This is a genomic window from Silicimonas algicola (genome assembly GCF_003148765.1).
Classification (GTDB): Bacteria; Pseudomonadota; Alphaproteobacteria; order Rhodobacterales; family Rhodobacteraceae; genus Silicimonas; species Silicimonas algicola.
This window is the reverse complement of record NZ_QGGV01000002.1, coordinates 1-56,654: the sequence shown is the minus strand read 5'-3', so window position 1 is coordinate 56,654 and position 56,654 is coordinate 1. Positions and strand designations below refer to the sequence as shown.

52 protein-coding genes (1 of these 52 running past the window's edge) are annotated in these 56,654 nt (G+C 66.4%); 17 read left to right on the top strand and 35 right to left on the bottom strand.

Annotated features, from left to right (window positions below):
- Positions 1-1,136, bottom strand: the 5' portion of a protein-coding gene (locus C8D95_RS04720) for an ROK family transcriptional regulator (RefSeq protein ID WP_126918580.1). Its footprint begins 121 nt before the window's first position; 1,136 of the gene's 1,257 nt are visible here — the first part of the coding sequence; its start codon is at positions 1,134-1,136; its stop codon lies beyond the left edge, outside the window.
- 147 nt (positions 1,137-1,283) lie between these two features.
- Between C8D95_RS04720 and C8D95_RS04715 the strand changes: the two genes are divergently transcribed.
- From C8D95_RS04715 to C8D95_RS04695, 5 genes are all read left to right on the top strand, one after another.
- Positions 1,284-2,330, top strand: coding sequence for a substrate-binding domain-containing protein (locus tag C8D95_RS04715; protein WP_109758025.1), 1,047 nt, complete (start codon positions 1,284-1,286; stop codon positions 2,328-2,330).
- Positions 2,331-2,426: 96 nt separating this feature from the next.
- Positions 2,427-3,782, top strand: a complete 1,356-nt coding sequence (locus tag C8D95_RS04710; RefSeq protein WP_109758024.1) for a sugar ABC transporter permease — start codon at positions 2,427-2,429, stop codon at positions 3,780-3,782.
- Between the two features lie 11 nt (positions 3,783-3,793).
- Positions 3,794-4,567: an ATP-binding cassette domain-containing protein gene (locus C8D95_RS04705; protein WP_109758023.1), complete on the top strand. Its 774-nt coding sequence runs from the start codon at positions 3,794-3,796 to the stop codon at positions 4,565-4,567.
- On the top strand, positions 4,567-5,295 hold the full coding sequence (locus C8D95_RS04700; protein ID WP_109758022.1) for an SDR family oxidoreductase: 729 nt from the start codon (positions 4,567-4,569) through the stop codon (positions 5,293-5,295). Before C8D95_RS04705 ends, C8D95_RS04700 begins: the two co-directional genes overlap by 1 nt.
- A gap of 2 nt (positions 5,296-5,297) precedes the next feature.
- Complete coding sequence (locus tag C8D95_RS04695; protein ID WP_241239675.1) at positions 5,298-6,851, top strand: CRTAC1 family protein; 1,554 nt, start codon at positions 5,298-5,300, stop codon at positions 6,849-6,851.
- On the opposite strand, the gene C8D95_RS04690 is transcribed toward C8D95_RS04695, so the two are convergent.
- The 8 genes from C8D95_RS04690 to C8D95_RS04655 form a co-directional block, all read right to left on the bottom strand.
- Entirely contained in the window at positions 6,845-8,167 is a 1,323-nt protein-coding gene (locus C8D95_RS04690) for a cytochrome-c peroxidase (protein ID WP_109758021.1), read from the bottom strand. The two genes, C8D95_RS04695 and C8D95_RS04690, sit on opposite strands and share 7 nt — an antisense overlap.
- 52 nt (positions 8,168-8,219) lie before the next feature.
- Positions 8,220-8,909 carry an HAD family hydrolase gene (locus C8D95_RS04685; RefSeq protein ID WP_109758020.1) on the bottom strand — a complete coding sequence of 230 codons (690 nt, stop codon included), beginning with the start codon at positions 8,907-8,909 and terminating at the stop codon, positions 8,220-8,222.
- Between the two features lie 14 nt (positions 8,910-8,923).
- Complete coding sequence (locus tag C8D95_RS04680; protein ID WP_109758019.1) at positions 8,924-9,985, bottom strand: ABC transporter ATP-binding protein; 1,062 nt, start codon at positions 9,983-9,985, stop codon at positions 8,924-8,926.
- 17 nt (positions 9,986-10,002) lie between these two features.
- On the bottom strand, positions 10,003-11,055 hold the full coding sequence (locus C8D95_RS04675; RefSeq protein WP_109758018.1) for an NAD(P)-dependent alcohol dehydrogenase: 1,053 nt from the start codon (positions 11,053-11,055) through the stop codon (positions 10,003-10,005).
- A gap of 4 nt (positions 11,056-11,059) precedes the next feature.
- Positions 11,060-11,311 (bottom strand): DUF2160 family membrane protein, encoded by a 252-nt coding sequence (locus C8D95_RS04670; protein WP_109758017.1) that lies wholly within the window; start codon positions 11,309-11,311, stop codon positions 11,060-11,062.
- 5 nt (positions 11,312-11,316) lie between these two features.
- Positions 11,317-12,153, bottom strand: coding sequence for a carbohydrate ABC transporter permease (locus C8D95_RS04665; protein WP_109758016.1), 837 nt, complete (start codon positions 12,151-12,153; stop codon positions 11,317-11,319).
- A gap of 1 nt (position 12,154) precedes the next feature.
- Positions 12,155-13,033 carry a carbohydrate ABC transporter permease gene (locus C8D95_RS04660; protein WP_109758015.1) on the bottom strand — a complete coding sequence of 293 codons (879 nt, stop codon included), beginning with the start codon at positions 13,031-13,033 and terminating at the stop codon, positions 12,155-12,157.
- A 74-nt stretch (positions 13,034-13,107) separates the two neighbouring features.
- Positions 13,108-14,559 carry an extracellular solute-binding protein gene (locus C8D95_RS04655; protein WP_109758516.1) on the bottom strand — a complete coding sequence of 484 codons (1,452 nt, stop codon included), beginning with the start codon at positions 14,557-14,559 and terminating at the stop codon, positions 13,108-13,110.
- A 210-nt stretch (positions 14,560-14,769) separates the two neighbouring features.
- Here C8D95_RS04655 and C8D95_RS04650 point away from each other — a divergent pair, with 210 nt between their 5' ends.
- From C8D95_RS04650 to C8D95_RS04620, 7 genes are read left to right on the top strand one after another with little or no spacing between them, the layout of a single operon-like run.
- On the top strand, positions 14,770-15,753 hold the full coding sequence (locus tag C8D95_RS04650) for a sugar-binding transcriptional regulator (protein ID WP_109758014.1): 984 nt from the start codon (positions 14,770-14,772) through the stop codon (positions 15,751-15,753).
- Positions 15,754-15,789: 36 nt separating this feature from the next.
- Entirely contained in the window at positions 15,790-16,677 is an 888-nt protein-coding gene (locus C8D95_RS04645; protein WP_109758013.1) for a sugar phosphate isomerase/epimerase family protein, read from the top strand.
- Between the two features lie 9 nt (positions 16,678-16,686).
- Positions 16,687-17,667, top strand: coding sequence for a tagatose kinase (locus tag C8D95_RS04640; RefSeq protein ID WP_206508314.1), 981 nt, complete (start codon positions 16,687-16,689; stop codon positions 17,665-17,667).
- Positions 17,664-18,932 (top strand): D-tagatose-bisphosphate aldolase, class II, non-catalytic subunit, encoded by a 1,269-nt coding sequence (locus C8D95_RS04635; RefSeq protein ID WP_109758012.1) that lies wholly within the window; start codon positions 17,664-17,666, stop codon positions 18,930-18,932. The genes C8D95_RS04640 and C8D95_RS04635 overlap by 4 nt, the downstream gene beginning before the upstream one ends.
- A 14-nt stretch (positions 18,933-18,946) precedes the next feature.
- Positions 18,947-19,705, top strand: a complete 759-nt coding sequence (locus tag C8D95_RS04630) for an SDR family NAD(P)-dependent oxidoreductase (RefSeq protein ID WP_109758011.1) — start codon at positions 18,947-18,949, stop codon at positions 19,703-19,705.
- Positions 19,706-19,726: 21 nt separating this feature from the next.
- The gene (locus C8D95_RS04625; protein WP_109758010.1) at positions 19,727-20,458 is read left to right on the top strand and encodes an SDR family oxidoreductase; all 732 of its coding nucleotides are present in this window, start codon (positions 19,727-19,729) and stop codon (positions 20,456-20,458) included.
- A gap of 10 nt (positions 20,459-20,468) precedes the next feature.
- Positions 20,469-21,200 carry a GolD/DthD family dehydrogenase gene (locus C8D95_RS04620; protein WP_109758009.1) on the top strand — a complete coding sequence of 244 codons (732 nt, stop codon included), beginning with the start codon at positions 20,469-20,471 and terminating at the stop codon, positions 21,198-21,200.
- Here C8D95_RS04620 and C8D95_RS04615 read toward each other — a convergent pair.
- From C8D95_RS04615 to C8D95_RS04605, 3 genes are all read right to left on the bottom strand, one after another.
- Positions 21,197-21,976, bottom strand: a complete 780-nt coding sequence (locus tag C8D95_RS04615) for a TIM barrel protein (protein ID WP_109758008.1) — start codon at positions 21,974-21,976, stop codon at positions 21,197-21,199. The genes C8D95_RS04620 and C8D95_RS04615 overlap by 4 nt on opposite strands.
- A 13-nt stretch (positions 21,977-21,989) precedes the next feature.
- On the bottom strand, positions 21,990-22,994 hold the full coding sequence (locus C8D95_RS04610; RefSeq protein ID WP_109758007.1) for a Gfo/Idh/MocA family oxidoreductase: 1,005 nt from the start codon (positions 22,992-22,994) through the stop codon (positions 21,990-21,992).
- A gap of 103 nt (positions 22,995-23,097) precedes the next feature.
- On the bottom strand, positions 23,098-23,985 hold the full coding sequence (locus C8D95_RS04605; protein ID WP_109758006.1) for an NAD(P)-dependent oxidoreductase: 888 nt from the start codon (positions 23,983-23,985) through the stop codon (positions 23,098-23,100).
- Between the two features lie 89 nt (positions 23,986-24,074).
- On the opposite strand from C8D95_RS04605, the gene C8D95_RS04600 reads away from it, so the two are divergent.
- Positions 24,075-25,016, top strand: a complete 942-nt coding sequence (locus C8D95_RS04600; RefSeq protein ID WP_109758005.1) for a LysR family transcriptional regulator — start codon at positions 24,075-24,077, stop codon at positions 25,014-25,016.
- On the opposite strand, the gene C8D95_RS04595 is transcribed toward C8D95_RS04600, so the two are convergent.
- From C8D95_RS04595 to C8D95_RS04555, 9 genes are all read right to left on the bottom strand, one after another.
- A complete protein-coding gene (locus C8D95_RS04595; RefSeq protein ID WP_109758004.1) occupies positions 24,982-25,971 on the bottom strand; it encodes an NAD(P)-dependent oxidoreductase in 990 nt (329 codons plus the stop codon). The two genes, C8D95_RS04600 and C8D95_RS04595, sit on opposite strands and share 35 nt — an antisense overlap.
- Positions 25,968-27,650 (bottom strand): thiamine pyrophosphate-binding protein, encoded by a 1,683-nt coding sequence (locus C8D95_RS04590; RefSeq protein ID WP_109758003.1) that lies wholly within the window; start codon positions 27,648-27,650, stop codon positions 25,968-25,970. Before C8D95_RS04590 ends, C8D95_RS04595 begins: the two co-directional genes overlap by 4 nt.
- 16 nt (positions 27,651-27,666) lie before the next feature.
- On the bottom strand, positions 27,667-27,876 hold the full coding sequence (locus C8D95_RS04585) for a hypothetical protein (protein ID WP_109758002.1): 210 nt from the start codon (positions 27,874-27,876) through the stop codon (positions 27,667-27,669).
- A 33-nt stretch (positions 27,877-27,909) separates the two neighbouring features.
- The gene (locus C8D95_RS04580; RefSeq protein ID WP_109758001.1) at positions 27,910-29,022 is read right to left on the bottom strand and encodes a 4-oxalomesaconate tautomerase; all 1,113 of its coding nucleotides are present in this window, start codon (positions 29,020-29,022) and stop codon (positions 27,910-27,912) included.
- A 7-nt stretch (positions 29,023-29,029) separates the two neighbouring features.
- The gene (locus C8D95_RS04575) at positions 29,030-31,021 is read right to left on the bottom strand and encodes a tripartite tricarboxylate transporter permease (protein WP_420902672.1); all 1,992 of its coding nucleotides are present in this window, start codon (positions 31,019-31,021) and stop codon (positions 29,030-29,032) included.
- Between the two features lie 97 nt (positions 31,022-31,118).
- Positions 31,119-32,198: a type 2 periplasmic-binding domain-containing protein gene (locus tag C8D95_RS04570; protein WP_109757999.1), complete on the bottom strand. Its 1,080-nt coding sequence runs from the start codon at positions 32,196-32,198 to the stop codon at positions 31,119-31,121.
- 163 nt (positions 32,199-32,361) lie between these two features.
- Entirely contained in the window at positions 32,362-33,447 is a 1,086-nt protein-coding gene (gene tcuB / locus C8D95_RS04565; RefSeq protein ID WP_109757998.1) for a tricarballylate utilization 4Fe-4S protein TcuB, read from the bottom strand.
- Positions 33,437-34,828 carry an FAD-dependent tricarballylate dehydrogenase TcuA gene (gene tcuA, locus C8D95_RS04560; RefSeq protein ID WP_109757997.1) on the bottom strand — a complete coding sequence of 464 codons (1,392 nt, stop codon included), beginning with the start codon at positions 34,826-34,828 and terminating at the stop codon, positions 33,437-33,439. The genes tcuB and tcuA overlap by 11 nt, the downstream gene beginning before the upstream one ends.
- A complete protein-coding gene (locus tag C8D95_RS04555; RefSeq protein ID WP_206508316.1) occupies positions 34,825-35,487 on the bottom strand; it encodes a GntR family transcriptional regulator in 663 nt (220 codons plus the stop codon). Before C8D95_RS04555 ends, tcuA begins: the two co-directional genes overlap by 4 nt.
- A 75-nt stretch (positions 35,488-35,562) precedes the next feature.
- Between C8D95_RS04555 and C8D95_RS04550 the strand changes: the two genes are divergently transcribed.
- Positions 35,563-36,636 carry an AbrB family transcriptional regulator gene (locus C8D95_RS04550; RefSeq protein ID WP_109757996.1) on the top strand — a complete coding sequence of 358 codons (1,074 nt, stop codon included), beginning with the start codon at positions 35,563-35,565 and terminating at the stop codon, positions 36,634-36,636.
- Here C8D95_RS04550 and C8D95_RS04545 read toward each other — a convergent pair.
- Positions 36,633-37,661, bottom strand: a complete 1,029-nt coding sequence (locus tag C8D95_RS04545; protein ID WP_109757995.1) for a LacI family DNA-binding transcriptional regulator — start codon at positions 37,659-37,661, stop codon at positions 36,633-36,635. The two genes, C8D95_RS04550 and C8D95_RS04545, sit on opposite strands and share 4 nt — an antisense overlap.
- 153 nt (positions 37,662-37,814) lie before the next feature.
- Here C8D95_RS04545 and C8D95_RS04540 point away from each other — a divergent pair, with 153 nt between their 5' ends.
- Complete coding sequence (locus C8D95_RS04540) at positions 37,815-38,828, top strand: sterol desaturase family protein (RefSeq protein WP_109757994.1); 1,014 nt, start codon at positions 37,815-37,817, stop codon at positions 38,826-38,828.
- 12 nt (positions 38,829-38,840) lie between these two features.
- Here C8D95_RS04540 and C8D95_RS04535 read toward each other — a convergent pair whose 3' ends face one another.
- Genes C8D95_RS04535 through glyA form a run of 3 tightly spaced genes read right to left on the bottom strand, consistent with a single transcriptional unit; the run spans position 38,841 to position 42,302 of the window.
- On the bottom strand, positions 38,841-39,800 hold the full coding sequence (locus tag C8D95_RS04535) for a D-2-hydroxyacid dehydrogenase (RefSeq protein ID WP_109757993.1): 960 nt from the start codon (positions 39,798-39,800) through the stop codon (positions 38,841-38,843).
- Complete coding sequence (locus tag C8D95_RS04530) at positions 39,797-40,990, bottom strand: aminotransferase class V-fold PLP-dependent enzyme (protein ID WP_109757992.1); 1,194 nt, start codon at positions 40,988-40,990, stop codon at positions 39,797-39,799. The genes C8D95_RS04535 and C8D95_RS04530 overlap by 4 nt, the downstream gene beginning before the upstream one ends.
- Positions 40,991-41,003: 13 nt before the next feature.
- Complete coding sequence (gene glyA, locus C8D95_RS04525) at positions 41,004-42,302, bottom strand: serine hydroxymethyltransferase (protein WP_109757991.1); 1,299 nt, start codon at positions 42,300-42,302, stop codon at positions 41,004-41,006.
- A gap of 159 nt (positions 42,303-42,461) precedes the next feature.
- On the opposite strand from glyA, the gene C8D95_RS04520 reads away from it, so the two are divergent.
- The gene (locus C8D95_RS04520) at positions 42,462-43,865 is read left to right on the top strand and encodes a helix-turn-helix domain-containing protein (RefSeq protein ID WP_109757990.1); all 1,404 of its coding nucleotides are present in this window, start codon (positions 42,462-42,464) and stop codon (positions 43,863-43,865) included.
- Between the two features lie 4 nt (positions 43,866-43,869).
- Here the strand turns inward: C8D95_RS04520 and C8D95_RS04515 are convergent, their stop codons facing one another.
- The 10 genes from C8D95_RS04515 to C8D95_RS04470 all read right to left on the bottom strand — a co-directional run bounded on the left by C8D95_RS04515 (position 43,870) and on the right by C8D95_RS04470 (position 55,740).
- A complete protein-coding gene (locus C8D95_RS04515) occupies positions 43,870-44,928 on the bottom strand; it encodes a ketopantoate reductase family protein (RefSeq protein WP_109757989.1) in 1,059 nt (352 codons plus the stop codon).
- Positions 44,929-45,123: 195 nt separating this feature from the next.
- Positions 45,124-46,635: a tripartite tricarboxylate transporter permease gene (locus C8D95_RS04510; protein ID WP_109757988.1), complete on the bottom strand. Its 1,512-nt coding sequence runs from the start codon at positions 46,633-46,635 to the stop codon at positions 45,124-45,126.
- Positions 46,636-46,672: 37 nt separating this feature from the next.
- Positions 46,673-47,176 (bottom strand): tripartite tricarboxylate transporter TctB family protein, encoded by a 504-nt coding sequence (locus C8D95_RS04505; protein WP_109757987.1) that lies wholly within the window; start codon positions 47,174-47,176, stop codon positions 46,673-46,675.
- 35 nt (positions 47,177-47,211) lie between these two features.
- Complete coding sequence (locus tag C8D95_RS04500) at positions 47,212-48,183, bottom strand: Bug family tripartite tricarboxylate transporter substrate binding protein (RefSeq protein ID WP_109757986.1); 972 nt, start codon at positions 48,181-48,183, stop codon at positions 47,212-47,214.
- Positions 48,184-48,295: 112 nt separating this feature from the next.
- Complete coding sequence (locus C8D95_RS04495; RefSeq protein WP_109757985.1) at positions 48,296-49,150, bottom strand: universal stress protein; 855 nt, start codon at positions 49,148-49,150, stop codon at positions 48,296-48,298.
- A gap of 55 nt (positions 49,151-49,205) precedes the next feature.
- Positions 49,206-50,873, bottom strand: a complete 1,668-nt coding sequence (locus C8D95_RS04490) for a formate--tetrahydrofolate ligase (RefSeq protein WP_109757984.1) — start codon at positions 50,871-50,873, stop codon at positions 49,206-49,208.
- 27 nt (positions 50,874-50,900) lie between these two features.
- Complete coding sequence (locus tag C8D95_RS04485; RefSeq protein ID WP_241239676.1) at positions 50,901-51,818, bottom strand: methionyl-tRNA formyltransferase; 918 nt, start codon at positions 51,816-51,818, stop codon at positions 50,901-50,903.
- A gap of 58 nt (positions 51,819-51,876) precedes the next feature.
- Positions 51,877-53,151: a formyl-CoA transferase gene (frc, locus tag C8D95_RS04480; protein ID WP_109757983.1), complete on the bottom strand. Its 1,275-nt coding sequence runs from the start codon at positions 53,149-53,151 to the stop codon at positions 51,877-51,879.
- A gap of 17 nt (positions 53,152-53,168) precedes the next feature.
- A complete protein-coding gene (gene oxc, locus C8D95_RS04475) occupies positions 53,169-54,941 on the bottom strand; it encodes an oxalyl-CoA decarboxylase (protein ID WP_206508318.1) in 1,773 nt (590 codons plus the stop codon).
- A gap of 46 nt (positions 54,942-54,987) precedes the next feature.
- The gene (locus tag C8D95_RS04470; protein WP_164721698.1) at positions 54,988-55,740 is read right to left on the bottom strand and encodes a GntR family transcriptional regulator; all 753 of its coding nucleotides are present in this window, start codon (positions 55,738-55,740) and stop codon (positions 54,988-54,990) included.
- Positions 55,741-55,971: 231 nt separating this feature from the next.
- On the opposite strand from C8D95_RS04470, the gene C8D95_RS04465 reads away from it, so the two are divergent.
- Positions 55,972-56,508 (top strand): hydrolase, encoded by a 537-nt coding sequence (locus C8D95_RS04465; protein WP_109757982.1) that lies wholly within the window; start codon positions 55,972-55,974, stop codon positions 56,506-56,508.
- Positions 56,509-56,654 lie beyond the last annotated feature (146 nt).

Sequence of the window (56,654 nt, the reverse complement as noted above, 5' to 3'; positions counted from 1 at the left end):
TAGGGCAGGCCCGTGCTGGGACCGCAGAGCGCCTCGCGCACCACCGGCTCCCACAGATCGAAGGCCAGCGCGCCCGAGCCGACGAAGGCGACGGTCACGGGGTCGAACACGGTGTAGAGCGTCAGGACGGCATGTCCGAGGGCCCGGCCCGCCGTCCGGTAGGCCTCGATGGCGCAGGCGTCACCCGCTGCCGCACGCGCCGCGATGCCCGCCATCGCCGCGCGGTCGGGCGGCTCGGCCGGCACGACGCGGGGGTCCGCGCCCGTCGCGGCGCGCCAGATGCCGTATTCGCTGGCATAGGCCTCGACGCAGCCGAAGCGGCCGCAGCGGCACAGCGCGCCGCCCGCCTCGAAGGGCACATGCCCGATCTCTGCCGCCGAGGTGCGCGCACCGTGAAAAAGCGTGCCGCCAAGGAACATGCCCATGCCGACGCCGTAGGACAGAAGGATCGCGGCGAAATCCCCGCCGAAACGCTCGGGCTCGTCGTGGTGCAGCGCCGCCGCGATCATGTCGGCGTCGTTGGCGAGCCGCACCTCGGCTCCGAGCGTCCGCGACAGTTCGGCGGCCAGCCCCACGTTCCGGTGCGGAGACATGGGCGACCAGTGCAGCACCTCGCCCTCTGCGTCGACGACCCCCTGCACGGCTACGGCGACCGACGACAGGGGCCCTGTGCCTTTCGGCGCTGCGGCGAGCGCCGTCTCGACGAGGGAGGAAATTCTCGAGGCGAAATCGGCCTGCGCGAGGCTTCCCGTGCGCGAGGGCTCCGAGCGCGTGCAGATCGTGTCGCCGGCGAAGTCCACGAGGTCGACCTGGATGGCGTTCACCGTGATGGTCAGCGCCGCGACCGAGGCGGCGCCCGGCCGGCGCGACAGCGCGACGCGCGGACGACCCCTGCCCCCGGCCGACCGTGCCGTATCGTCATCGGGCGCGGGCGTAAGGTCGGCTTCGACGAGATGTCCGGTCGCGATCAACTCGGACGTGGCGGCGCTGACCGTCGAGGCGCTGAGCCCTGTCGCCGCAGCCAGTTCGGTCCGGGCGAGCGCACGCTGGACCCGCAAGGCCGCAAGGATGCGACGCTTGTTCTGGCGACGCAGGTCGTCGGAACGCTGAATCGCGGCGGCTGGCGTCGGTCCCACCACTGGCTTCGCGGATCTCCCTGAAGCCCGCGAAATCGCGGGCCCTCCCCTGCTTTATTCTTGACAGAACGGAGCCGTTCCGCCAGTTATTTTTTCGAGGATCGAATTAAATAAGTCCTCTATAATGGTACTCTGGGAGGATACACCATGAAATTTGCAGTCAAGACTCTGCTGGCCAGCGTTGCGCTCGCCAGCGTGATGCCCGCCGCGTCTTTCGCCGAGGGCAAGACCATCGCCGTGTCCTGGAAGACGTTCCAGGAAGAGCGCTGGAAGACCGACGAAGCCGCGATCAAGGAAGTCGTCGAGGCCGCCGGCAACACCTACATCTCGACCGACGCTCAGCTCTCGGCCTCCAAGCAGGCCGCCGACATCGAGGGTCTCGTGAACCAGGGCGTCGACGTCATCATGGTCGTCGCCTATGACTCCGACGCCATCCTGCCGTCGTTCCAGCTTGCCGCCGACTCGGGCGTGAAGATGATCTCCTACGACGTGCTCGTGGAAGATCCGAACGCGCTCTATGTCACCTTCGACAACGTCGGCGTCGGCCGCCTGATGGCCCAGACGATGCTCGAGAAGGGCAAGACCGAGGGCAACTTCGCCTTCATCAAGGGCGACAAGGGCGACCCGAACGCGACCTTCCTGTTCCAGGGCATCATGGAAGTGCTCCAGCCAAACATCGACTCGGGCGCGATCAAGAACGTCTGCGAGACCTTCACGGACGGCTGGAAGCCCGACCAGGCGCAGCGCAACATGGAACAGTGCCTCGCGGCCAACAACAACGCCATCGACGCGGTCGTCTCCGAGAACGACGGCATGGCGGGCGGCGTCGTCTCGGCGCTTGAAGCGCAGGGCATGGCCGGCTCGGTTCCGGTCACCGGCCAGGACGGCGACCACGCCGCGCTGAACCGCGTGGCGCTCGGCACCCAACTCGTGTCGGTCTGGAAGGACGCCCGCGTCCTCGGCAAGACCGCCGCGGAGTATGCCAACCAGATCGCCGAAGGCACCGACGTCACCACACTCGACGGCGTCAGCACCTTCAATGGCGGCCCGAAGGGCGTCGAAGTTCCGGCCTTCCTGATCGCGCCGAACGCGATCACCCAGGACAAGCTGGCCGAGGTGATCGACGCCGGCTGGGTCGCGAAGGAAAAGGTCTGCGCCGGCGTCACCGCCGGTTCGGTCCCCGCCTGCGACTGATCCTGACCCGACCATGACATCGACCTGCGCCGCGCACTCCGCGGCGCAGGATTGACGGCGAAGCCGGCATGAACCGGCGCCGTGGGGGAGGCCACCATGACAGACACTGCAACCGGCGGCACCGGCGCGGCATCGCGCAACCGCGACTCCGCCCTGACCCGCTTTCTGCGCGCGACCGAGATCGACTCGCGCATCCTCGGCATGATCGGCGCGCTTGTGGCGATCTGGGTCGGCTTCGACATCTACAGCGGAATGCTGCGGCCAAGCGACGGGCTCTTCGGCGGCACCTTCCTGACGGCACGAAACATCTGGACCCTGCTGGTGCAGACGTCCTCCATCGCCGTCATGGCGACGGGCATGGTCCTCGTCATCGTCATGCGCCACATCGACCTGTCGGTCGGCTCGATCCTCGCCTTCGTGGCGGTGGTGATCGGAAGCCTCCAGGTCTTCTGGTTGCCGCAATTGGGCCTGCCGATCGGCCACCCGCTGATCTGGGTCATCGCACTGGTCTGCGCGCTGGCGCTGGGCGGCAGCATCGGCGCAATCCACGGGGCGCTGATCGCCTATGCCGGCATCCCGGCCTTCATAGTGACGCTCGGCGGCCTGATCTTCTGGCGCGGCGCGTCCTGGGCGGTGATCCGGGGAGAAACCGTCGCCCCCATGGACAAGACGTTCAAGCTGATCGGCGGCGGCATCTCGGGCACCACGCCCGGCTCCATCGGAGCCACCGCAAGTTGGGGCATCGCCTTCCTGATCTGCGCGGGCATCGTCGCGGGCCTGCTCTATGGCCGCAAGCAGCGGCGCAAGTTCGAGTTCCCGCTCCGCCCGGTCTGGGCCGAGACCTTCCTCGCCGTCACCGGCTGCGTGCTGGTGCTGGGCGCGACCTACGTCATCAACCGCTACTACTGGCCGACCGGCGTCGTGAACAGATGGGCCGAGCAGAACAACGTGACCGTTCCCGAAGAGGGCCTGGACATTTCGTTCGGCTACGCGCTGCCGGTCCTGATCGCACTCGGCGTTGGCATCGTGATGACATTCCTCGCCACCAAGACGCGCTTCGGTCGCTACATCTATGCCACCGGCGGCAACCCCGAGGCGGCCGAACTCGCCGGCATCAACACCAAGCGCCTGACGGTCTGGGTCTTCGCCCTGATGGGAACCCTCGCGGGCATCTCGGCCTGCATCTCGGCCGCGCGCCTCGACGCGGCCTCGAATGCGCTGGGGCTTTTCGACGAACTCTACACCATCGCCGCCGCGGTCATCGGGGGCACCTCGCTCGCCGGCGGTCTCGGCACGATCTACGGCGCGATCCTTGGTGCGCTCGTGATGCAGTCGCTGCAATCGGGCATGACGCTTCTGAACTTCGAAAGCGCCTACAAGGACATGGTGGTGGGCGGGGTTCTCGTGTTCGCGGTCTGGCTCGACCAGATGTACCGCCGCAGGCTGAAGTGAGGAGACAGGCGATGACGACACCCCTTGTCGAAATGCGTGACATCTCGATCGCCTTCGGCGGCATCAAGGCCGTCGATCATGCCAGCATCGACCTCTACCCCGGCGAAGTCGTGGGCCTTCTCGGCCACAACGGCGCAGGCAAGTCGACGCTGATCAAGATCCTGTCCGGCGCCTACAGACGCGACCAAGGCGAAATCTACGTCGATGGAAAGCAGGTCGAGATCTACAATCCCCGCGACGCCAAGGCGCTTGGGATCGAGACGATCTACCAGACGCTGGCACTGGCCGACAACGTCGACGCCGCCGCGAACCTCTACCTCGGGCGAGAGTTGATGACTGCCTACGGTACGCTCGACGACGTGGCGATGGAGGCCGAGTGCCGCAAGGTGATGGGCCGCCTCAACCCGAACTTCCGGCGTTTCAAGGAGCCGGTGAAGGCCCTCTCCGGCGGCCAGCGGCAATCCGTGGCCATCGCGCGCGCGATCCATTTCAACGCCCGCATCCTCATCATGGACGAGCCCACGGCGGCGCTTGGACCGGCCGAAACGGCGCAGGTGGGCGAACTCATCAAGCAGCTCAAGGCCGAAGGGATCGGCATCTTCCTCATCAGCCACGACCTCCACGACGTCACCGACCTCGCGGACCGCGTGACGGTGATGAAGAACGGCGAGATCGTCGGCAGCGCCAAGGTGAACGAAGTCACACAGGACGAGATCCTGGGCATGATCATCGCCGGCAAGTGCCCGCCCAATGCCACACCCGGACCGGGCGCGGTCAACCTGTGATGGCGGGGACGCTCGACGGCAAGACCGCCCTGGTCACAGGCGCCTCCAGCGGGATCGGGCGCGCCGTGGCGCGGACGCTCGCCGCAGAGGGCGTTCGCGTCGCGATGACGGGCCGGTCGCAGGAGCGGCTGGAGGCACTTGCCTCGGAGTTGGGCGGCGACCACGTTGTCATCGTGGCCGACCTCGACGATCCGGCCGAGGTCGACCGCCTGGTGCGCGAGGCAGAGACGGCTCTCGGCCATCTCGACATCCTCCACGCCAACGCCGGCCTCTACCTGCCCGGCGACCTGATCGACAGCGACCCCGACGACATGGACCGCCTGATCCAGGTGAACGTCTCGGCCGTCTTTCGCGCCATTCGCCGCGCCCTGCCCGGCATGATCGAGCGGAAGGGCGGCGACATCATCGTGACGAGTTCGGTCTCGGGTCATCAGGCGATCCAGTGGGAGCCGGTCTATTCGGCATCGAAACACGCCGTGCAGTCCTTCGTTCACGGCTTGCGCCGGCAGGTCTCGAAGCACGACATCCGTGTCGGCGCCATCGCGCCCGGCATCGTGCTGAACGAGCTCTGGGGCTCGGTCGATCCGGTCAAGATCGAGGAGGCCGTCGCGGCGCGCGCGGGCCTGAGGTGCGAGGACGTGGCCGACGCGGTCGTCTTCATGCTGACGCGGCCGCGCAACGCTACCGTGCGCGACCTCGTTCTTCTGCCGGCCGATCAGGACATCTGAGCGTGGCGGGGGCGGTCCGCGGCGCCATTGTCCTTGGCCTCTCGGCCTCGGTGGCGGTCGCCGATCCCGCCTTCGAGCCGGTTCAGGTGCCCGAGCACGTCTACGCCGGCGGATGGGAACATTTCGTCGGCGGCGGGCTGGCCGCCTTCGACTGCAACGGCGATGCCTTGCCCGAACTCTATGCCGCAGGCGGCACAAACCCGGCCGCGCTGTTTCTCAACCGCTCCCAGTCGGGCGGCGCCGTCCATCTCGAGGTCGCGACGCCGGAGGAGCTTGCGTTGTCCGAAACGACGGGCGCCTATCCGCTCGACATCGACAGCGACGGCATCCTCGACCTCGTCGTTCTCGGCGTCGGCGGCTCGCACGTGCTGAAGGGCCAGGGCGACTGTCGCTTCGCGCCCTTCGACGGCCTCGGCATCGACCTCGGCCAAGGCTGGGCCACGGCCTTTTCCGCGACCTGGGAGGCGGGCCGAACCCTTCCCACCCTCGCCGTCGGCAACTACGTCGACCGCGCGGACCCCAAGGGTCCGTTCGAGGCCTGTGACGACAACCTCCTTCTGCGGCCGGAGGGCGACACCTACGCCGCGCCCATGACACTGGCGCCGGGTCACTGCACCCTGTCGATGCTGTTCTCGGACTGGGGCCGCCACGGCCGGTCGGACCTGCGCGTGTCGAACGACCGCCACTATTACGTCCGCACCGGCGAGGAACAGATGTGGGCGATGGAGAAGACCCCTCGGCTTTACGGCAAGGACGACGGCTGGCAGGCCTACAGCATCTGGGGTATGGGCATCGCCGAGCGCGACCTGAACGGAGACGGCCTGCCCGAGGTCTATCTGACCAGCATGGGCGACCAGAAGCTTCAGTCGCTGAAGCCGGGCGCCACGGGTCCGACCTACGAGGACGCGCACTGGGACATCGGCATCGCGGCGCAGCGGCCCTATGTGGGCGACGATGGCCGCGCCTCGACGGGGTGGCACGTCGCCTTCGGGGACGTCCAGAACGACGGGCGCGACGACATCTTCGTCGCCAAGGGCAACGTCGAGCAGATGCCCTCGACCGCCATGAGGGATCCGAACAACCTGCTGGTGCAGGCCGAGGACGGCACTTTCGACGAATGGGGCGACAAGGCGGGCGTGGCCAGCATGGCGCGAAGCCGGGGCGCGGCGATGGTCGACCTGAACGCCGACGGACTGCTCGACCTCGCCGTCGTCAACCGCCGCGCGCCGTTGGAGGTCTATCGGAACGTCACGCCGTCCGAGGGCGGCTGGATCGCAGTCGAATTGCGCCAGGACGGGATCAACCCCTTCGCCGTGGGCGCATGGATCGACGTGCGGACGGGCGAACGCATCCAGTCGCGGCAAATGACCGTCGGCGGAGGCCACGCGGGCGGGTCCCTCGTGCCCGAGCATTTCGGGCTTGGACCGACCGAAGAGGCGGACCTGCGCGTGACCTGGCCCGACGGCACGGTCAGCGACTGGGTCGCGGTCGACACCAGCCAGACCCTGCGCGCAGTGCGCAACGGCGCCACACTGACCATCGAGACGGGCTACTGATCGACGGGCTTCCCGCTCGGCACGGTCTTCGGGACCCCCAGACGCCCTTCCAGCCCTTTCGGATCCGTCAGAGCCTCGAGAAACGCGAGGATTTGCGCCACTTCGGAGTCGTCCAGCGACACAGGCGCCAGCTCGTTGGCCGCGGCGATGGCGTCGGTCTCGGCGGTGTCGTGCAGCGCGACCAGATCGTCGTGACCCCCAAGGTCCGGCAGCACGGCCTGCGTCGCGTCGTAGGCTCTCAACGAGGCTTCGGGGTCAAGGTGATGGCGCACCGCCCCTTCCAGCGTCGCATAGGCCCCGGCGTGTCCGTAGGGCGCGGTCTTGGTCACGTTCCGCAGCGACGGCGTGCGGAAACGGTAGGCGTCCTCGGCCAGCCCCGTCACGCGCATCCGGCCCACATCCTTGAAGCTCGACTCGAAGCGTTCCTTCTTGCCCGGCCCGATCTGCGGCATGGCGATGGCGTGGAAGTCGTGGTCGGTCTGGAACTGGCCCGAGTGGCAGGAGCCGCATCCCGCCTTGCCGTAGAACAGCTCCATTCCCGCCGTGGCGTCGGGGGACATCGGTGTCCCGTCGCGCAGGTAGCGGTCGAACGGGCTGTCGTCCGCGCGCCATTCGAAGGCGATGAAGGCGGCGATGGCGTTCGCGATATCGGCGAAGGTCACGGGTGCTTCGCGGCCGATGACGGCGTCGAAGCGGGCTCGATACTCTGGGATCGCCTCGATCCGCGCGGCCAGCCTGTCCCAGGCCCCACCGTCGCTTGTCAGCAGGCCCTGCCGCACCGCGGTCGAGACGTCGTTCTCCTGATAGTGCCCCGCCATCTCGTCCGGCGACAGCACGGGAAACATCGCCTGCGCGGCCAGAGCTGAATCGAAGCCCATCACCATGTCGTCCTCGAGAGGCGTCCTCAGTCCCGAGGGGCGGGAGGGATCTGCCTCCAGCCGACCGTCGTGAAACATGCGGGTGAATTCGGCCGCTCCGAGGTTGAAGAGCGCGGTTGCGTTCCGCGGCACGCGCTCTTCGGGCATGTTCCCGGGGTCGGTCACACGGTCGGGGCCAAGTCCCTTCGCGCCGTCGCCGAGTCCGAGGGACAGCCCGTCCGAAGTGCCGAAGCGTGGATGGTGGCAGGTGGCGCAGGCAACGGCGCCGCTGCCCGACAGGATGGGGTCGTAGAACAGAAGCTGGCCAAGCTCGATCTCGGCGTCGCGAAAGGTCTCGAAGACCGCGTCGGGTTCGGGCAGGCTGGCGGCCAGCGCGGCGGAAGCGGCCCCGGCCAGGGCCAGCGACAGGAGAACTCGTCGGGAAGATCGTGCGGTCATGGAGCGAGATTACGCGCCACCGCACCCTTGCCGCAATGGTCGTCGTGTATCGTCAGCCCCTGACCGGCGCGAGAAGCGCCTCGGCCATCCCCTCCATGCGGCACAGCACCGCCTCGGCACCCTTCGCGCGCAGGAGATCGGCGTGTGCGTCGCGCCGACCGTCGAGGTGCGCGCCTCCGGTAAAGCCGATGGCGCGCATCCCGGCCCGGCGCGCGCCTTCGATACCGTGGGGCGAATCCTCCAGCACGACGCAGGCGTCTTGCGGAATGCCCAGCCGTCGCGCGGCCAGTTCGAAGAGATCCGGCGCGGGCTTGCCCTGCGCCACCTCGTCGGCGCTGAACGCACGGCCTGCGAAGCGGGAGGCGAGACCGGAGATCCTCAGCGTCTCGTTCATGCGCCGCACCGATCCGCCCGTCGCGATGGCGCAGGCGATCCCGTCGCTGGCGAGCCGGTCCAGAAGGTCCGGCACCCCGTCGATGACGGTCAACCCGTGGCGGTAGGACGCGAGAAGACGCGCTTCGAAGCGGTCGGCGATATCGCCCGGAAGCGGGTGCCCTGCCCTTTCCGCCGCCCAGTCCAGGATCACCGCAAGCGAGACGCCCAGAAATCTCTCGCCCAGTTCGGCCGTCGAGACATCGGCAAGCCCGGCGGCGCGCAACTCTGCCGTCAGCGCATCGAGGGACTGCGGCTCGCTGTCCACGAGGCAGCCGTCGAGGTCGAAGATCACCGCGCGCGTCGGCAAGGGGTCCGGCGCCCTCAGATGCGGATACCGGACGCCCGGTCGAAGAGATGAACGGACGCGGGGTCGAAGCCGAAGGAGATCTTCTCTCCGGGACGCGCGGCGATCCTGTCCTTCACGACGGCGTCGATCAGTTCCTTGCCAGACTTGGCGAATATCTGCGTCTCCGAGCCCGTGGGCTCGACCACCACCACGTCGAGTTGGACGCCCCCCTGCCCGATCTGGATGTGCTCGGGCCGGATGCCGTAGGTCACCTTCTGACCCTCGCTCGCCGGGGTCTCGGGCAGAGGAAGGACGAGGCCGCCTTCCGAGACGAAGGCCTTTTCGCCTTCCCGCGCCGTCACCGCGCCCTGCAGGAAGTTCATCGAGGGCGATCCGATGAAGCCCGCGACGAAGACGTTGGCCGGATTGTCGTAAAGCTCCAGCGGCGCGCCGATCTGCTCGACCCGGCCGTCGCGCATGACGACGATCTTGTCGGCCATCGTCATCGCCTCGATCTGGTCGTGGGTGACATAGACGATGGTGGTGCCAAGGCGCTGGTGCAGCTCCTTGATCTCGACCCGCATGGTGACGCGAAGCTTGGCGTCGAGGTTCGACAAGGGCTCGTCGAACAGGAACACCTGCGGATCGCGCACGATGGCGCGGCCCATGGCGACGCGCTGGCGCTGGCCGCCCGAAAGCTGCTTCGGATAGCGGTCGAGAAGATGCGCGAGGTCCAGCACCTCGGCGGCGCTTCGGACCTTGGCCTCGATCTCGGACGACGGGCGCTTGGCCATCTTCAGCGGAAAGCCGATGTTGTCGAAGACCGTCTTGTGCGGGTAGAGCGCATAGCTCTGGAACACCATGGCGATGTCCCGCTCCTTGGGCGGCACGTCGTTGACCACCTTCTCGCCGATCCTGATGGTGCCGGTGCTGGTCTCTTCCAGCCCGGCCAGCATCCGCAGAAGCGTGGACTTGCCGCAGCCTGACGGACCGACCAGCACGACGAATTCGCCGTCCGCGATGTCGACGCTCACGCCGTGCATGACCTGAACCGCGCCATAGCGCTTGGTCACGTTCTCGATCTGGACGCCTGCCATTGTCCCTGTCCCTTTTCTTATTGAGGCAGCACGATCTGCATCTTCACGTCGGCGGGCGGGGCCGAGGCGGCGACTTCGAAGGCGTGCACGCTGTCGTCGAATTCGAATGTCCGGGTGATGAGCGGCTTCACGTCGATGGCGCCGGACGCCAGCATCGCAACGCAGCGAGGAAAGACGTGGGCGTAGCGGAAGATGTTCTCGACCCGCGCCTCGCGCACCATGGCGGCACCCGCGTCATAGCTGATCGGATCGGGCTGGCCGCCGATCATCACGACGCAGCCGCCGGGCGCCAGGGGCTCGAAGATCTGGGCGGCCGCGCGCGGCGACCCGGTCGCCTCGAACACCAGGTCCGCACCCCAGCCGTCGGTGTCGCGCTTCACGACCTCGACGAGGTTTTCGCTCGTGACGTTCACGGGCGTGATGGCGCGGCTCAGGCTTCCCGCGATCTCGAGCTTCTTCTCGGCAATGTCGGTGACATAGACCCGCGCGCATCCCGCCGCGAGCGCCGACAGAGCGGTGACAAGGCCGATCGGCCCCGCCCCCAGAACCACGGCGATATCGCCCGGCCTGACCCGCGCCTTGGTCGCGGCATGGACGCCGACCGCCAGGGGTTCGACCATCGCTGCTTCGGCGAAGCTGACGGTGTCGGGCAGCTTGAAGGTGAAGGCTTCGGGGTGGACGCAGGTAGGACGCAGGATGCCGTGGACGGGCGGCGTCGCCCAGAAGCGCACGGCGGGGTCGATGTTGTACATCCCCATCCGCGTGGCTTTCGAGTTCGGGTCGGGGATGCCCGGCTCCATGCAGACGCGGTCGCCCGGCTTCAGCGTCGTCACGTCCGCGCCGGTCTCGATCACGGTCCCCGACGCCTCGTGCCCCAGGATCATCGGTGCCTTCACTTCGAAGGGCCCGATCTTGCCGTGAGTATAGTAGTGGACGTCCGAGCCGCAGATCCCGACGGTGTGCAGCTTGATCCGCACGTCATGCGGACCGAGGTCCTGCTCGGCGCGGTCGATCTCGGGGACGTCGCGCAGCGACAGGTCGTCCTTGCGTTCGAGAACAAGCGATTTCATCGCCCTACCCTTTCCGGATGAGGATCACCGCGAGGGCGACCCCGATTGCGTTGGCGATCCAGATAGACAGTCCGAGCGGTTCGATGAAGCGGAACCAGAACAGGCAGAGCGCGACCCAGAGAACCACCGAGATGAACAGGCGGTCGAACCAGTTCGTCTCGATCGGAAGGAAGCCGGAGCGACCTTCCGGGACGACGGACGTTTCAGCTTCCTCGAGGCTGGCTGCGGCGAGCGGTGTCGGCGTGCGCGTTTCCATTCCCGTCATCCCTTGACCGCGCCGAAGGTCAGACCCGCGACGATGTGTTTCTGGACCATGCCGAAGACGATCAGCGCGGGGATCAGCGTGAAGATCGAGATGGCGGCCATGATGCCCCATTCCGTGCCCGTCGTCGTGACGTACTCGGAGAGGCCGGTCGTCAGCGTGCGCGCGTTGAAGTTCGTCAGCGTCGCGGCCAGCAGGTACTCGTTCCAGGCAAAGACCCAGGTCAGGATCAGCGTCACGGCGAGGCCGGGGCGACAGAGCGGGAAGACCACCTCGGTGATGACCTTCCAGGGGCTCGCGCCATCGACATAGGCGGCCTCGTCCAGCTCGCGCGGGATGCCGTCGACCGTGGGTCTCAGCGTCCAGATCGCGAAGGGCAGGTTGAAGGTGCAATAGACCAGGATCATCCCGATCCGGGTGTCGAGCAGCGTGAAGTCCCCGAACCTGTAGACCTGCGTCATCAACAGGAACAGCGGCAGGAGGAACACCGCAGGCGGCGCCATCCGGTTGGTGATCGTCCAGAAGAAGATCGACTCCTTCCCGCTCATGTTGAAGCGCGACAGCGCGTAGCAGGCGAAGAAGCCTAGCGTGGTGCAGAGAACCGCATTTCCGGACGAGATGATGAGCGAGTTGACCATGTAGCTGCGCAGCAGGCGGTCGTTCAGGACCTCGGTGTAGTTGTCCCAGTAGAAGCTGGTCAGCAGGATGTCGGGCGTGGTGAAGAGGTCCACCGCCGGCTTCACCGAGATGACGAACAGCCAGTAGATCGGGAACAGCGTCAGGAAGCTGATGACGATCCAGAAGGGGACATAGATCCAGGGGCTCTTCTTGCGCATCTCAGCCCTCCTTGCCTTTGCGCGGCGCGAGGAGGCCCGTGTAGAGCATCCAGCACACGACGATGGTGAGGTAGAGGACGATCACCGAGATGGCCGAACCATAGCCGTAGTTCGTCCTCGGGAAGACCTCCTTGAAGATGTGGACCCCGACATAGCGCGTGGCCGAGCCCGGTCCGCCGCCCGTCAGCATCAGCACCTCGTCGACCGTGCGCAGCGCGTCCATCAGGCGGATGAAGACGGTGGCGACGAGAGCGGGGGCGATCATCGGCAGCGTGATGTGCCAGAAGATCTGGCGCGGTCCGGCGCCGTCGATCTGAGCCTGCTCGAAGGGGTCGGCGGGCAATGACACGAGGGCCGCGATCAGCGTCAGCGTCACCAGCGGCGTCCAGTGCCAGACGTCCATCACCACCGTCACCGTGAAGGCCGCGAGCGCGCTTGTCCCGATGTTGAGGTTCAGGCCGAACCAGTTGTCGAGAAGATGCGGAATGATCCCGATGGAGGGCGTCGTCATCAGCTTCCACACCGAGCCCACGATGATCGGCGCCACGATCAGCGGCAGCGTGTGGATGGTGCGGAAGAACGCCTTGCCGGGGAAATCGCCCATGAAGGCCTGGGCGAGGAAGTAGCCGATGATGACCTCGGTCACGACGGCGAAGAAGACGAAGGCCACAGTGGCCCCGAGGGAGGCCAGGAACTGCGCATCGAAGACGACGGCGCGATAGTTGTCGGCCCAGTTGAAGATCATGTTGGGGTTGGCGGCGAAGGGGTTCCACTGATGGAACGACACCCAGAGCACGTAGATGAAGGGCAGCACGCCGAACAGGAACAGCACCAGGATCGTGGGCGCAAGGAACAGCCAGCCGAGCTTGTTGGATTGCATCGTCCCCTCCCCTTGGGCGCTGCGCCGGAAGTCGCGGGGCCACCTTCGGTGGCGGCCCCGCGTCGAGGCAAGACTTACTTGCGGTAGCCGAGCGTCGTCAGCTCTTCCTCGGCCTTGGCGGCCATCTGGTCGAGTCCCTCGTCCGGTCCGACTGCGCCGGTCAGGATCTGGTAGAAGATCGGCGCCGTCGCCTCGCGCACCTGCGCGTGGAACGGATACTCGGGCGCACCCTTGAAGAGTTTGCCCTGGTCGCGGAGCATCGAGTAGTAGCCGCCGAGTTCGGCGTCGAGCTCGGCCACCTTCGGCGAGTCGTAGGTCGAGGTCAGCGTGATCCGCGGTGCGGCCACGGCCCATTCTTCCTGCACTTCCGGCAGCGCCATGAACTGCAGGAACAGAAGCGACGCGTCCTGCTGCTTGGACGTCACCGGCAGGCCGAAGGCGCCGCCGTCGTAGTAGCCGATATAGCCTTCACCGGCTTCCGCCGCTGCCATCACGCCTTCCGCGACCGGCGGAAGGGCGACGCCCACGTTGCCGACGACCTTGGACTTCGTGTCGTCGGCGGCAATCCAGGCTGCGTTCTCGCCGTAGACCAGACCCTGCGCCGCGCGTCCTGCGGCAAAGGTTGTGCCCACTTCGGTCCAGGTCGACTGCACCGACTCCGGCGGAGCGATGTCGCGCAGGTGCAGCCACCATGCGAGCGCCTCTTTCGCCTCGGCCGAGTTCATCGTGCCGCCGTTCTCGACCGAGGCCGAGTAGTTGTTGGCCGCGTCGATGCCCCAGTTGTAGACGCCGAAGGTTGGCGCCACGGACTCGAAGAATTCGTACCAGGACGCCGGGTGACCCGTATGCGCCTGAGCGGTCGTGCCCCAGATGTCTTCGCCCTTGCCCTGCATGTACTCGGTGAAGAAGTCCGCGATCTGCGTGTACTCCTCGTGGGTCGTGGCGGGCTTCAGGTCGGCTCCGGTCTTCTCCTTGTAGGCAGCCTGGATCTCGGGGTCGTTGAAGAGATCGGTCCGGTAGAGGTAGACCTTGATGAAGGCCTCCATCGGAATGCCGTAGAGGTTTCCGTTCTCGCCCCGGAAGTTGTCGGCGAAGGTGGTGAGGTTCGCCTCGTCGTAGTTCGGCGCCTTAAGCTCGGGCTTTTCGGCCAGCGCCGCCGTCACGTCGACGAGGAAGTCGCGCGACAGGTAGGCATAGATGATGTCCTGTTCGATGTAGACCATGTCATAGATGCCGGTGCCGGCCTCCATGTCCTTGATGGCCTTGTCGTACATCTGATCCCAGGACGTCGTCTCGACGTCGACGCGGATGCCCGTCAGCTCTTCGAACTTGGGCGCGAGAACGTCCGAGATGAAGTTGGACGGCGGGGTCGATTCCGTTACGCCGCGCAGCGTGACGCCGCTGAACTGCGCCCCGGCTTCCTTCCACCAGTCTTCGTTCTCGATGGTCAGATCCTGCGCGAATGCGGCTGAAGCCGCGACGGAAAGTGCCAGCGCAGAGGCGCTGATCGTGCGTGTAAAGGTCATGTGCTTCCTCCCAAAATTGTGTCTGTCGAAGCAGTCGGCACCGGCTTTCGCCGCCGGACCGAGTCGCGACACGTCTCCGAACATGCGGCCCGCCCTAAACTTACGCAAGGGAAAATTTTCATATGTTCGGATTGCAATGCAAATGTAAAAGATGCATCTTCTCGGCAAGATCCGCTATGACGAAGGCGGGCCGAGGGAGGATCGCCATACATGCCCCGCGAGCTGGTCGAGGACAGCGAGGTCTTTCTGACGGAAGTGTGCTGGCACTACTTCGTCAACGAGATGACGCAGGCCGACATCGCCTCGAAGATGGGCGTCACGCGTCTTCGCGTTAATCAGTCGATCCAGCGCGCGAAGGCCATGGGACTGGTCAAGATCCACATCGAATCTCCCTTTCTCGCCAACATCGAGCTTCAAGACAGTCTGCGCGATGCGCTAGGGATCGGCCGGGTCGTGATCGGCGCCGCCGACCCCCGGAGCTATGATTATCACCGCCCCGTGGGCGCCGCCCTCGCGGCGTTTCTGTCCGAGCGGTTGCGCGTCGCCGACTGGCGCTCCCTCGGCGTGTCCTGGGGCCTGACGCTGGAAACCGCGATCCGGCGTCTTCAGCGCCATTCGCTGCCCGGTCTCGAGGTGGTTTCTCTTCTGGGCGGCACGGCGAAAGGCTCGACATTCAATTCCTTCGGCATCGTCTCGGGCTTCGCCGACGTCCTCGGCGCGCACTACTCGATCCTGACCGCCCCCATCTACCTGAGCGAAGGCATCGACCGCGACCTGTTGTTGTCGCAGGCCGACCTGAACGAGCACTTCCGCAAGTTCGACACCCTCGACGCCGTCATCCTGACGTGCTCGGACGTGTCGCCCCGGTCCTTCCTTGTCGCCAACGGCCTGCCGAAAGAGCTGTCGCCCCAGGCGCTGATCGGCGCCGGCGCCATCGGCGACGTCCTGGGCCAGTTCCTCGACCGCGACGGTCATTCGGTCTCGAAGACGATCGACGAGCGTACGGTCGGCATTCCGCTGGATCAGGTCGCGAAGGTCGAGGAGAAGATCCTCGCAGCCGCCGGGCCGCACAAGGTCCACATCATTCGCGCCGCCTGCCTGCGCGGCCTCGTCGACACCCTCGTCACCGACGACGTCACCGCGCGGCTTCTGCTCGACACCGCCACACAGATCACCGAAGCGGCTGCCGAATAGCCGCCTCCCCCCGCTTGCCTCACGGAGAAGACACTTATGCGTCGCCTAGGAATACACTCTTTCGTCTGGACCGCCGGTCAGTCGCAGGACGGGCTGGAGTATGCGCTCGACAAGGCGGCCGAGCATGGCTACCGGATGATCGAGTTCGCCTACCTGAAACCTGAGAAATTCGATCTCGACCGGCTGGCAAAGAAGGCGCAGGAGAACGACATCGAGATCGTCGTGACCATGGGCCTGCCGGCCACGGCCGACGTCTCGTCGACCGACAGGGCCATCGTCGCGAAGGGCACGGCACTTCTGGCGGACGCCGTGAAGGCGGTGCGCGATATCGGCGGCATCCGCCTCGGCGGCATCCTCTATTCGATGCACGGCAAGTACGACGCGATGCCTACGGAGGACGGCTGGATGAACAGCGCCGGCGCCATCGCGGCCACCGCGGACGTGGCGAAGGACTCGGGCGTCGAGATCGTCCTCGAGGTCGTGAACCGCTTCGAGTCGAACCTCCTCAACACCACCGCGCAGGGGCTGAAGTTCATCGAGGACACCGGCCGCGACGACGTCTACCTCCACCTCGACACCTTCCACATGAACATCGAGGAAGCGAGCCCGGCTGCCGCCATCCGCATGGCCGGCGACAAGTGCCGCTACTTCCATTTCAACGAGAACTATCGCGGCTACCTCGGCACCGGCACCATCGACTTTCCGTCGATCTTCGCCGCCCTCGTCGACATCGGCTACGACGACCGCGACGTGGTCTTCGAAAGCTTCTCGAGCGCCATCGTGGACGAGGCGCTCAGCCGCGTCTGCGGCATCTGGCGCGACACCTGGGACGACAACAACCCGCTGGCCGCCCACGCCCGCCAGTTCATCGAGCAGAGATGGGCCGAGGCGAAGATGCAGCGCACCATCAACGCCAAGGCATGAGGCGCTGAGGTGACGCGACCTGCCCTGGCCCCCGACGATCTGGGCCCCACGATCTGCGTGGGCGAGATCCTCGTCGAGATCGTCGCCACCACGGTCGGCGACGGCTTCACCGAGGCACAACCGCTCGTCGGCCCCTACCCCTCGGGCGCTCCCGCCATCTTCATCGACCAGTGCGGCCGGATCGGCGGGGCGGCGGCGATGATAGGTGCGGTCGGCGACGACGACTTCGGCCGGGCGAACCTCGACCGGCTGAGGCGCGACGGCGTCGACGTCTCGGGCGTCGCCGTCGACCCGGACTGGCCCACGGGCAGCGCCTTCGTTCGCTACCGCGCCGACGCCTCGCGCGACTTCGTCTACAACATCGCGACCTCCGCCGCCGCCCGCTTTGGCTGGACCGAAGCCGTCGCGGCGGTGGCAGGACGCGCAGGCCACCTGCACGTCATGGGCTCGGCCCTTTCGATGCCCGGCGCCTGGCCGGTGATCGAGAAGGCCTTGGTGTCCGTGCGCCTGCGCGGCGGAACGCTGTCACTCGACCCGAACCTGCGCAAGGAACTGAAGTACGACACCGAGACCGAGACGCGCTTCGACCGGCTCGTCGGTCAGGCCGACCTGCTTCTTCCCTCCGGCGAGGAGCTGGAGCGCGCCGCCGGTGTCGAGGGCGAAGCCGCCGCCGTGGCGCGTCTTTTCGAGCGCGGCGCGAAGGAGATCGTGCTCAAGCGCGGCGCTGAGGGCGCGACCTGCTTCCAGCCCGATGGCACCCGAACCGACGCGCCCGCCTTCGCTGTAAAGGAACTGGACCCCACGGGCGCAGGCGACTGCTTCGGCGGAGCCTACGTCGCCTGCCGCCGTCTGGGGATGACGGTGGAGGAGGCACTGACCTATGGCTGCGCCGCGGGCGCGCGCAACGTGACCGTCCGCGGCCCGATGGAGGGCGCGGGAACCCGCGCCGAGCTTGACGCCTTCATCCGCAACACGGCGAGGCGCGGATGACCCGACTTGCGCTGGACGATCTGGCCAAGCTCCGCCGCGGCGGCACGCCGCGCGGGCTCACCTCGGTCTGCTCGGCGCATCCTGTCGTCCTGCGAGCCGCGCTCAGACACGGCGCGGCGACCGGCAGCACCGTCCTGATCGAGGCGACCTGCAACCAGGTGAACCACCGGGGCGGCTACACCGGCATGACGCCCGCCGACTTCGCCGCCCTCGTCCATAGTATCGCGGATGAGGAAGGCTGCACGCCTGACGCGATCATCCTTGGCGGCGACCACCTCGGCCCCAATCCCTGGCGCGACAGACCCGCCGAGGAGGCGATGGAAGAAGCCGAAGCAATGGTCGCGGCCTTCGTCGCGGCGGGCTTCCGCAAGATCCACCTCGACGCCTCCATGGGCTGCGCGGGCGAGCCTCCGGCGCTCGACGACGCGATCACGGCGCGCCGCGCCGTGCGGTTGGCAGGGGTCGCCGAACGGGTCGGTCAGGGGACGGGCATCCACCCCCGCTACATCATCGGCACCGAGGTTCCCCCGCCGGGCGGCGCCGACCACGCTCTGGACTCCATCCCGCCGACCGATCCTGTCGCGGCCCGCGAGACGGTCGCCGTCCACCGCCGGGCCTTCGCCGAGGCGGGACTGTCGGACGCCTTCGGCCGCGTCATCGGCCTCGTCGTGCAGCCGGGGGTCGAGTTCGGCAACCACAACGTCATCCCCTACGCCCCTGAAAAGGCGCGCGATCTGGTTCGCGTCCTTGACGACGAACCCGCACTGGTCTTCGAGGCGCATTCGACCGACTACCAGGGCGAGACCCCTCTCTCGGCGCTCGTCCACGATGGCTTCGCGATCCTCAAGGTCGGTCCCGAACTGACCTTCGTCCTGCGCGAGGCGCTCTACGCGCTCGACCTCATCGCCTCGGACCTGGTGCCGGACTACGGCGATCGGCCCCTGATGCGCGAGATGGAGCGGCTGATGCGGGCCTCGCCCGGCTACTGGAGCAGCCACGCCTCGGGCGACGCCGCGACCGACTTCGTGATGCGCCACTACTCGCTCTCGGACCGCATCCGCTACTACTGGACGCACGACGCAGCCAAACACGCCGTCGACCGTCTGGTCGCTGCCCTGAAGGGCCGGGACGTCCCCCTCCCACTCCTCTGGCAACACATGCCCGCCGCCGCCGACCTCGCCGGACGCCCCCTCGATCCCGAGGAGGTGCTGGTGCGGCGCGTTACAGAAACCCTCGCGGCCTATCACGCCGCCTGCACACCCTGAACGGAAGGACGCCCATGTCACTCGACCAGTTTCGCCTCGACGGAAAGGTGGCCCTCGTCACCGGCGGCAACCGGGGCATCGGCCTCGCCATCTCGCGCCTCTTCGGCAAGGCGGGGGCGCAGGTGATGGTCAATGGCCGCACCCGCAACGCCTTCGTGGACGAGCTTTGCGCCTCGGACGCCTATGGCTGGAGCCAGGGCGACGTGACCGACCCGGCGACCCCGGACCGGATCGTGGAGGAGACACTCGACCGCTTCGGCCGCATCGACATCCTCGTGAACAACGCGGGCATTGCGGACAACGGCGACTTCCACGACTTCGGCGACGACCGCCTGGCCGCGATCACCGACACCAACTTCATCGCCCCGTTCCGCATCGCCCGCGCCGCGGTGAAGCAGATGCTGACGCAGGGTGGCGGCGCGATCCTGAACATCGGCTCGATCTCGGCCGAGGTCGCGAACCAGCCCCAGCTTCAGGTCGCCTACAACGCTTCCAAGGCCGCCGTTCACCAGATGACGAAGGTCATGGCCTTCGAATACGCCGCGCGCGGCATCCGCGTGAACGCGCTTGCCCCCGGTTATGTCGTCAGCGACATGACGGCGGGCGGCATCGCGAACGAGGCCTGGAACAAGGTCTGGACCGAGAACACGCCCATGCGCCGCTTCGGCCAGCCCGAGGAGATGGCGAACTGCGCCCTCTTCCTCTGTTCGCCCGCGTCGAGCTACGTCACCGGTTCGGTCCTCGTGGCCGACGGCGGCTACCTGACCCACTGATTTCCGAGGGAGACTACGGATATGGCTGAGAAACTGACAGGCAAGGTCGCCGCGATCACCGGCGGTGCCTCGGGCATCGGGCTCGCGACCGCCGAGGCGCTTCTGGCCGAGGGAGCGACCGTGGTGCTGGTCGACCGCGACGAGGCGGCGATGGAGAGGATCTGCGACCGCCTTGGGCCGAACGCGAAGGCGCTTCGGATCGACCTCCTCGATCCCGAAAGCTGCAACACCCTTCTGTCGGGCGTCCTCGACACCGCCGGCCGCCTCGACATCCTGCACGCCAACGCCGGCACCTACATCGGCGGCGACCTGACCGAGGTCGAGGATCCCGCCGCCATCGACCGGATGCTGAACCTCAACGTCAACGCGGTGATGAAGAACGTCCACAACGTCATCCCCCACATGATAGAGCGAGGCTCGGGTGACATCGTCATCACCTCGTCCGTCGCCGGCCATTTCCCCGTGCCGTGGGAGCCGGTCTATTCCGCTTCGAAGTGGGCCATGACCTGCTTCGTCCAGACCATGCGGCGGCAGTTGAACAAGAAGGGCATCCGCGTCGGTTCCGTCTCGCCCGGTCCCGTCATCAGCGCACTTCTCGCCGACTGGCCCGAGGAGAACCTGCGGAAAGCGAAGGAAAGCGGCAGCCTGATCGAACCGTCGGAGGTTGCCGAGGCGGTTGTCTTCATGCTGACGCGGAACCGTAACGTCACGATCCGCGACGTGGTCGTCCTCCCCACCAACTTCGACATCTGAGGGACGCGCGATGGCCGACTTCACCGGACGCTCCGTCCTTCTCACCGGCGCCGCGGGCGGCATCGGCCACGCGATGGCCAAGGCCTTCGCCGAAGCCGGCGCGCGCCTCGCGCTCGTCGACAAGGAAGACGCCTCGGACCTCGCCGCCAGCCTGCCCGGCGAGCATCGAGCCTGGACGCTGGACCTGACCAAGCCCGAGGCCATCGACGCCGTTGTGGCCGAGATCGGCGAGGCCATGGGCATCGATTGCCTCATCAACAACGCAGGCCTCGGGATCGTCGCCCCCGCCGAGGAACAGTCGATCCGCGACTGGGACCTGACCCACCTCATCAACCTGCGCGCGCCCTGGCTCGTTTCCGTCGCCGGATTGCCGTACCTCAAGGCGTCGGGACGGGGCCGGATCGTCAACATCGCTTCGCAAGCGGGCATGGTCGCCATCGCCGAGCACGCCGCCTATGGCTCCAGCAAGGCGGGACTGATCGGGCTGACGAAGGTACTGGCGCTGGAATGGGCACGCCACGGCATCACCGTGAACGCCATCTCGCCCACGGTGGTCGAGACGCCGATGGCGCTGGTCGGATGGGCTGGCGAGAAGGGCGAGCGCGCCAAGGCCGAGATCCCCGTTGGCCGCTTCGCCAAACCGCGCGAGATCGCGGCGGCGGCGATGTATCTCTGCTCAGAGGACGCGGGCATCGTGACCGGCGAGAACCTGGTCACCGACGGCGGCTACACCATCCGCTAGAGTGTGAAGGCCGCGCGGAACGCCTCGAGCGCGGCCTCGTCGTCACCTTTAGCGAAGGCCTCCATCCCCACTGGCCCGCGATAGCCCATGTCGGCCAGAGCCCGCGCGACGGCGGCGTAGTTGATCTCGCCCGTCCCCGGCTCGCAACGGCCCGGATTGTCGGCCACCTGAACCTCGCCGATCCACGGCAGGCACTTCTCGCACCAGCGGATAAGGTCGCCCTCGCCGATCTGCGTATGGTAGAGATCGAGGTTGATCCGCAGCGAGGGGCGGTCGACGGCCGAGACGAGCGCCAGAACAGCGGCGGTCGATCCGAATGGGCAGCCCGGATGGTCGAGAAGGTTCAGGTTCTCGAGCGTGAAGGTGACGCCCATCTCGTCGCCAAGATCGGCGATCCGGTTCAGCGTGTCCCGCGCCTTCAGCCACATCGGCCCCGTCTCGACCTCGTGCTGGCGGATCGGGATGCCGCCGTCGCCCAGGCCCGTGCCGTGCAGGTTCAGGCGGTGAACGCCGAGCCGCCGGCCGACCTTCGCCGTCTCGCGCGCCGAGGCAAGGAGGAGGTCCGCGCCCTCGTCGTCGGCGAGCCGCCCTTCAAGATAGCCGTTCATGATGGTGAAGGTGGCGCCGGTCCTCTCCAGTGCGGCAAGGTCGTGGTCCGGCCAGTTCCAGAGACCGACGCCGAAACCCATCTCGGTCAGGCGCGACGCCCGCCAGTCGATCGGGCGGTCACGCCACAGCATCTCGGCGCAGGCGGCAAGCTGGAAGGGCTGGGTCATCGGAGCTCCCGGGTCAGGCGTAGAAAGCGGGGCGGTCGATCATTCGGACCGGTTCGGTGTTGCCGGTGGCAAGGGCCTTCACGCCCGTCTCGGCCACGAGGGCCGCAGCATAGCCATCCCAGGCAGACGCGGCGATGTCGGGGAACCGCCCCGTCTCGACGAAGCGCAGGAAGGCACGGTTCTGACGGCGATAGGCCTCGGCATAGCGTCCGCGCCAGTCGGCGTCATAGCGGCTGCTGTTGGACAGGGCGCTGTCCAGCCGCGAGTGCAGGACCGGCGCCATCGAGACGCTGCCAGCCTCGCCCACCAGCTCTCCCCGCACGTCGTAGCCGTAGGCGGCATTGTTGTTGATCTCGATATTCACGAGTTGCCCGCCGGTCGTCCGCAAAACCATGACCACGGGCGCCACCCTGTCGTCCGAGCGCGTGGGCTGCGCGGCCCAGATCGAGGCGTATTCGGCCCCGAGCACATGGCGCGCCACGTCGAACTCATGCGGCGCGGAATTGGTGATCGCCATGGCGCCGGTGAAATCCGCATTCGGCGTCGCCACGTTGCGGTGAAAGTTGTGCATCATCAAGGCACGGCCGAGGATGCCTTCGTCCAGCGCCGCCTTCATCTCGACGTAGCTCTGGTCGAAGCGCCGCATGAAGCCGACCTGCACAAGCCGCGTGCCAGAGGCCTGCTCGGCCTCCATCACCCGCAGGCAGTCATCCGACGAGGCCGAAAGCGGCTTTTCGCACATCACCGGCTTGCCCGCCCGAATGCAGGAGATCGAGAGATCGGCATGGGTCGCGTCGGGACTCGCCACGATCACGGCGTCCACGTCGTCGCGAGCGATCACCGCCCCGGGATCGGTCGCCGTGTCCACCGCGCCCAAGGTCTCGGCCACACCCCGCGCCCGCGCCCCGTCCATGTCGCAAACCACCTGAAGGCAGGCGCCCGGCAGATCCTCGGCCACGATGCGCGCATGATCCGCGCCCATGATCCCGGCCCCGATGACGGCGATGCGAACGGTCATTGCGTCCTCCCTTGTCTGCGCTTCCTCTAGGAGGGACGGCGGCCGTCAGGCAATGGGCCGTGAGACGGGCGGCACATTTCGTCTCATTTCCTGTCGCGGAGGATCAGAGGCGGGCCAGAAGGAGGTCCGACCGAGCCGACAGCTCGTCCTCGCCCGGATCGGCGCGCAACTCACCGATGCGCTGCTCCCACTCCGCCGTGGCCGCCGCCATAGCGCCGCCGAGGCCCAGTTCCTCAACCGTGCGCGCCACCTCGCGCAGTTCCGCTGCGCGACGGATGCCGTGGACCATCATGCGCTCGAGGTTGTAGGCTCCCCGCTCTCGCCAGGCGATGTCGGGGTCGGACGCCTCGAGCGAGGCGATGACCTCCGCATCCACCCCCGCGCGACGTGCCGAGAGGAAGCACTCGGCGACCAGCGCTTCCATCCCCTTGATCATCACCGAGCGCAGCATCTTGATCGACGAGGCCCGCCCCACGTCGTCGCCCGCGATCCTGGGCTTCATGTCGAGCGCCAGAAGCACCGCTTCCCCGGCCTCGGCATGGGGACCGGCAATGAGGAGCGGGACGTGGTGCCGCTTGGGATAGACCGGCGCCATCACCGCGACATCGACATAGCGCCCGCCCGCCGCCTGGATCACTTCCGCCGCCCGGCGCTTGGTGCCCGGCGCGCAGGAATTGCAATCGAACCAGAGCGTTCCGGGCTGAAGCGAAGGCGCCGCCGCCTCGGCCGCCGCCAGCGCCTGATCGGCCGTCACGACGCAGAACACCACGCTCGCCCCGTCGAGCGCCGCGCCGGGTGAGACGACCCCGGCGACCGAATGCTCGGCATAGCGGTCGGCCATCGCTTCGCGGGTGGTGTCGTTGTCCGTCTTGACGTCGTAGGCACGGACATCCTGCGGCCGCTCTCCTCCCCAGCCCGACAGGAAGGCGGTCGCGGCTTCGCCGAAGCCGATGAAGGTCACGCCCGTGGGCCGGTTGGCGGGTGCGGTCATCGAAGGGTCTCCTTGGTCCTGGGAACACTGGCCCTTGCGGACCGGGCGGGGGTCGTTAGCCTTCGCGGGCGGACAGCGGAGCGGGACGGATGCGTGTCGACTATCTCGGGCTCGAGGCCTTCGTGGCCATCGCCGACTTCGGCTCGTTCCAGCGCGCCGCCGAGGCCCTGTCGCTGTCGCAGGCCGCACTCAGCCACCGCCTGAAGAAGATCGAGGAAGACCTTGGCGGGCCTCTCCTTATCCGTTCCAGCCGCGAAGTTTCTCTGACTGCCCTTGGGCAAAGCCTCTTGCCGGACGCGCGGCGGCTCCTGAAGGAGCTTCTGGACGCCTACGCCTCGGTCCGCGCCGGTGCGCGCCGGAGTGCGAGGTGGATGTCCTTCGCCTGCCTGCCATCCATCGCCAACTCGCTTCTGCCCGCCGTGCTGGCGGACCTCGTGCGCGAACGGCCCGAGATCGCCTTCGAGGTGCTCGACATTCCCGTCTCGCGGATCGCCGCCGCGGTCCGCGAGGGGAAGGTCGAGTTCGGCGTCACCATCGTGTCGGCCGAACAGTCCGACCTCCGCGTCCGCGCGCTGGCCGAGGAGGACTATGTCCTGTTCCTGCCGCTCGATCATCCGCTGGCGGAACAGGGCTATGTCACCCTGCCGGACCTGCGTGCCCTGCCGATCGTGGGGCTGTCGTCGCATTCGCGGAACCGGCAGCTTCTCGACATGGCGTTCGGACAGCTCCGCGACCACATGAGCTGGCGGATCGAGGTCCAGACCGCGCCGGTCGCGCTGCGCATCGCGGCCGAAGGGGCGGCCGCGACGATCCAGCCACGCTCGGCCCTCAGAATGGCGCCCGACAGCCTTGTGGCGTTGCCCTTCAAGGACGTGAAGTTGTCGCGCACGCTCGGCGTCGTCTCGCGCCGGGGCGTGCCCCTGTCGGACGTGGCCGTTGAGACGCTCAGGCGGATCGAAGAGGAGTTCGAGCGGAATTTCGGCACCCCTCCCGAGATCAGGATCGGCCGGACGCCAGGACATCCGGATTGATCGCATGGGTCGCCTCGCCTTTTGCGAAGGCGTTCACGATGGCGAAGATGTCGGAGAATTGGCGGTCGAGTTCCTCGGCCGTGACGAAGCCCACGTGAGGCGTGGGCACGACGCGGGGATGCGACAGAAGCGGATCGTCTGGGTCGGTCACCGGCTCGGCGTCGAAGACGTCGAGCATCGCCCGGCCCGGTCGGCCCGCATCGAGTGCCGCGAGAAGCGCGCCCGGTGCGATCAGACCCGCGCGTGAGGTGTTCACGAGAACGGCGTCGGGCTTCATCGCCATCAGGTCGGCCTGCGCGATCTCGCCCTTCGTCGCGGGCAGGAGGCGCTTGTGGATCGTCACCGCGTCGACATCGGCGAAGAACGCCTCGCGGGTGGCCGCGACCGGCGCACCGTCCAGCGCGGCCGTCGCCCGTCCGGCGTCGGAGGCCCAGAACACGACCTCCATCCCGAAGGCCCGTGCATAGTCCGCGACGGCCTTGCCGATCGCGCCGTAGCCGTAGACGCCAAGGCGCTTGCCCTTCACCGTCCGGCCAAGCGGCGCATCCGCCTGCCACGCACCCGCGCGCGCCGAGGCGATCTGCTCGGGCAGGTAGCGCAGGCCCGAGAGGATCAGCGCGAAAGTCAGTTCGGCGGTCGAGACCGACGGCCCGTCCTTCGCCATGTTCGAGGCGAAGAGGATACCGGCCTTCGACAATGCCTCGACGTCGACGTGGCTGTGCTGGCCGCGCATGGCGATCAGGCGCGGACCGCTCAGCTTTGCGGCGAGGGTCGGAGTGATGGCCGTCCGATCCCGGAACAGGACGACGGCCTCGGCATCGGACAGGCGCTCGGCCAGCGCGTCCTCGTCCGGCGCGCGGTCGGTCCAGACCTTGACATCGTGTCCGTCGAGCAGGCGGAAGGCCGGCAGCGTGCGGATGTGGTCGTACCAGTCGTCGAGGATATGGACCTTCACAGCAGACCCTCCAGGCTGACGGGCCGGGCGATGCCCTTGTGGCCCTTGGGATGCGCCCGCTGGATCACGGGCGATACGACCTTGTCGGACACCGGGAAGTCCCAGACCGCCGCTCCGCCCGTCCTCGCGAACTTCTCGACGAGGCGCGGCAGCTCGGACAGGTCCGTGACCCGCTCGCCGCCCACCCCGAAGCCGCGCGCGATGGCGGCAAGGTCGGTGCGCCCGAAGACCGCGCCGTCGTCCGGCAGCCCTTCGTCGCGCAGTTTGTGGATCTCGGATCCGTAGGCGCCATCGTTCAGGGCGCAGATGAGGACGTTCATGCCGTGCCGCCGGATCGTCTCGAGCTCCTGCACATGCATCAGGAGGGAGCCGTCGCCGTCGAACAGCACGACGGTATCGCCGGGCCGCGCGGCTGCGACGCCCATGGCATAGGAGATGCCGTTGCCGATGGCGCCGAACTCGCGGATCGTCAGGAAGGTCTCGTGCGGCCGGTCCATGTGGGCGAAGAAGAAGGAACAATGCCCAGAGGAATTGACCATCTGCCAGTCGGCCGGAAGCGCCGCGTCGAGGGCCGCGACCACGTCGCGCGGGTCGTGCAGGCCGGGGTCGGTCGCGAACTCCATCGTGTCGGAGGGGGCCTCGGCGATGGCCTGCGCCAGGCGGTCGGAGCGCCAGCCTTTCGAGGCAGGAACCGTCTGCGCCAGCGCCTCGGCGGCGAGGCGCGCGTCGGCGCGAAGGTGATGGTCGGCGGCCACCCGGCCCTGCGACATGCTGCGCGGTTCGATGTCGACCTGAAGGATGCGCGCCCTGGGGAAAAGCTTGCCCTTGTCGAGGTTGTGCTGCGTCAGACGGCAGCCGAGCGCGACGACCAGGTCGGCTTCGGCGAAAAGTGCGCGGGCGAGCGTGGTCGAGAACCCGCCGGCGATCCCGACCGAGAAAGCGTCGCCGTGGAAGAGCCCGCGCGCGGGCAGCGTCGTGGCCAGCAGGGCTCCGGTCTTTCCGGCCAGGGCTTTGGCGGCGTCTCCCGCGTTCGAGGCAATGGCGCCGAGACCGCCCATGACGACGATTTTTCTCGCTTTTCCAATCAGCTCGGCGGCGTTCCGGAGATCCTCCGGGTTAGGGGGAATGGCTGAGGGCCTCGGCAGGACGTCCTTCGACGGCTGCGGAAGGTCGGGCGCCGTATCGAGCATCCTGGCCTGAAGGTCGAACGGCACGCCAAGGACCACGGGTCGGCGCATCTCCTTCGCCTCGACGAAGGCATCGCGGACCGCCTCGGCCATGCGGGGAACGTGGTGCAGCGCGTGATAGGACGCACCTGTCGCGCGGACGAAGGGGGCCTGGTCGATGTCCTGGTTGTACCACGCCGCCCTGAGAGGAGCCTCGCCCGCGAAGATGACGAGGGGGATGCCCGCGCGAACAGCCGCCGGAAGCGCCGTCATCACCTGCGTCAGCCCCGGTCCGCAGGTCACGGTGGCGACGCCCACTTTCCCGGACTTCCGGGCATAGGCGGTGGCGGCAGCAACGGCACAATGCTCGTGCCGGACATAGACCATGCCCACGCCGCGCGCGGCCAGCGCCGTCGCCCAGTTCATGTTCGCGTCGCCCAGAAGCGCAAAGCATGTCGCCACCTCCTCGGCGACGAAGGCTTGGGCGAGGTGCTCGTAGACGTGCGTGGTCATCTGATGTCCTGAGGCCTCAGCCGGGATTGCGCGAGGTCGGGACGAATTCCGGCTGCGCCAGTTCGCGGCGCGCGCGTTCCAGCCGTCGGCGACAGTCGAGAAGGTGATTGAACTGCGCGTCGCACCCCGAGATGGGGGTGGGATAGGACGAGATGGTCGAGGCGATCTCGCGCTGGGCCTCGGTCAGGGCTTCGGCGGCGCGGTCGAGAGGGGACAGTCCGGTCATAGGGAATCCTCCGTTTGTATACCTCGGTATACATCAACCGTTTCGTCGGCGGAAGCCACCCCAGACGGATGCAGGAACAAGGACCTCGCCACGCGCCAGAAGCCGCGCCGTCCGCACGACACCGGCCGAACGCACGTCGATCCCGCCCTCGTTCCGCGCGAAGTCCACGACGACCTCGAAGACACCCGCCGGATGCTCGACGCCGACCGTCAGCGGAGATCCCGCCCCTTCGACACCTTCGGTCAGGCCGTCGGCCACAGTTCCGGGCAGGATGGCGCAGGCGGCAAGGCACTGGGCTCCCGTCACGGCCATCGAGGGGTGGCAGGTCCAGGGCATGAAGTAACGCGCCGAGACGGTGCCGCCGTTGCGCGGACGGGACAGGACGGCGATCTTGGGCGTCACGGATTTTGCGACGTCCCCAAGCCCCATCAACTCACCCGCCTTGAGGCGCATCGCCTCGGCACGCGCGAAAAAGGCCTTGTTCTCGTCGAGGTCCTTCTGTGTCTCGTATCCTGTCAGCCCCATGTCCTCGGACCGCGCGATCATGATCGGCATGGCCACGTCCATGCAGGTGACCTCGACCCCGTCGATGGTGTCGCGCAGGTTGCCCGTGGGCAGAAGCGATCCGGTGACCGAGCCGACCGTCTCCATGAATTGAAGTCGCACCGGAGCCGCGGAGCCCGGAACGCCGGCGATCTCGACGTCGCCGTCATAGGACACGCGGCCACCCGGGGTCTGCACGATGGCCTCGACCACCGCGCCGGTGTTGACCGCATGGATGCGCACGGTGGTTTCGCCCTCCCTTGCGGCAACGAGACCCATCTCGATGGCAGCTGGACCGACGCCCACAAGGATGTTGCCGCAGGTCGGCTTGTAGTCGACCTCGCGCTTCTCGACGGCGACCTGGGCGAAGAAATAGTCGACGTCGCAATCGTCGCGTTCGGACAGCGACAGCATCGCGACTTTCGTCGTCACCGCGTTGCCGCCGCCGATGCCGTCGATGTTCAGCGGATGCCCCGCGCCCACGACGGCCATCAGCACCTCGGACAGCGTGTCGCGGTCCTCGGGCAGATCCTCGCGCCGGATGTAGGGCCCGCGCGAGGTGCCGCCCCGCAGGAAGTGATAGGGTATGGCGGTCTGGGTCATGGACGTCTCAGTGAAGGGGCCAGGGAAGATCGACATAGGCCTGCAAAAGACCCGGCGGGAAGTCGCGCCCGAGGATCGAGGCGAGACCCATGATGAAGGCGATGCCGATGGCCGTGGCGACGGCGGCCCGCGTCAGGCCGAACCTCCCCCGAGTGAGGAAAAAGCCCATCATGAAGCCGATCTGCGCAATGATGAGGCCGAAGAGGAAGGTCAGTCCCAGAAGCAGGCCGAACCAGGCGAGCGTCGACCAGAGCCCATGCGGCGCCTCGCCCTCGGCGCCTTCCTCGAGGTCGATGAAGACGTCGTCGGTCTCGGGCGTCCGCCACATGCGGATCAGCAGAAGTACCGCACCCGCCAGCGTGACGAGGCCCACGGTCAGCGGGAACACCTTGTCCTGAAGTCTCGACACGCCGAAGGCGTCGATGACGGAAATCAGAAGGTAGACCGTCACGACGCCGAGGAAGATCGCAGGAGCCATCTTGCTGCCCGTGGGCGCATCGATGTTCTCGCGGATGTTCTTCGAGGCCTTGATGCCGACGACGATGGACACGACCGTCAGGATCAGAAGAACGATGGTGATCGGCGACAGGATATAGTCGAGCCCGTTCTCGAACGACCGCCGGAAGCGCGCGCCCGCGATCTGGAACGCCTGGTTGACGAAGATCTCGGACTGCTGGCTGAGAACGAAGCCGATCAGGAAGGCCGGCCGCGAAAAGTCGAAGCGGCGCAGAAGGATGCCGATGATGCCGATCAGGATGAGCGCCGCGAGATCCAGCGGCGACTGCCGCGACTGGAACGCCGCGAAGGCGATCATCATGAAAAGGTAGGGGGCGAGGATCGTGAAGCGGATCGTCGTCAGCTTCGCGATGTATTTCGAAAGCAAGATGCAGAGGCCGGCGCCGAAGACGTTGGCCAGCGCCAGCGACCAGACGATGGTATAGGTGATGTCGAGGTTGTTCCGCACCATCTGCGGGCCCGGCGACAGGTTCAGAAGGGCGAGGCCTCCGAGGAAGATCGCCATCGAGCCCGAGCCCGGAATGCCGAAGATCAGCGTCGGCACGAGGCCACCGCCCTCCTTCGCGTTGTTCGAGCTTTCCGGCGCGATCACGCCCCGGATGTCGCCCTGCCCGAACATCGAACGGTCCTTGGCCGTCTGCACCGCCGAGCCGTAGGCGATCCAGTCGACGACCGATCCGCCGAGGCCCGGGATGACCCCGACGAGGACCCCGATGACGGCGCAGCGCACCGACAGCCACTTGTTGTCCCACCAATCCTTCACGCCCTGCACCCAGCCGTCGCCCAGGGTTCCGCCCTCGGCGATCGGGCGGTCTTGGCGGAGAAGCGACACGATCTCGGGGACAGCGTAGATTCCGAGGCCCACGATGACGAGTTGAAGACCGTCGACGATGTAGGGGAAGTCATAGGTCGACATCCTCAGGCTTCCGCCCGCGGGCGCCGCGCCGATGGTGCCGGCCATGATGCCGGTGCCCGCAGCGACCACGCCCTTGAGCGGAACCCGCCCGGCAAGGATCGCGACCATCGACATGCCGAGGATGGTGATCATCAGCATCTCGGGCAGGCCGAAGGCCAGGATCAGGGGGCGCGCGATAAGGATGAAGAAGCTGAGGATCACCGCGCCGAAAAGCCCACCGAAGAGCGACGAGGCAAAGGCGGCGGACAGGGCGCGCGCGGCGTGGCCCTGTTTCGCCAGCGGAAAGCCGTCGAGCACGGTCGCCTGGCTGGCCGAGGATCCGGGGATGCCGAGAAGCACGGACGAGAAGGTGTCAGACGTCGGTATGACGGCGATCAGGCCGACCATCAGAGCAAGGCCGGCTACCGGGTCCATGCCGTACATGAAGGGCAGAACCAGCGCGAGGCCGGCGATGCCGCCAAGGCCCGGCAGAACGCCGATCGAGAGGCCGAGAAGAACGCCTCCGAAGAGGTAGGCGAGTTGTACGGGCTGGAAAATGAGGACGAAGGCCTCGACCAATTCGCCCATGGCGACACTGAAATCCACGGCGGCCTCCGACGTTCAGACGGATGTGGTCCCGCCCGGATTGCGGTCCGGGCGGAACGGATCACTTGCGGCTACGGGGTCACTCCATGGTGACGCCGTAGTCCTCCTTCAGCCAGTCGAGAACGTACTGCTTCGCCTCGTCCGAGATGTTGGTCGCCTGCTCGGTCGCTTCCACGGCGGCGGGTCCGACGAGCTGCGGATAGGCACCCAGCACTTCCTCGGCCTTGGCCTGGAAGCCCTCGGCGGACACCACGTCGTTCAGTGCGGCGATATAGGTGTCGACGACCTCTTGCGGGGCCGACTGTGGCAGGAAGATCGTCTTCTGGTTCGCGAAGCCCGCGACGAAGAAGGCCTTCCACGCATCCCAGGCGGTGCCGCTCGTCTCGCAGCCTTCGGTCGCCTCGCAGACCTCCTTGAAGGTCGGCATGTCGGGGAAGGTCGGATCGCGGACGATGGTGCCGGTTTCATCCAGCGCACCCCATGTGAAGATCGGGACCGCAAGGCCGCCGTCGACCAGCGGCTGGACGTTCGCAATGTAGGCGGACGAGGTCTGGTAGTCGATGTTGGCTTCGCCGCGCTCGAACATCAGGCGTCCGTCGCCGCGTCCCTCGACACCGAAGACCGGATCGACCTGGAGGCCGAGCATCTTGAAGGCGAGCAGCGGCACGAGGTCGAGCGTCGTGGCGCCCTGGCTGCCATAGAGATAGATCTCGTCCTTCAGGTCATCCATGTCGCCATCGAAGCGCTCGCCGAGATCGGGCGGAAGATAGACGACGCCGCCGGTCGCCGAGGCGAGGATGGGCGTCCAGTCCTGGTACTGATAGCGCACGCGCGGGTCGCCGAGGAGGTAGGGGAACTTCGTCGAGCCGGAATCGCCGAAGATCAGCAGACCGTCGTTGCTGTCCTGCTCACCCTGGAACCAGTTCGCGCCCTCGGTCGAGCCTGCACCGGGACGATAGCGGACGACCACCGTCGGCGCGCCCGGCAGGGCCTGGCCGATCAGCGGTGCGAAGAAGTTGGCCCACTGGGCCGAGCCGCCGGATTCCGAGAACGGAATGACGTAGTCGATCGTCGCGCCTTCATAGGACTGGGCGCTGGCCGCGAGCCCGCCCGAGACGGTAGCGACGGCGGTAAATGCCGCAACTGCGGTGATTTTCATGCGTTGATCCTCCCTGATCGCACTTGTTCTTTGGACACCGCACGACGAACTTTGCCGCGCACGGAGCCTGTAGGGTCAGCCTGCCCTTGCGACCCCCTGCAATCAAGTGAATTTACGGCGCATTTAGATGAAAAAAACGAATGCGACGTTTCGTATTCCGATCTCAGCTTCGCACTTGTGCGTCCCGTACCAGCGCGGCGAAGCGATAGGCCCCGTGGGCCATCTTCGAATAGGGCGTGAGCAGAAACAGGGTCAGGACGGCGCCGAGGTGAAGCGCCAGAAGCCAGCCCACGGCAGTGGTGCCGGTGGCGGCGTATAGCATGAGACCGCTGAGGCCGGTGAACCCAAGAAGGAGGACGAAGGCCATCTCGCCGCCCCACCGGGCCGTGGCGCCAAGCGCGGGGTCGGCCTTGAGCTTCAGGGCGACGAGGCCGAAGGAGCCGAGCGTCAGGAGGATCCCGCCTGGCACGCCCAGGAGCTTCGGCAGACTGAAAAGGCCGTAGGGCGCGGGCATGTCGAAGACATAGTGCAGGACCGTGGCCGAAGAGGTCGATGCGAAGCACAGAAGGAACCCCCACATCGTCGCCTGATGCGCGTGCCGCCGCGCCTGGCTGTAGCGGTCGCCCTTCTCGAAGTTGCAGCCCTGCCCCTGCCCGCCCGAAAGGTTCGTCATGTTCGCCGTCCGCCGCCCCGCCTCGGCGAAGTGCGACCAGCGGACTGGGCTACCGCCGACCTCGGCCCAATAGCCGCGGATGCCGAAGGTCAGGACAAGGAATGGAAAGAGGAAGGCGGGAGCGAAGATCGCGACCATCGCGGCGTGCGAGAGAAAGGCGTAGAACCCTTCTCCCGCTCCCCCTCCCGCAGCCCGCATGAAGAGGAAGATCGCCGCGATGCCGACGACAAGCGCGCCCGCGATGGCGACGCCCTGGCGCTGGAACAACTCGGCGAAGCCGCCCGGCCAGGCGTGCCTCTCCCAGCTTTCGGCGCGCACGTCGGCGAGGACGGCCGGAATGTTCAGCGCGAAGTCGTGCGGGGGCGTGTACTGGCAGGAGTAGAAGCAGCCCCGGCAGTTATGGCAGAGATTGGCGAGTTGCGTGATGTCGCCGTCCGAGAAGGCCCGCTCGCGGAACATGGCCGGAAAGACGTCGCAGAAGCCCTCGCAATAGCGGCAGGCGTTGCAGATCTCGGCTTGGCGGCGAGCTTCGGCGATGGCGCCCTGCGGCTCAGTCGGGGTCATATCAAGCGACATGGGCTGCGGCCTCCTGGCCCGCGATGCGTCCGAAGACGGTGCCGATCGTCATGCCGAAGCCGGCGAGATAGCCTTCGCCGAGGATCGAGCCCGCCATGATCTCGCCCGCCGCCCAGACGTTCTCCAGCCGCGCGCCGCCCGCCGAGACGCGTGCGGTGCGGTCGACCTTGAGGCCGAGGTAGGTAAACGTCACGCCTGGACGCAGCGAATAGCCATAGAACGGCGGATCGGTGATGGGTCGCGCCCAGTTGGTCTTGGGCGGGGTCAGCCCCTCGGTCGACAGGCCGTCCAGGTCGCCGCCCTTGAACACGCCGGGTCGGCAGGCGGCGTTGAAGGCGTCGACCGTCTCGCGCAGCGCATTCGCGGGGATCCCCATCTTGTCGGCCAATCCCTCCAACGTGTCGGCGGTCTCGGGCGGAAAGACCGAAGGCATGAAGTCCCTCACCGCCTTCGAGTCGATGATCGCGAAGCCCACCTGCTCGGGCTGTGCGGCGACGAGACGGCCCCAGATGGCGTAGCGCTTCGGCCAGACATCCTCGCCCTCGTCGTAGAAGCGCTCGCCGTTCTTGTTGACGACGATCGAGAAGGGCACGCAGTCGAGCCGCGTGACGATCCCGTCGTCGAACTTCGCCGCCCTGCCGTCGATGGCGACGGCGTGGCATTGGGTCGGGTCGCCCACGCTGTCGGCGCCCTGGTCCAGCATGTCGCGCAGGACACGACCCCGGTTGTAGGGCGTGCCCCGGATCAGGAAGTTGCGCGCCGCCGGTCCCCAGGCGTCGGCCAGCCATTCGATGTTGGCCTGAAACCCGCCCGACGCCAGCACCAGCGCCTTCGCCTCGAGCCGCTGCTGGACGCCACCGCGCATGATCTCGAGCCCGGTGAAGCGGCCCTCCTCGACGTCGACGTGGATGACTTCCGTCTCGTAAGCCACCGCGACACCAAGATCTTCCGCCGTGTTGTAGTAGGCGTTCACCAGGGCCTTCCCGCCGCCGAGGAAGAAGGCGTTCGTGCGCGACAGCGACAGCGTGCCCGACAGCGACGGCTGGAATCGGACCCCGTGCGCTTCCATCCAGGGCAGGCACCCCTCGGACATCACGATGGTCATGCGCGCCAGATCCTCGTCGGTCTTGCCCTTGGTGACGAGGATGAGGTCCTTGTAGTATTCCTCTTCGCCGTAGGTGTCGGTCAGGACCGACAGGGGCCCCTTGTGCATGCAGCGGAAGTTGCGGGTATGGCGCGAGTTGCCGCCGCGATAGAATTCGGGCGCGACATCCAGGATCAGGACCTTGCAGCCAGCCTCCGCCGCCTCGATCGCGGCGCAGAGCCCCGCGTTGCCGCCGCCCGCGACGATCACGTCCCAGGTCGTGTCGAGGTCGCTCATGCCGCCGTCTCCAGCCTCAACTGCCGCAGCCGGGCGCGATGCGCCGCCTCGATATGCGCGCGCATCCTAGCCTCCGCCTTCTCGCCGTCGCGTTCAAGTAGCGCCTCGACGACGCCGTCGTGCTCGGCCATTGCTTCGGAGGCGCGGCCGCCCTCTTCCATCGTGGAAGGTCCGAGGATGAGAAGGGTCTTGTTCACGGCCTCGACCGAGCGGACGAGGAAGCGGTTGCGCGCCGCGTTCAGCAGGACCGCATGAAACTGCTTGTTCGACAGGTAGAGCGCCCCGGTGTTCTTCGCCGCGCGCATCTCAACGTTGATCGCGCGCAACTCGTCCAGCTCGACGTCCGATGCCGCGCGGGCCGCGAACCGCGCCGCCGTCCCTTCCAGAACGGCGCGCATTTCGTAAAGCTCGGTGATCTCGCCATAGTCCAGCGTCCGGACCGATGCGCCAAGGCGCGGCTCATGGCTGACGAGGCCTTCGGATTCGAGTTGGCGGATGGCTTCGCGGACCGGAGTGCGGGACGCGCCGAGACGCGCGGCGAGTTCGGTCTCGACCAGCCGGTCGCCGGGGCGGAGCCGCCCCCCGACGATCTCGTCGACAAGCCTGCGATAGAGGTCATGCCCCTGCCGCACGTCGCCCTGGCGGTCTTTTTCGCGCAACTCCGCTCTCCCGTCTTTCCATGCTGGATACAATTGGATACGATAGAATGCAATCAGTGGTTCACGGCCGTCCCCATGCTTCGCAGCCGCCTTGCGCGACGATCCCTCACACTCGCCTCGGCGGTCATCGGAACGCTGGTCTTCTGGCTCCTGTCGCTTCCGCTTCCGTTCCTCTTCGGGCCGATGACGGCGTGCCTTCTCGTGGCCCTCTCGGGCGCCCCGATGGCGGGCTTCGGTCAGTTGTCCGTCGGAATGCGCACCATCCTAGGCGTCGCCATCGGATCGTCCTTCACGCCCGAGATGGTCCACCGCATCCCGCCCATGGCGGCCTCGGTGGCGCTGGTTCCGCTCTATATCGCGATGATCGGGTTGGTGGGGGTGCCGTTTTTCCGCAAGGTCTACAAGTTCGACTGGGCGACCTCATGGTACGCCGCCATGCCGGGCGGGCTTCAGGACATGGTCGTTTTCGGGCAGGAAGCGGGTGGAGACGTGCGCGCCCTGTCCCTGATCCACGCGACCCGCGTTCTCGTCGTCATCACGCTTGCGCCGCTGATCCTTCAGCAGGGCTTCGGTGCGACGATGGACAACCCGATCGGCGCCCCTGCCACCGAGCTGCCGCCGCATGAGCTTGTGCTGATGGTGCTGGCAGCGCTGATCGGCTGGAAGGGCGGCGAACGGATCGGGCTCTTCGGCGCGTCGATCCTGGGACCGATGATCATGACCGCAGCGCTGTCCTTCGCGGGTCTCATCCATTCTCGCCCGCCCGCCGAGGCGATCCTTGCCGCGCAGTTCTTCATCGGCATGGGGATCGGCGTCGGCTATACCGGCGTCACCTGGTACGAGTTGCGCCGCCACGTCGTCGCGGGCCTCGTCTTCGTCGTTCTCGTCGCGATGCTGGCCGCGGCGTTTACCGAGGTCGTCGTCTACCTGGACCTCGCGCCGCCGGTCGACGCCTTCCTCGCCTTCGCGCCGGGCGGACAGGCCGAGATGACGGTGCTGGCGATCATCGCGGGCGCGGACCTGGGATATGTCGTGATGCACCACATCCTGCGCGTCCTTCTCGTCATCACGGGTGCCCCGGTCGCCGCGCGGCTTCTGCGCGTGAAGGATCGGCGCGCGCAGGAAGCCGACGCCGGTCCGGGCGGCTAGATGTTTTCGCGCGTGTAGATTTCGAAGTCGAGGATGACCCGCTGCGCCGGGGCGCCGACGCCGGCTTCCTTCGAGCGGATCAAGCCCTGGATCGTGTCGTGCGCCATGCGCCGGAACGGGTGCGAGATCAGGAAGGTGATCGTCTGGTCCAGAAGTGCGGCCTTCGTCGCCTCGAAGAGATCGTAGCCCACCACGACGATCTTGCCCGACATGTCCGCAGCGCGGAGCGCCGCGACGGCGCCGGTGATCCCCCCGCCCGAGACGTAGAGCCCGACGAGGTCGGGATGTTCGGCCAGCAGCTCCTCGGTCAGTTCGCGGGCGATGCGGCTCGACTCGAAGGTCGAGAGCGGGTCGAGCAAGGTGAACGCCCGGCCGTACTCCCGGAAGTACGAGCGGAAGCCGCTTTCGTTCAGGTCGTGGTTCCGGAAACGGTGGCTGCCGACGAGGATGCCGATCTTGCCAGGATCGCGGCAGATGTGGTCGAACGCCCAGCCCGCGGTGCGCCCGACCTTCCAGGCATCGAGACCGACGAAGCCCACGTTGCAGCGGGCGTTGAGCGGGGTCACGAGACCCGTTACAGGAACGCCTTCCGCCGCCAGCCGGTCGATGGCATCCGCGATCAGGGGGTGGTCGGCGGCGACGACGGCAACAGCGTCGGCGCCCATGCCTTGCGCGATAAGCGTCTCGGCCACCTTGTCGGGCGAGAGGTCTTCCATGAAGCGGACGGAAAGCGACACGTCGCGGCCCTCGACCTCCTGCGCGGCGCGCTTCAGTTCGCTGCCGATCGTCTCATAGAAGGCGCGGCCCGACTGCTGGAGGAAGACGATGAAACGGTCCCGCGGGCGGGTGGCCGAAATCCGGCTCTGGATCGAGCCCACGCCATAGAAGCCGATCTCTTCAGCCGCTTCCAGCACGCGTTGCATGGTTGCCTTGCGAACCTTGCCCGATCCCCCGAGAACCCGGTTGACGGTCGAGACCGAGACGCCCGAAGCAAGGGCGAGGTCGGGAATGGTCGGTCGTGCCAATGGCGCACTCGTGTCATTTCATGTCATCGCGACCCTGTCACCATGACCCGGATGGCATGTTCTGGGCAAGCCATTCCCTCTGCCGTTGATCGGAGCGCCGGCCCTTGGCAAAACTCCGAACCAGCCGCGCTCTGGCGCGCAGGAGGATCAGCGATGGACGACACCCTTTCGGGAACTCGCAACAAGCGCGGCGAATGGAAGCCGAACGAACCCCTCTCCGGCGTGGCGCCGATCTATGCCATGCCGCCGCAGCCGCTGCGGGTCCTCCGCTGGCTGCCGGAGTACCTTCTTCCCTGGAACCTGGCTTTCGCGGTATCCGGCCTTGCCTGGTGGCTGTTCCTGACGCCCCCGCTCGAGACGTTGGAGACCCTCGACTGGCGCTGGATCCTGCCGATGTACGCCGTCAACGCGGCTGCGGTCTTCCTGTTTTACGGCGCCTTCGAATTGCGCCTCTACATCACGCGCGCTCAAGGCAACCGCTTCAAATACAACCCGAAGTTCCCTGCCGACGAGAAAAGCGACGTCTTCTGGTTCGGCAACCAGGTGACCGAAAGCATTCTGCGCACCTTCCTGTCCGGCGTCACCGTCTGGACGCTGGTGCAAGCTCTCTGCCTGTGGGTCTTCGCGAACGGCTGGGTGCCGTGGCTGCCGTGGACCGACAACTGGGTCTGGCTTGCGGTCCTGACCGTCCTGGTGCCCGTGATACACGAGGGACACTTCTACCTCGTCCACCGGCTGATCCATGTGCCCGTGCTCTACAGGTGGATCCACTCGGTCCACCACAACTCGGTCAACCCGACGCCGTGGTCGTCGCTGTCGATGCACACGGTCGAGCACATCCTGTATTTCGCCGTGGGGTTTTATTACCTCCTGATCCCTTCGCACCCCTTCATCCTGCTCTTCGCGCTGCACCGCGCGGGGTTCGGCGCAATTCCGGGTCATGTCGGCTTCGACAAGGTGGAGCTTGGGGCGGGCGGCATGGATACCCACGCCTACGGCCATTACCTGCACCACAAGTACTTCGAGGTGAATTATGGCGACGGCATCGTGCCCCTCGACGCGGTTTTCGGCACCTGGCACGACGGGACCGAGGAAGGCGAACGGCGCATGAAGGAGCGCTTCCGAAAGAAGAAGGAGCGGATGAAGGCCGCGACCCCGGCCTCGTGACCGGGGCCGACCTCAGGCCGTGAGGTTGTTCGAGGGCGTTCCCTTTTGGAAGTTCTCGAGGTGGTCGACGAGCTGATCCCAGAGCGTCTGCATCGCCTCGTCGCTGGCCCAGGCCGTGTGCGGCGTCACGATGACGTTCGGACGGTCGAGCGCCTTCAGAAGCGGATTGTCGGGCCTTGGCGGCTCACTGGTCAGGCAGTCGAAGCCGATGCCGGACACCTGGCCCCTGTCCAGTGCCTCGACGAGCGCCGCCTCGTCCACCAGCCCGCCGCGCGCGCAGTTGATGAGCAAGGGAGCGCGCTTCATCTTCGCGAACTCGGGCGCACCGATCATGTTCTTCGTCGACGGCATCAGCGGGCAATGCAACGTGATGACGTCCGCCTCCTCCAGCACCTGATCGAACGGCGTGTAGAGCGGCCCCAACCCTTCAACTCCCTTGTGCGCACCGAAGAGGATGCGCATCCCGAAGGCCCGGGCGAGGTCGGCGACCCCCTGCCCCAGCACGCCCTCGCCAAAGATGCCGATGGTCGAACCGGAGAGGTCGCGGATCGGGTGGGTGAAGAAGCAGAACTGCGCCGCTTCCTGCCACTTGCCGTCGATCACGTCCTGCCGGAAGCCGACAAGGCTGCGCCGCAACGCGAGGATCAGGGCGAAGGTATGCTCGGGCACCGTGTTGACGGCATAGCCGCGCACGTTCGACACGACGATGCCGCGCTCGCGGCAGGCGTCGATGGCGAAAGCGTCATAGCCCGTGGCCGGGATGGCGATCATCTTGAGCTCCGGCAGCGCCTCGATGGCGTCGCGGCCGATCGGCACCTTGTTCGACACGGCGATGTCCGCGCCCTTCAGGCGCTCGATCACCTCGTCGGGGCGGGTGCGGTCGTGTTCCACCCACTCGTGGTCGAACCCGGGCCGCCGCACGTCGACGGACGGCCCGAGCGTGGATCGGTCGAGAAAGACGATCCGGGTCATTCGGCCGCCATGCGAACGCCCGCGCGCGTGTCGGTGAAGTGTTCGACGGCGGCACCGACCCCGGCACCGGCCTGGAACGGAATGCCCACGTCGCGCATCGCCATCTCGACCCCGCCGAGCGCCTGGAGCACCATGATCTCGTTCAGCCAGCCCAGGTGTCCGATCCGGAAGACCTTGCCCGCGACCTTGTTCAGCCCCGCGCCGAGCGAGAGGTTGTAGCGGTCGTAGGCGGTCTTGATGACGGCGTTGGCGTCGAAGCCCTCGGGCGCGACGATGGCCGTGACCGTGTCCGAATACCACTCCGGCCCTTTGGCGCAGTTCTTCAGACCCCAGGCCTCGACCGCCGCGCGAACGCCGGAGGCGAGCCGGTGATGGCGGGCAAAGACGTTCTCGAGACCTTCCTCCAGCAGCATGTCGACAGAGGCGCGGAGGCCGTGCAGCAGCGTCGCCGCCGGAGTGTAGGGGAAGTAGCCCTGGTCGTTCGTCTTCACCATGTCCCGGAAATCGAAGAAGCAGCGCCGCAGACCGGCGCCATCGGCCATGCCGAGCGCCTTCTGGCTGACGCCGAGGATCGCGAGGCCCGTGGGCATCATGAAGCCCTTCTGCGAGCCCGACACAACGACGTCGACGCCCCACTCGTCCATGCGGAAGTCGATCGAGGCGATGGAACTGACGCCGTCCACGAACAACAGCGCCGGGTGCCCGAGGTCGTCGAGGATGCGCCGCACGCCCGCCACGTCCGAGGTCACACCGGTCGCGGTTTCGTTGTGGGTGACGAGGACGGCCTTGATCCTGTGATCCTTGTCCGTCGAGAGCTTCGCGCGATAGTCGTCGAGCGGCACTCCCTTGCCCCACTCCACGTCAATGGCGTCGACCTTGAGGCCGAAGCGCTGGCAGAGATCGACCCAGAGGAGCGAGAACTGACCGAAGACCGAGGCGAGAACGGTATCGCCCTCGGACAGCGTGTTGGTGATCGCCGCCTCCCATCCGCCGGTGCCGGAACAGGGATAGACGAAGACGCGACCGGTCTCGGTCTTGAAGATCTTCTTCAGGTCCTCGAAGAGCGGCTTCGTGAATGCCGGGAAGTCCGGCGCACGGTGATCTTCCAGCGCCACATCCATCGCCTTGCGGACTTGGAACGGCATGTTGGTGGGGCCGGGAACGGCCAGTCCGGTGTATCCGGTTTTCATCTCTCTGTCCTCCTCACAGGGTCGGGTAGATCGGGAAACGGTCGCAGAGCGCCTGCGCCTCGGCGCGGACCTCGTCCTCGACCGGCTGGTTGCGGTCGGGTCCGTTGGCGGCGAGACCGTCGAGCACGCGGGTGATCATCTCGCCCACCTGTTTGAACTCTGCCGCGCCGAAGCCCCGCGTGGTGCAGGCCGGTGTCCCGAGACGGACGCCGCTGGTAACGGTCGGCTTCTCGGGATCGTTCGGGACGCCGTTCTTGTTGCAGGTGATGTGCGCCCGCCCGAGCGCCTGCTCGGCGAGGTTGCCGGTGACGCCCTTGGGCCGCAGGTCGACCAGCATCAGGTGCGTGTCGGTCCCGCCCGAGACGATGTCGAAGCCGCCGGCCTTGAGCGTGCGGGCCAGCGTGTCGGCGTTCTCGACGATGCGCGAGACATACTCCCGGTACTCGGGCCGCAACGCCTCGCCGAAGGCCGCGGCCTTGGCGGCGATGACGTGCATCAGGGGTCCCCCCTGAAGGCCCGGGAAGACGGCGGAGTTGATCTTCTTCGCGATGTCCTCGTCGTCCGTCACGACCATCCCGCCGCGCGGTCCGCGCAGGGTCTTGTGCGTCGTGGTGGTGGCGACATGGGCGTGCGGGAAGGGGCTGGGATGAACGCCGCCCGCGACGAGGCCCGCGAAGTGCGCCATGTCGACCAAAAGGATCGCGCCCACCTCGTCCGCGATGGCGCGGAAGGCGGCGAAGTCGATGATGCGCGGATAGGCCGACCCGCCCGCGATGAGGATGCGGGGGCGATGCTCGTGCGCGAGACGGGAGACCTGCTCCATGTCGATGCGCTCGTCGGGTCCGAGGCCGTAGGAGACCGCGTTGAACCACTTGCCTGACAGGTTGGGCTTGGCCCCGTGCGTCAGGTGTCCGCCCGCGTCGAGGGACAGGCCGAGGATGGTGTCGCCGGGCTTGGCAAGGGCCAGGAACACCGCCTGGTTCGCCTGGCTGCCGGACGAGGGCTGGACGTTGGCGAAGCCCACGCCGAACAGCTTCTTCGCCCGCTCGATGGCCAGCGTCTCGGCCTCGTCGACGTACTGGCAGCCGCCATAGTAGCGGCGGCCCGGGTAGCCTTCGGCATATTTGTTGGTCAGCACCGAACCGGCCGCCTCGAGCACCGCGCGGCTGACGATGTTCTCGGACGCGATCAGCTCGATCTCGTCGCGCTGGCGCCCCAGCTCGCGCCGGATCGTGTCAGCGAGTGCTGGATCGCTTTCGGCGAGCGTCGCCTGGAAAAAGCTTCCGTCGGCAGGGTGTATCAGGCCGTCCATGTCGTCTCCTCCGTCATACGTCTTGACCCGGCATGGGCAAATCTGTGGTATACCAGTATCACCCGAGGCGGGTCTGCGCACACGAAATGGGGTTGATGTGTTGTAGGTGTGGAGAACTGACGTGGTTCGATGTAAAGATGTTAACTGCGGGAGGAGCCCATGCAGAAGACCTTCGTCGGCCCACAGCTGCGCCAGCTTAGGCGCGCGCACAAACAGACCCAGGCGCAGATGGCCAAGGTGCTTGGCGTCAGCCCGGCCTATGTGAACCTTCTCGAGAACAACCAGCGCAGCCTGTCGGTACAGATGCTGATGGCGCTGTCGGACGCCTATCAGGTCGACTGGCGCGAACTGGTGAAGGACCCCTCGTCGAACACGCTGGCCGAGTTGCGCAGCGTTCTGCAGGATCCGATCTTCGAGAACGCTCCCGACCTTCAGGAGCTTCGCGCTGCCATCGACCACGCGCCGGGACTAGTCGAGAAATTTCTCCAGGTCTACCGCACGCACCGGATGACGCTGGATAAAATGCTGCGGCAAGGCCGCGAGAGGATGCCCGAGGACCTGCTCGCCTCGTCGCCGGAGGCGATCATCCACGACTTCTTCCGTGAGAACAAAAACCACTTCCCCGCGCTCGAGACCGCTGCCGAGAAGCTGCGCGCCGACCAACCCTGCAGCCCCGACGACGTCTACCCGATGCTCAAGGCGCGCCTGCTGGACCGCCACGGCGTCACGGTCGAGATCAAGTCTGCGGGCGCGATGAGCGAGGCGCTGAGGATCTATGACCGCGAAACGTCTCGCGTGCATCTGTCCGAGGCGCTGGACCACCAGAACCGCACGTTCCAGTTGGCCCATGTCATCTGCCTGCTGGAGCAGGCAAAGACGCTGTCGGACCTCGTGGCGGGCTCGGGCATCTCGTCGCCCACGGGACTGGCCCGCTGCCAGGTCGAGTTGGCCAACTATTTCGCTGCGGCCCTTTTGATGCCCTACGCCGAATTTCTGGAGGCGGCGCAGAAGACGCGCTACGACGTCGACCGGATCGCCGCCGCCTTCGGCGTGTCCTTCGAGCAGGTCTGCCACCGGCTCACGACGCTTCAGCGCAAGAACGCGAGCGGCGTGCCCTTCTTCTTCCTGCGCGTCGACAAGGCGGGCAACGTCACCAAGCGGTTCAACTCGACGACCTTCAACCTGGCCGAATTCGGCGGCGCCTGCCCTGTCTGGAACATTCACACCTCGTTCCGCACGCCGGGCGTGATCCTGCCGCAGTTCGTAGAATTGCCCGAGGGCGAGCGGTTCTTCACCCTGAGCCGCACCTCGGATCGTCCTGTTTTCTCATGGGAAAGCCAGGACCGGCGGCTGGCCGTCGCGCTCGGCTGCGAGTTCCGCTTCGTAGAACAGATCGGCTATGCCGACGCCTTCAACCTGGAGAGCGGCGGGCTCTTCAGCCCCATCGGCATCAACTGCCACCTTTGCCCGCGCCAGAACTGCGCGCAGCGGGCGCACCAGCCGCTGTTCGTCGAGCTTCCCATCAGCACCGACCGGCGCGGCAACACCCGCTACGAAAGCTGACCCCTCAGGCGGCGGCGGCCGCCTGACGGTTCGCGGACAGTCGCGATGTCACCGTCGACACGACCGTGTCGATGTCGGTCGACGCGAGCCCCAGCTGGTCGGCGATGAGCTGGACGAGGAGATCCACCCGCTCGATCCGGTCGGCGCCCGCGTCGATGGCGCGCGCGGCCGAGGACGGCTTCTGAAGTCCTTCGGCGGCGGCGGCGTACTTGACGAAGGGGACAAGCTCCCCGTCCGTCGCCCCGAGGCGCATCACGATGCGGTCGACAGTGGTGTAGATCGCCTCGGACCGCGCGGCGTCGCCGAGAACGGCGTCGCGGATCGGTCGGACGCCCTGCGGCATGACGCAGCGATAGTTGCCGGTCATCAGCATCGCCCACTTGGCGAAAGGCACGAAGAGCGAATCGTGGACCCGCAGCTTGACGGGTACATCCTTGCCGTCGACCCGGACGGCATCGATGGCAGCTTCGAGCTCCTTGAGAACCGCCGTATCGCGGGGGTCCTCGAATGGCGCTGCCTTGAAGTTGGTCGGCAACCCGACATGCAGCACGTTCGCGCCGGTGTCCGGCAGGCGGAACGCCTGCGGGTCGGGCGAGCAGAGCGTGACGAGGCCGGGACGGAAGCCCGACCAGACCTCGGGCGCGGTGAAGGCGGCGCCAAGCCGGTCGGCGTTCAGGCCGGGGATGCGCTTGAGGTAGGGCAGCGGCGGCATGTTCATGATCGACAGGCAGGGCACGCCGGACTTGGCGATCTCGGCCATCAGCCGGCGGATTTCGGGGCTGGAATACTGCGGCTCGGCCATCGCGAGCGCCACCATGTCATAGTCGGACGGCACCGCATCGGCAGGCGTGCAGGCCGAAAGACGTCCAGGCAGGTCGCCCGAGCGGAAGGTTCGGTGCGTCTCTTCGTCCTTGAGACGGATGCGGACCTCGGTCCCCTGCTCCTCGATCAGCCCCGCCGTGTCGGTTCGGCAGACGAGCGTCACGTCCTGTCCCGCCATAAGAAGCTTGGTGCCGAGCAGCGAGCCGTAGGACGCGCCAAGGATGAGAATCTTCCGGGCCATGTGAACCTCCTCGCGGGCGGACATCGCCCTCTCACCACGAAAGATAATTGCGCGACCGCGTCCTGGCCACGGAATTCGGGTATTCGTGTAGGCCGTTTACATCACAGGCAGGATATGTGTTGCGTTGTTAATGTACGCAAAAAGAAACAGGCGCCCGGAGGCGCCTGCTCTCGCATCGCGGCGATGCGACTGGCTTCACTCCGCCGGGCGGGCTTTCGCCGGGCGCAGGTACTTCAGCGCCGGAAGGAGGATCAGGATGATGGCGACGAACGTGATCGGTCCCGCAATCGGACGCGTGAAGAAGATCGTGGGATCGCCCGACGACAGAAGAAGCGACTGCCGCAAGGTCGGCTCGGCGATCGGGCCGAGGACGATCGCCAGCACCGCGGGGGCCACCGGATAGTCGAACTTCCGCAGGAAGAACGCGCCGATTCCGAAGAGCACGATAAGCCACACGTCGAACATGTCCGCCATCGCGGCGTAACCGCCGACGATCGACAGCACGAAGATCAGCGGCGCGAGAACCGTGAAGGGCATCCGCAGCATCCAGATGAAGAGCGGGATGAAGGCCAGGTTCACGACCAGAGCGAAGAAGTTCGAGACGTAGAACGACCCGATCAGGCCCCAGACGAAGTCCGACTGCTCGATGAAGAGGCGCGGACCGGGCGTCAGACCCCAGATCACCATGCCGCCGAGGAGGATGGCCGTCGTGGGCGACCCCGGGATGCCGAGCGTCAGCATCGGCAGCATCGCGCCGGTGGAGGCCGAGTTGTTGGCCGCCTCGGGCGCGGTCACGCCGCTGACGTGGCCCTGTCCGAACTCCTTGGGGTTCTTCGAGAGCATCTTCGTGACGCCATACGACATCAGCGAGCCCGGAGTGGCACCCGCCGCAGGCAGGATACCGACGAAAAAGCCCAGCACCGAACCGATCGACATGCCCTTCCAGCCGAGCCGGAAGGTCTCGCCGGTGTCGGTGATGATGCCCTTGGCCGAAATGTCGGCCTTGCTGGACGTGACCTCACCGCGCGTCGTGTCGAGCGTCCAGAGCATCTCGCCGATGCCGTAGACCCCGATGGCGAGGACGAGGAAGTTGATGCCGCCGAGGAAGCCGTTCATGCCGAAAAGGACCAGACGCGGCGCGCCGGAAATCTGGTCGAAGCCGATCGCCGCGACCACGAGGCCGAAGCAGATCGAGAGGACCGTTTTCGGGATGTCGTCCCCGCCGAGGCCGACGAAGGTGGCAAAGGCCAGGAGCATGAGCGCGAAGATCTCGGGCGGACCGAAATTGAGAGCGACGGTGGCGAGGAGCGGCGCAAACAGCGTGAAGAAGATGTTCGCGACGGACCCGCCGATGAACGAGGCGACCGCCGCGGCGACCAGCGCCAGCCGGGCTTTGCCCTTCAGCGCGAGCGGGCGACCGTCGAAAGTCGTCGCCACCGCGGTCGAGGCTCCGGGGATGCCGAGCGTGATCGACGAGATCGCGCCCCCGTACATCGCGCCATAGTAGATCGCCGCGAGGAAGATGATGGCCGATCCCGGCGGGACCAGGAAGGTGATCGGAAGAAGGATCGCCACCCCGTTGACCGATCCCAGTCCCGGCATCGCGCCGATGAACAGACCGACCGTCACGCCCACGAGGATCAGAAGAATATTGAGGGGCTGAATGGCAATAAGCATGCCGTCGCCCAGAAGCGAGAGAATTTCCATAGCTGGTGCGCCTCCTGTGAAGCTTGTCGGTCCGGAGCTAGTAGATGATGTCGTAGAGGACGTCGTAGACGGGAGCCGTGAAGCTCATCCCCTTGGGCATGTTGATCCGCATCAGTCCCTCGAAGAAGAAGAACATCGCGACGGGAAGAACGAGTGCCATCGAGAGCGTGAGGACCCAGCCGTGGCGGCCCAGGAACCGCAGGTAGTACAACAGGAAGACGGCAATCGCGCCGTACATCGAGATGATGTCGATCAGCCCGACGAAGACGATGATCCCGCCGCCGACGAGCAACAGCATCTTGCGGCCGTAGGCGTCAAGGACGGGCTCGTCGGATTGAGAGGGAGGGCTGGTCCGGCGATACCAGTTCAGGGCGATGAACCCCGTCGAGATCAGCATGCCGACTGACAGCCAGAACGGCCAGAAGCCGCCCGCCGGTCCTTTTCCGGCGACATAGCCGACGCCGAGCTTGGTACTGTCGACCATCAGGTAGATCGAGAGGAGGGCCAGCACGCCCGCCGTGATGATTTCGCCGCGCCTCATGGCCAGCCCTCCCTGTTTTCAGTTACGCGTGGTCGTCAGTTGCCGATTTCGGCCAGCAACTGCTTGTGCACGTCCATCTGGAGCTCCCAGTAGGCCTTCTGCTCTTCCGGGTTCATCCAGAGCGGCGAAAGCGACTCGGACTCGAGATAGCCCTGCCATTCCGGCGACTCGTAGACCTTCTTGAACAGGTCCTGATAGTAAGCCGCTGCCTCGTCCGACATGCCCGGCGCACCGACGACGGCCCGCTGATTGTAGTAGCTGAAGTCGTGACCTTTCGACTTCATCGTCGGGATGCCCGGATAGGCCGGCATCTCTTCGTCCGAGAACACCAGGAGGGGACGCACGTCGCCCGACTGGAAGAAGCCACGCGCTTCCGCGGGGTTGTTCACGGTCGCCTGGATCTGCTGGCCGGCAAGAGCCGCCGCAACAGCGCCGCCACCATCGAACGGGATGTACTTCGAGTTCATGTCGAAGGCGTTGTTGGTGTAGGCGAAGACGATGCTGTCTTCCTGACCGGTGCCGGTTCCGCCCGTGACATAATCGCCATTGGCGCCCTTCACGGTCTCGACCCACTGCTCGAAGCTTTCGATGCCGCTGTCCTTGTGGACCCACAGCGCGAAGGGATCGACGCCCATCATCGCGATCGGCGTGAAAGTCATGATGTCGATCCCGAGGTCGGGCTGACGGATCGGCGTGGAGAAGAACGAGTTCAGCGTCACGAGGATCGTGTGATCCGGGTCGCTGGCGTTGTTGAGCCAGATCAGCGCCTCGGCACCGGAACCGCCGCCCTTGTTGTTCGGAACGAGCGGACGCGGAGCCATGTCGTTCTTCTCGACGACAGACTGGATGAAGCGGGCGATCTGGTCTGCACCGCCGCCGGGACCCGCCATGATGACGAAGTCGATCGGACGGGTCGGCTCCCAGCCCTGCGCCACGGCGGGCGCCGCGGACAAGGCAATCGCCGAAGCCCCGGCAAGGCCGAGGAATGTGCGCTTGGTCACTTTCATAGTATCCTCCACTGTTGGTTCTGCATGATTGCAGGTCTCACTTTATCGATAGCCGGCTTCTTGACGTGCCGTTCTTCTTCTGCGGCGGGTGCGTGCGCCGCGGGTCGTTCCTTCAGTGCACCATCACGACAGGCAGGGTCGCTTCGTCGACTACCGTCTGGGTGTTTCCGCCGAACAGCGTCTCTCGTTCGTGGCTGTCGCCGTAGGCACCCATGACGAGCAGTGTAGCCCCAACTGCACGTGTCTCATCAAGCAATCCCTTGCCGGGATTGCGGGAATTGAATGTTGCCACTTCGGCTTTCACATTTCGAAGCGCGAGATATTCGACCAGATCCGAGGTCATCGCCCCGTTCGGTTCGCCCTGCCCGCTGGACAGGATGGTGACCTTTTCGGCCGCGCCGATCAGAGGAAGCGTCAGGGCGACGGCACGCGCCGCCTCCATCGAGCCGTTCCACCCGATCGTCAGATGCGCGCCGATATCGGCCGGGATGGTGTCCTGGTGCGGGCACATCAGGACGGGACGGCCAGTGCGGAAAAGCGCCGTCTTCAGCGAGTTCACGCCGATGTTGCGGTCGCGGTCGGGCTTCGGCACGGCGATCAGGTCCGCAAGGCGTCCATGCGTCTTGATGACGTCGACCATGCGGCCCGTCTGCTCGACGAACGAGATGGTCGCGGATCCGCCGTGGGGAGGATCGGTTTCGCTCAGGCCGAGGCTCATCGCGAGGGCGTGCAGCTCGGCCCGGAGCCCCTGCTCGACCTCGTCGGCGAGATCGTAGGACTGCTTGAGGAGCTGGTCGCGCACGAAGGACGGCAGCGGCACGCCGAACGGCATGAGGTCTTCCGGGCGTGCCCGGCAGTGGGCCACGACGATGTGCGAACCGAAGCGTTTCGCCAATGCCGCCGCGTGAGCGAGGACGTTGTCGCCCTTGCCGTCGCCCCTGACCGGTACGAGGATCTTGTCTAGCACGGTGTCCTCCCTTGTGGTGACGCGCCGCCTGCGGCGGCGGCGCGTGCGTCGTGTTTCAGAACAGACCTTCGATCTGGCCGTCGTCGTTCAGATAGATGCTTTCCGCCGACGGCACGCGCGGCAGGCCCGGCATGGTCATGATGTCGCCGCAGACGACGACGATGAAGCCCGCGCCGGCCGACAGCCGCACTTCGCGCACCGGCAGCGAATGGCCCGTGGGCGCGCCGCGGCGGTTCGGGTCGGTGGTGAAGCTGTACTGCGTCTTGGCCATGCAGACCGGAAGATGGCCGTAGCCCTGCTCTTCCCATTCCTTGAGCTGGCCCCGGACCTTTGTGTCCGCGATCACCTCGTCGGCCCGGTAGATGCGCTTGGCGATGGTCTCGATCTTCTCGAAGAGCGGCATCTCGTCGGGATAGAGCGGCGCGAAGTTGGACTTGCCGCGCTCGACCACCTCGACCACCTTCCGCGCAAGGTCGGCCGAGCCCTTCGAGCCGTCGGCCCAATGCTTGGCGAGGATCGCCTCGGAGCCCTGGGTCGCCACAAAGTCGATGACGGCCTGGATCTCGGCGTCGGTGTCCTTGACGAAGTGGTTGATCGCCACGACCACGGACACGCCGAACTGCTTGAGGTTCTCGATGTGCCGGCCAAGGTTGGCGCAGCCCTTCTTGACCGCGTCGACGCTTTCCTTGCCGAGATCGTCCTTCTTGACGCCTCCGTTCATCTTCAGCGCGCGGACGGTCGCCACCAGCACGACGGCGTCGGGGGCCAGGCCCGCCTTGCGGCACTTGATGTCCATGAACTTCTCGGCGCCCAGATCCGCGCCGAAGCCGGCCTCGGTCACGACGTAATCGGCCAGCTTGAGAGCGGTCTTGGTCGCGATGACCGAGTTGCAGCCATGCGCGATGTTGGCGAAGGGGCCGCCGTGGACGAAGGCCGGGTTGTTCTCGAGCGTCTGCACGAGGTTCGGCTGCATCGCGTCCTTGAGGAGCACGGTCATGGCGCCGTCGGCCTTGATGTCGCGGCAGTAGACCGGCGTCTTGTCACGGCGATAGGCCACAATCATGTCGCCGAGCCGCTTCTGAAGATCTTTCAGATCGTTCGACAGGCAGAGGATCGCCATGACCTCGGAAGCCACGGTGATGTCGAACCCATCCTCGCGCGGATAGCCGTTGGCGACGCCGCCGAGGCTGGACGTGATCTGGCGCAGCGAACGGTCGTTCATGTCGACGACCCGGCGCCAGGCGACGCGGCGCACGTCGATCTGCTGCTCATTGCCCCAGTAGATGTGGTTGTCGAGCATCGCCGACAGCAGCGAGTGGGCGCTGGTGATGGCGTGGAAGTCGCCGGTGAAGTGGAGGTTCATGTCCTCCATCGGGACGATCTGCGCATAGCCGCCGCCGGCAGCGCCACCCTTCATCCCGAAGTTCGGCCCGAGCGAAGCTTCGCGGATGCAGATCATCGCCTTCTTGCCGATGGCGTTCAGACCGTCGCCGAGACCCACGGTCGTGGTCGTCTTGCCCTCGCCGGCCGGCGTCGGGTTGACGGCGGTCACGAGGATCAGCTTGCCGTTCGGGCGGTCCTGCACCGAGTTGATGAACTCCTGGCTGACCTTCGCCTTGTCGTGGCCATAGGGCAGCAGGTGCTCGGTCGGGATGCCGACCTTCGTGCCGATCTCCTGGATCGACTTCTTCTTGGCGGCGCGGGCGATTTCGATATCGGACATGTGTGTGTTCTTTCCGGAGTCTTGATTTCAGTTTCCAAGTTCGTCGCCGACCTTCAGGCCGACTTCGGATGCCCACTCGGCGGCGGACACCTTGCCGCCACCTTCGGGCCGGACGCGCTTGACGAGTATTCGGCCGCCGACGCATTGCACCTCGATCCCGTCATCGCCGATCGCGCGGACGCGCGACGAGATGCCGTCGCCCGGGACGCGGACGCTGTCGAAGATGCCGACGGTCTTGCCGTTGTGCGTCGTCCACGCACCTGGCGCGGGATTGGTGCCGCGGATCAGGTCGTAGACCTGGCCGACAAGCCGGTTCCAGTTGATCTCGGAGTGCTTCGTCGTGCAGCGCCGCTCATAGGTCGCTTCGCTTTCGTCGGGGACGATGCGCGGCGGGGTGCCGTTGCGATAGAGGTCGACGACATCGAGCACGCTGTCGACGGCGACGGGGTAAATCTTCTTGAAGTAGAGGTCGATCACCGTGTCGTCGGGGCCGATCTCGCAGTCCCACTGCATCAGGCTGTCGCCCTCGTCGAGACCGTCCGAGGGATAGAACCACGAGAAGCCTGACTTCTTCGAGCCCATGATGATCGGCCAGTTGACGGCCGAGGGACCGCGGTGGAGCGGCAGAAGCGAGGGGTGGAAGCAGATCGAGCCGTGGGTCGGCGTGTCGCGCGCGGCTTCGGGGACGAAGACGTTGACGAAGGCCATCACCATGAGATCGGCGCCGTAGCCCCTGAGGGTGTCGAGCGTCTCCTGCGCGTCGAAGTTCGCCGGCTGCTCGACCGGCAATCCCTTCTCCAGCGCGTATTCCTTGATCGGGTCGACCGGCTTTCCGTCCCGGTCGGGCTCGCAATAGACGGCCACGACTTCGTCGGTTCCGGTGTCGAGGAGCTTGGCGAGGACGTCCTTGCCGAACGCCTGCTGGCCCATCACGATCAATTTCATTCAGACTCTCCCTGTGTGCGGCGGGCGCGCTCTGTGTCGCGTCCCGCCGGTTCTTCGTCTATTCGGCGGCCACTTTCCGTGCCTCGCCAACCGCACCGGAGGAGATCACCTTCTCCAGTTCGTCGCCTTCGTAGCCCAGCACCTGCTGCAGGATCTCGACGGTATGCTCACCCAGAAGCGGCGAACGGACCACCTCGACGGGGCTGTCCGACAGCTTGATCGGGCAACCGACCGAGACGTAGCGGCCGCGCTCGGGGTGATCGACGTCGACGATCGTGCCGGTGGCGCGCAGTCCCTCGTCTTCCATGATCTCCTTCGTGGACAGGATCGGGCCCACGGGGATGTCCAGAGGATTGCAGGTGTCCATGACCTCGAACTTGGTCTTGGTCATCGTCCACTCTTCGATGCGCGAGAAGATCTGGTTCAGCTTGTCCAGCCGGTCGGCGGGTTTGGCGAAGCCGGGGGCAGTCTTCCATTCTGGCTCGTCGATGACGTCGCAGACCTTCTCCCAGACCGCTGCCTGGATGATGAAGTAGGTGTAGGCGTTCGGGTCGGTCTCCCAGCCCTTGCACTTGAGGATCCGGCCCGGCTGTCCGCCGCCCGAGTCGTTGCCCGCGCGCGGTGTCGCGTCGCCGAAGGGGATGCCCTCGCCAAACTGCGAGTATTCCTTGAGCGGTCCTGTCGCAAGGCGCTGCTGGTCGCGCAGCTTTACGCGGCAGAGGTTGATGACCCCGTCCTGCATCGGGGCCAGGACCTTCTGGCCGCGACCCGACTTCTCGCGCTGGAACAGCGCGGTGACGATGCCGAGCGCAAGGTGAAGGCCCGTACCCGAGTCGCCGATCTGCGCGCCGGTGACAAGCGGTGGCCCGTCGAGGAAGCCGGTCGTCGAGGCGGCGCCGCCAGCGCATTGGGCCACGTTCTCGTAAACCTTGCAGTCCTCGTACTTGCCGGGGCCGAAGCCCTTGACCGAGGCCATGATGATGCGCGGGTTGATCTCCTGGATCCGGTCCCACGAGAAGCCCATGCGGTCGAGCGCGCCCGGCGCGAAGTTCTCGACGAGGACGTCGCACTCCTCGATCAGGCGCGTCAGGACGGCCTTGCCGGTCTCGTTCTTCGCGTTCAGCTCGATCGAGCGTTTGTTGTGGTTCAGCATCGTGAAGTAGAGGCTGTCGGCCCCCGGCACATCCACGAGCTGCTTGCGGGTCGCATCGCCCACGCCGGGCTGTTCGACCTTGATGACGTCCGCACCGAACCACGCCAGAAGCTGCGTGCAGGTCGGGCCTGACTGGACGTGCGTGAAGTCGAGGATCTTGACGCCTTCGAGCGCTTTCATCTGTCCTGGTCCTCCGATCAGATCTTCTTGGCCTGCGGGTAGCGCGCCTGCGCCACGACCGAGGACGGGTTGAGGTTGCCGATGTTGCCGCTCTCGCGGCCCGCGTCTTCGGCGATGACCGCGTTGATGAGGGTCGGCTTCCGGCTGGCGAAGGCTGCCTTCACGGCCTCGCGCAGCGCGTCGGGGTTGTCGACGTGAACGCCGACGCCGCCGAAGGCCTCCATCATCTTGTCGTAGCGCGAGCCCTTGACGAACACGGTCGTCGCCGGATCCTCGCCGCCCGACCAGTTGGTGCCGTCGCCGCGATAGATGCCGTTGTTGTTCATGATGACGATGCAGACCGGCAGGTCGTAGCGGCAGATCGTCTCGATCTCCATGCCGCAGAACCCGAAGGCGCTGTCACCCTCGACCGCCAGGACCTGGTTGCCGGTCTCGACGGCTGCGGCCACGGCCGAGCCCATGCCGATCCCCATGATACCCCAAGTGCCCACGTCGAGGCGCTTGCGCGGCTTGAAGATGTCGATGATCGAACGCGCCTGGTCGAGAGCGTTGGCGCCCTCGTTCACCAGCACGACATCCGGGTTCTCGGCGATCAGGTCCTTCAGCACGCCGAGCGAGCCTTGGTAGTCCATCGGCGAGTTGTTGTTCTTCAGGCGCGGCGCCATCTTGGCGACGTTGCCCTCGACCTTTTCGCGGACCTTGCCGGTCCAGCTTTCGTCGGGCTTCTTCCAGTCGGACCCCATGGCCTTCAAGAGCGCCTTCGAGCAGCTCTCGATGTCGCCGATAAGGGGCGCCGCGATCTTCTGGTTGGAGTCCATCTCGGTCGGCTCGATGTCGATCTGGACGAATTTCTTGGTACCCTTCTCGCCCCACGACTTGCCCTGCCCGTGCTGGAGCAGCCAGTTGAGACGTGCGCCGATCAGGAAGACGCAGTCGCTTTCGGCCAGCACCAGAGACCGGGCGGCCGAGGCGCACTGAGGATGCGTGTCGGGCAGAAGGCCCTTCGCCATCGACATCGGCAGGTAGGGGAAGCCGAGCGTCTCGACCAGTTCCTTCACCGTGTCGTCGCACTGGGCGTATGCCGCGCCCTTGCCGATGATGATGAGCGGTTTCTTCGCCGACTTCAGCACGTCAACCGCGCGGTCGATGGCTTCGGGGGCGGGCACGCTTTTCGGATTGGGATCAACCACTTCGATGAGGGACTTCTGCCCCTCGGCCGCGTCCATGACCTGCCCCAGAAGCGCGCCCGGCACATCGAGGTAGACGCCGCCCGGACGTCCCGTCAGCGCCGCGCGGATGGCGCGGGCGACACCGAGACCGATGTCTTCGGCATGAAGGATGCGATAGGCGGCCTTGGCGTGCGGCCGGGCGATGGCCAACTGGTCCATCTCCTCGTAGTCGCCGCGCTGGAGGTCCACGATCTCGCGCTCCGACGATCCCGAGATCAGGATCATCGGCCAGCAGTTCGTCGTCGCATGGGCGAGCGCCGTCAGGCCGTTCAGAAAGCCCGGCGCCGACACGGTCATGCAGATGCCGGGCTTCTTGGTCAGAAAGCCCGCAGCGGCGGCCGCGTAGCCGGCGTGCTGCTCGTGGCGGAAGGACAGGACCCGCAGACCCTGGGCCTGTGCATAACGGCCGAGGTCGGTGATGGGGATGCCGGGGACGTTATAGATCGTCTCGACCCCGTTCAGCTTCAGCGCGTCGATCAGCAGGTGAAAGCCGTCGGTCAGCGTTTCGGGCGCGGATTCGGACCGCGCCATCAGATCGTCGCTCGATTCAGCGATTCCCATCATTTTCCTCCCTGGCGCCGCCGCTTGCGGCGCGTTCTTCATTCTTTCACGACGCAGCTTCGGCTGCGGCGATCCGGTTCAATTCGAGTTTCGTCCATGTCCGCCGCACATGCTCGTGCAGCCGCATGGTATGTTCACGCACCCGGCGCTCTGCCTCGTCGGGATCGCGGCTTTCGATCGCCTCGATGATCTCGGCATGGTCGACGACCGAGCGCCGGACGCGGTCGCCTTCGCTCATCGCGCGCAGCCGGACGGCGTGCATGTGGAGAAACAGGCCGTCGGCCAGTTCCTTCAGAAGTGCACACTTCGAGATTTCGAGGATCCGCTGATGGAAGCGGATGTTGTCGTCGGAATACTCCGAGATCCGCGTATCCAGCGTCCCGTCGTTGTACTTCGCCGCGATCTTGCGGAGACTCGCGATCTCGCCGTCGCTGGCCCGCTCCGTCGCAAGCCGCGCAGCCATGCTTTCCAGCGCCGCCCAGGCCACGATCATCTCGAGGATCTCGGTCAGGCTCTTCTGCTGCACGTAGACGCCCTTGCGGGGCACCACGAGGACGAGGCCATCGCGCTCCAGCCGGGCGATGGCTTCACGCAGAGGAGTGCGCGAGATGCCAAGCTGTTCGGCCAGCGAGCGCTCATCCAGACGGAGGTCGGCGCCCTGGCGATAGATGTCCATCTCGGTGATGGCGCCCTTGAGCATATCGTAGACATGATCCTTGAGGGTAAAGTTGGACGGAATCGGACTAAGCCGCACCACTGTTACCTCCCCCAATGTTGTGTCCCGAATGCCCTGCGGCATGTGGTATACCATACACAACGAAATCGGCCCGGCAATCCATTTTTGACGCTCCATCGGCCAGACCCGCCGCGAGGTTCAGATCAATATGTTTATTTCTTTGAATGTTTTGCCGCTTGAAGCGCACTCTTTCATGCCTGAAACGATGTCCTGGAAGGCTTATGTGTTGATTGCTTCGCGTGAGATTGGTATCTGGTATCCCACAGACCTAGAAAAGGTCGGGAGGGACGCCACATGCTGATTCGCGCCGACGATTCCGCGCTTGTCGTGATCGACATGCAGGAACGTCTCGTGCCCGCCATGCTGGCCCCTGCCCGCACGATCCGCAACACCCGCACCCTGATGACCGGGGCCGTCGAGATGGGCGTGCCGATCGTGATGACGGAACAGTATCCTCAGGGCCTGGGCCACACGGTGCCCGAGCTGCGCACGAACGACGCCACCATCGTCCCCAAGATGCACTTCTCCTGCATGGAGGAGCCCGCCTTCGCAGACGCATTCCGCGCGCTCGGCCGGCGCCAGGCGGTCCTCGCGGGCATGGAGGCGCACATCTGCGTAGTCCAGACCGCGGCCAGCATGATCGAGGAAGGCTTCGAGGTCTTTGTCGTCTCGGACGCCACGGCCTCGCGCACGATGGAAAGCGAAGCCGCCTGCATCGCGCGGCTGAACGCCTATGGCGCGGGGATCGTCACCACCGAGATGGTCATCTTCGAATGGCTCGGGCGGGCCGGCACGCCCCAGTTCAAGAAGATGCTTCAGTTCATCAAGTAAACGATAGAACCGGCAGAACGACCGGGATCAAAGGGAGGACGGACGGACCCATGAACATCCACGAATACCAGGCGAAGGGGTTGCTTCGGGCGTATGGGGCGCCTGTGGCGGAGGGGCGTGTGGTCCTGCGGGGCGAGGAAGCGAAG

Bases quoted from the DNA above. Each gene is read 5' to 3' on its own strand.
- C8D95_RS04715 (WP_109758025.1), top strand. From the start codon at position 1,284: ATGAAATTTGCAGTCAAGACTCTGCTGGCCAGCGTTGCGCTCGCCAGC.
- C8D95_RS04710 (WP_109758024.1), top strand. From the start codon at position 2,427: ATGACAGACACTGCAACCGGCGGCACCGGCGCGGCATCGCGCAACCGC.
- C8D95_RS04705 (WP_109758023.1), top strand. From the start codon at position 3,794: ATGACGACACCCCTTGTCGAAATGCGTGACATCTCGATCGCCTTCGGC.
- C8D95_RS04700 (WP_109758022.1), top strand. From the start codon at position 4,567: ATGGCGGGGACGCTCGACGGCAAGACCGCCCTGGTCACAGGCGCCTCC.
- C8D95_RS04690 (WP_109758021.1), bottom strand. From the start codon at position 8,167: ATGACCGCACGATCTTCCCGACGAGTTCTCCTGTCGCTGGCCCTGGCC.
- C8D95_RS04680 (WP_109758019.1), bottom strand. From the start codon at position 9,985: ATGGCAGGCGTCCAGATCGAGAACGTGACCAAGCGCTATGGCGCGGTT.
- C8D95_RS04675 (WP_109758018.1), bottom strand. From the start codon at position 11,055: ATGAAATCGCTTGTTCTCGAACGCAAGGACGACCTGTCGCTGCGCGAC.
- C8D95_RS04670 (WP_109758017.1), bottom strand. From the start codon at position 11,311: ATGGAAACGCGCACGCCGACACCGCTCGCCGCAGCCAGCCTCGAGGAA.
- C8D95_RS04665 (WP_109758016.1), bottom strand. From the start codon at position 12,153: ATGCGCAAGAAGAGCCCCTGGATCTATGTCCCCTTCTGGATCGTCATC.
- C8D95_RS04660 (WP_109758015.1), bottom strand. From the start codon at position 13,033: ATGCAATCCAACAAGCTCGGCTGGCTGTTCCTTGCGCCCACGATCCTG.
- C8D95_RS04655 (WP_109758516.1), bottom strand. From the start codon at position 14,559: ATGACCTTTACACGCACGATCAGCGCCTCTGCGCTGGCACTTTCCGTC.
- C8D95_RS04650 (WP_109758014.1), top strand. From the start codon at position 14,770: ATGCCCCGCGAGCTGGTCGAGGACAGCGAGGTCTTTCTGACGGAAGTG.
- C8D95_RS04645 (WP_109758013.1), top strand. From the start codon at position 15,790: ATGCGTCGCCTAGGAATACACTCTTTCGTCTGGACCGCCGGTCAGTCG.
- C8D95_RS04635 (WP_109758012.1), top strand. From the start codon at position 17,664: ATGACCCGACTTGCGCTGGACGATCTGGCCAAGCTCCGCCGCGGCGGC.
- C8D95_RS04630 (WP_109758011.1), top strand. From the start codon at position 18,947: ATGTCACTCGACCAGTTTCGCCTCGACGGAAAGGTGGCCCTCGTCACC.
- C8D95_RS04625 (WP_109758010.1), top strand. From the start codon at position 19,727: ATGGCTGAGAAACTGACAGGCAAGGTCGCCGCGATCACCGGCGGTGCC.
- C8D95_RS04620 (WP_109758009.1), top strand. From the start codon at position 20,469: ATGGCCGACTTCACCGGACGCTCCGTCCTTCTCACCGGCGCCGCGGGC.
- C8D95_RS04615 (WP_109758008.1), bottom strand. From the start codon at position 21,976: ATGACCCAGCCCTTCCAGCTTGCCGCCTGCGCCGAGATGCTGTGGCGT.
- C8D95_RS04610 (WP_109758007.1), bottom strand. From the start codon at position 22,994: ATGACCGTTCGCATCGCCGTCATCGGGGCCGGGATCATGGGCGCGGAT.
- C8D95_RS04605 (WP_109758006.1), bottom strand. From the start codon at position 23,985: ATGACCGCACCCGCCAACCGGCCCACGGGCGTGACCTTCATCGGCTTC.
- C8D95_RS04600 (WP_109758005.1), top strand. From the start codon at position 24,075: ATGCGTGTCGACTATCTCGGGCTCGAGGCCTTCGTGGCCATCGCCGAC.
- C8D95_RS04590 (WP_109758003.1), bottom strand. From the start codon at position 27,650: ATGACCACGCACGTCTACGAGCACCTCGCCCAAGCCTTCGTCGCCGAG.
- C8D95_RS04585 (WP_109758002.1), bottom strand. From the start codon at position 27,876: ATGACCGGACTGTCCCCTCTCGACCGCGCCGCCGAAGCCCTGACCGAG.
- C8D95_RS04580 (WP_109758001.1), bottom strand. From the start codon at position 29,022: ATGACCCAGACCGCCATACCCTATCACTTCCTGCGGGGCGGCACCTCG.
- C8D95_RS04575 (WP_420902672.1), bottom strand. From the start codon at position 31,021: ATGGGCGAATTGGTCGAGGCCTTCGTCCTCATTTTCCAGCCCGTACAA.
- C8D95_RS04570 (WP_109757999.1), bottom strand. From the start codon at position 32,198: ATGAAAATCACCGCAGTTGCGGCATTTACCGCCGTCGCTACCGTCTCG.
- tcuB (WP_109757998.1), bottom strand. From the start codon at position 33,447: ATGTCGCTTGATATGACCCCGACTGAGCCGCAGGGCGCCATCGCCGAA.
- tcuA (WP_109757997.1), bottom strand. From the start codon at position 34,828: ATGAGCGACCTCGACACGACCTGGGACGTGATCGTCGCGGGCGGCGGC.
- C8D95_RS04550 (WP_109757996.1), top strand. From the start codon at position 35,563: ATGCTTCGCAGCCGCCTTGCGCGACGATCCCTCACACTCGCCTCGGCG.
- C8D95_RS04540 (WP_109757994.1), top strand. From the start codon at position 37,815: ATGGACGACACCCTTTCGGGAACTCGCAACAAGCGCGGCGAATGGAAG.
- C8D95_RS04535 (WP_109757993.1), bottom strand. From the start codon at position 39,800: ATGACCCGGATCGTCTTTCTCGACCGATCCACGCTCGGGCCGTCCGTC.
- C8D95_RS04530 (WP_109757992.1), bottom strand. From the start codon at position 40,990: ATGAAAACCGGATACACCGGACTGGCCGTTCCCGGCCCCACCAACATG.
- glyA (WP_109757991.1), bottom strand. From the start codon at position 42,302: ATGGACGGCCTGATACACCCTGCCGACGGAAGCTTTTTCCAGGCGACG.
- C8D95_RS04520 (WP_109757990.1), top strand. From the start codon at position 42,462: ATGCAGAAGACCTTCGTCGGCCCACAGCTGCGCCAGCTTAGGCGCGCG.
- C8D95_RS04515 (WP_109757989.1), bottom strand. From the start codon at position 44,928: ATGGCCCGGAAGATTCTCATCCTTGGCGCGTCCTACGGCTCGCTGCTC.
- C8D95_RS04510 (WP_109757988.1), bottom strand. From the start codon at position 46,635: ATGGAAATTCTCTCGCTTCTGGGCGACGGCATGCTTATTGCCATTCAG.
- C8D95_RS04505 (WP_109757987.1), bottom strand. From the start codon at position 47,176: ATGAGGCGCGGCGAAATCATCACGGCGGGCGTGCTGGCCCTCCTCTCG.
- C8D95_RS04500 (WP_109757986.1), bottom strand. From the start codon at position 48,183: ATGAAAGTGACCAAGCGCACATTCCTCGGCCTTGCCGGGGCTTCGGCG.
- C8D95_RS04490 (WP_109757984.1), bottom strand. From the start codon at position 50,873: ATGTCCGATATCGAAATCGCCCGCGCCGCCAAGAAGAAGTCGATCCAG.
- C8D95_RS04485 (WP_241239676.1), bottom strand. From the start codon at position 51,818: ATGAAATTGATCGTGATGGGCCAGCAGGCGTTCGGCAAGGACGTCCTC.
- frc (WP_109757983.1), bottom strand. From the start codon at position 53,151: ATGAAAGCGCTCGAAGGCGTCAAGATCCTCGACTTCACGCACGTCCAG.
- oxc (WP_206508318.1), bottom strand. From the start codon at position 54,941: ATGGGAATCGCTGAATCGAGCGACGATCTGATGGCGCGGTCCGAATCC.
- C8D95_RS04470 (WP_164721698.1), bottom strand. From the start codon at position 55,740: ATGCCGCAGGGCATTCGGGACACAACATTGGGGGAGGTAACAGTGGTG.
- C8D95_RS04465 (WP_109757982.1), top strand. From the start codon at position 55,972: ATGCTGATTCGCGCCGACGATTCCGCGCTTGTCGTGATCGACATGCAG.